This window comes from Roseobacter sp. HKCCD5988 (assembly GCF_037830355.1).
Taxonomy (GTDB): Bacteria; Pseudomonadota; Alphaproteobacteria; order Rhodobacterales; family Rhodobacteraceae; genus M30B80.
This window is the reverse complement of the sequence record NZ_JBBLYJ010000001.1, coordinates 1-57457: the sequence shown is the minus strand read 5'-3', so window position 1 is coordinate 57457 and position 57457 is coordinate 1. Positions and strand designations below refer to the sequence as shown.

At 55.4% G+C, this 57457-nt stretch carries 55 protein-coding genes, 1 tRNA gene and 3 pseudogenes (1 of these 59 cut by a window edge); 42 read left to right on the top strand and 17 right to left on the bottom strand.

Features of this window, described 5'->3' with window-relative positions; translation table 11 throughout:
* The 4 genes in view from AAC636_RS00295 to dxs are tightly spaced (at most 57 nt apart) and all read left to right on the top strand, a layout consistent with a single transcriptional unit that may run on beyond the window.
* On the top strand, positions 1 to 101 hold the 3' portion of the coding sequence (locus tag AAC636_RS00295; RefSeq protein ID WP_340299952.1) for a histone deacetylase family protein. The gene continues 835 nt to the left of window position 1, outside the view; only the last 101 of its 936 coding nucleotides appear in the window; its start codon lies off the left edge, out of view; the stop codon is at positions 99 to 101.
* Positions 98 to 343: an exodeoxyribonuclease VII small subunit gene (locus tag AAC636_RS00290; protein ID WP_317657251.1), complete on the top strand. Its 246-nt coding sequence runs from the start codon at positions 98 to 100 to the stop codon at positions 341 to 343. Before AAC636_RS00295 ends, AAC636_RS00290 begins: the two co-directional genes overlap by 4 nt.
* 15 nt (positions 344 to 358) lie before the next feature.
* Positions 359 to 1228, top strand: a complete 870-nt coding sequence (locus AAC636_RS00285; RefSeq protein ID WP_445322548.1) for a polyprenyl synthetase family protein — start codon at positions 359 to 361, stop codon at positions 1226 to 1228.
* A 57-nt stretch (positions 1229 to 1285) separates the two neighbouring features.
* Positions 1286 to 3205, top strand: coding sequence for a 1-deoxy-D-xylulose-5-phosphate synthase (gene dxs, locus AAC636_RS00280; RefSeq protein WP_340299951.1), 1920 nt, complete (start codon positions 1286 to 1288; stop codon positions 3203 to 3205).
* A gap of 4 nt (positions 3206 to 3209) precedes the next feature.
* Here the strand turns inward: dxs and AAC636_RS00275 are convergent, their stop codons facing one another.
* From AAC636_RS00275 to ispH, 5 genes are all read right to left on the bottom strand, one after another.
* A complete protein-coding gene (locus AAC636_RS00275; RefSeq protein WP_340299950.1) occupies positions 3210 to 3992 on the bottom strand; it encodes an ion transporter in 783 nt (260 codons plus the stop codon).
* Positions 3993 to 4012: 20 nt separating this feature from the next.
* Positions 4013 to 5254, bottom strand: coding sequence for a class I SAM-dependent RNA methyltransferase (locus tag AAC636_RS00270; protein WP_340299949.1), 1242 nt, complete (start codon positions 5252 to 5254; stop codon positions 4013 to 4015).
* Positions 5251 to 7095 carry an ABC transporter ATP-binding protein gene (locus AAC636_RS00265; RefSeq protein WP_340299948.1) on the bottom strand — a complete coding sequence of 615 codons (1845 nt, stop codon included), beginning with the start codon at positions 7093 to 7095 and terminating at the stop codon, positions 5251 to 5253. The genes AAC636_RS00270 and AAC636_RS00265 overlap by 4 nt, the downstream gene beginning before the upstream one ends.
* A gap of 64 nt (positions 7096 to 7159) precedes the next feature.
* A complete protein-coding gene (locus tag AAC636_RS00260; protein ID WP_340299947.1) occupies positions 7160 to 7741 on the bottom strand; it encodes a LysE family translocator in 582 nt (193 codons plus the stop codon).
* Between the two features lie 9 nt (positions 7742 to 7750).
* Positions 7751 to 8701 (bottom strand): 4-hydroxy-3-methylbut-2-enyl diphosphate reductase, encoded by a 951-nt coding sequence (gene ispH, locus AAC636_RS00255; protein ID WP_340298292.1) that lies wholly within the window; start codon positions 8699 to 8701, stop codon positions 7751 to 7753.
* Between the two features lie 90 nt (positions 8702 to 8791).
* Between ispH and AAC636_RS00250 the strand changes: the two genes are divergently transcribed.
* Positions 8792 to 9127: a response regulator gene (locus AAC636_RS00250; RefSeq protein ID WP_340299946.1), complete on the top strand. Its 336-nt coding sequence runs from the start codon at positions 8792 to 8794 to the stop codon at positions 9125 to 9127.
* Here the strand turns inward: AAC636_RS00250 and AAC636_RS00245 are convergent.
* On the bottom strand, positions 9124 to 9690 hold the full coding sequence (locus tag AAC636_RS00245) for a LabA-like NYN domain-containing protein (protein ID WP_317657259.1): 567 nt from the start codon (positions 9688 to 9690) through the stop codon (positions 9124 to 9126). The genes AAC636_RS00250 and AAC636_RS00245 overlap by 4 nt on opposite strands.
* Positions 9691 to 9786: 96 nt before the next feature.
* Here AAC636_RS00245 and folK point away from each other — a divergent pair, with 96 nt between their 5' ends.
* The 11 genes from folK to recO all read left to right on the top strand — a co-directional run bounded on the left by folK (position 9787) and on the right by recO (position 18574).
* Complete coding sequence (gene folK / locus AAC636_RS00240) at positions 9787 to 10386, top strand: 2-amino-4-hydroxy-6-hydroxymethyldihydropteridine diphosphokinase (protein ID WP_340299945.1); 600 nt, start codon at positions 9787 to 9789, stop codon at positions 10384 to 10386.
* 94 nt (positions 10387 to 10480) lie between these two features.
* The gene (rpoZ, locus tag AAC636_RS00235; protein ID WP_213675507.1) at positions 10481 to 10834 is read left to right on the top strand and encodes a DNA-directed RNA polymerase subunit omega; all 354 of its coding nucleotides are present in this window, start codon (positions 10481 to 10483) and stop codon (positions 10832 to 10834) included.
* Positions 10835 to 10846: 12 nt separating this feature from the next.
* Complete coding sequence (locus tag AAC636_RS00230; protein WP_340299944.1) at positions 10847 to 13000, top strand: RelA/SpoT family protein; 2154 nt, start codon at positions 10847 to 10849, stop codon at positions 12998 to 13000.
* A 53-nt stretch (positions 13001 to 13053) separates the two neighbouring features.
* Positions 13054 to 13695 (top strand): DUF2062 domain-containing protein, encoded by a 642-nt coding sequence (locus AAC636_RS00225; RefSeq protein ID WP_340299943.1) that lies wholly within the window; start codon positions 13054 to 13056, stop codon positions 13693 to 13695.
* A gap of 36 nt (positions 13696 to 13731) precedes the next feature.
* Positions 13732 to 14475, top strand: coding sequence for a pyridoxine 5'-phosphate synthase (locus AAC636_RS00220; protein WP_340243714.1), 744 nt, complete (start codon positions 13732 to 13734; stop codon positions 14473 to 14475).
* Positions 14472 to 14924 (top strand): holo-ACP synthase, encoded by a 453-nt coding sequence (gene acpS / locus AAC636_RS00215; RefSeq protein ID WP_340299942.1) that lies wholly within the window; start codon positions 14472 to 14474, stop codon positions 14922 to 14924. Before AAC636_RS00220 ends, acpS begins: the two co-directional genes overlap by 4 nt.
* 126 nt (positions 14925 to 15050) lie before the next feature.
* Complete coding sequence (lepB, locus tag AAC636_RS00210; RefSeq protein WP_340299941.1) at positions 15051 to 15839, top strand: signal peptidase I; 789 nt, start codon at positions 15051 to 15053, stop codon at positions 15837 to 15839.
* Complete coding sequence (gene rnc / locus AAC636_RS00205) at positions 15836 to 16525, top strand: ribonuclease III (protein ID WP_340262937.1); 690 nt, start codon at positions 15836 to 15838, stop codon at positions 16523 to 16525. The genes lepB and rnc overlap by 4 nt, the downstream gene beginning before the upstream one ends.
* A 63-nt stretch (positions 16526 to 16588) precedes the next feature.
* Entirely contained in the window at positions 16589 to 17500 is a 912-nt protein-coding gene (era, locus tag AAC636_RS00200; protein ID WP_340299940.1) for a GTPase Era, read from the top strand.
* Positions 17497 to 17829: a DUF1491 family protein gene (locus AAC636_RS00195; protein ID WP_340262941.1), complete on the top strand. Its 333-nt coding sequence runs from the start codon at positions 17497 to 17499 to the stop codon at positions 17827 to 17829. The genes era and AAC636_RS00195 overlap by 4 nt, the downstream gene beginning before the upstream one ends.
* 19 nt (positions 17830 to 17848) lie before the next feature.
* On the top strand, positions 17849 to 18574 hold the full coding sequence (gene recO, locus AAC636_RS00190; protein WP_340301058.1) for a DNA repair protein RecO: 726 nt from the start codon (positions 17849 to 17851) through the stop codon (positions 18572 to 18574).
* Here the strand turns inward: recO and AAC636_RS00185 are convergent.
* From AAC636_RS00185 to AAC636_RS00175, 3 genes are all read right to left on the bottom strand, one after another.
* Positions 18565 to 18864: an META domain-containing protein gene (locus AAC636_RS00185; protein ID WP_340299939.1), complete on the bottom strand. Its 300-nt coding sequence runs from the start codon at positions 18862 to 18864 to the stop codon at positions 18565 to 18567. The genes recO and AAC636_RS00185 overlap by 10 nt on opposite strands.
* A 65-nt stretch (positions 18865 to 18929) precedes the next feature.
* A complete protein-coding gene (locus tag AAC636_RS00180) occupies positions 18930 to 20612 on the bottom strand; it encodes an acyl-CoA dehydrogenase family protein (RefSeq protein ID WP_340299938.1) in 1683 nt (560 codons plus the stop codon).
* Positions 20591 to 20797, bottom strand: coding sequence for a hypothetical protein (locus AAC636_RS00175; protein WP_340262949.1), 207 nt, complete (start codon positions 20795 to 20797; stop codon positions 20591 to 20593). The genes AAC636_RS00180 and AAC636_RS00175 overlap by 22 nt, the downstream gene beginning before the upstream one ends.
* Between AAC636_RS00175 and AAC636_RS00170 the strand changes: the two genes are divergently transcribed.
* Positions 20796 to 21566: a sulfite exporter TauE/SafE family protein gene (locus AAC636_RS00170; protein WP_340299937.1), complete on the top strand. Its 771-nt coding sequence runs from the start codon at positions 20796 to 20798 to the stop codon at positions 21564 to 21566. The genes AAC636_RS00175 and AAC636_RS00170 overlap by 2 nt on opposite strands.
* 58 nt (positions 21567 to 21624) lie before the next feature.
* Here AAC636_RS00170 and AAC636_RS00165 read toward each other — a convergent pair whose 3' ends face one another.
* On the bottom strand, positions 21625 to 23223 hold the full coding sequence (locus AAC636_RS00165; protein WP_340299936.1) for a phosphoenolpyruvate carboxykinase: 1599 nt from the start codon (positions 23221 to 23223) through the stop codon (positions 21625 to 21627).
* A 254-nt stretch (positions 23224 to 23477) separates the two neighbouring features.
* Between AAC636_RS00165 and AAC636_RS00160 the strand changes: the two are divergent.
* The 6 genes and pseudogenes from AAC636_RS00160 to AAC636_RS00135 all read left to right on the top strand — a co-directional run.
* Positions 23478 to 24383: pseudogene (locus AAC636_RS00160) on the top strand (sensor histidine kinase); the annotation flags it as partial.
* A 3-nt stretch (positions 24384 to 24386) separates the two neighbouring features.
* Positions 24387 to 24878: an HPr kinase/phosphorylase gene (locus AAC636_RS00155; RefSeq protein ID WP_340299935.1), complete on the top strand. Its 492-nt coding sequence runs from the start codon at positions 24387 to 24389 to the stop codon at positions 24876 to 24878.
* A gap of 78 nt (positions 24879 to 24956) precedes the next feature.
* Positions 24957 to 25886: an RNase adapter RapZ gene (gene rapZ / locus AAC636_RS00150; RefSeq protein ID WP_340299934.1), complete on the top strand. Its 930-nt coding sequence runs from the start codon at positions 24957 to 24959 to the stop codon at positions 25884 to 25886.
* Positions 25887 to 25906: 20 nt separating this feature from the next.
* Positions 25907 to 26299 carry a PTS sugar transporter subunit IIA gene (locus AAC636_RS00145; protein ID WP_317657278.1) on the top strand — a complete coding sequence of 131 codons (393 nt, stop codon included), beginning with the start codon at positions 25907 to 25909 and terminating at the stop codon, positions 26297 to 26299.
* Positions 26296 to 26574, top strand: coding sequence for an HPr family phosphocarrier protein (locus AAC636_RS00140; protein ID WP_340299933.1), 279 nt, complete (start codon positions 26296 to 26298; stop codon positions 26572 to 26574). Before AAC636_RS00145 ends, AAC636_RS00140 begins: the two co-directional genes overlap by 4 nt.
* 77 nt (positions 26575 to 26651) lie before the next feature.
* A complete protein-coding gene (locus AAC636_RS00135; RefSeq protein ID WP_340301057.1) occupies positions 26652 to 27530 on the top strand; it encodes a lysophospholipid acyltransferase family protein in 879 nt (292 codons plus the stop codon).
* Here AAC636_RS00135 and AAC636_RS00130 read toward each other — a convergent pair.
* Entirely contained in the window at positions 27527 to 28402 is an 876-nt protein-coding gene (locus AAC636_RS00130) for a 3-hydroxybutyryl-CoA dehydrogenase (RefSeq protein WP_340298308.1), read from the bottom strand. The genes AAC636_RS00135 and AAC636_RS00130 overlap by 4 nt on opposite strands.
* 233 nt (positions 28403 to 28635) lie before the next feature.
* On the opposite strand from AAC636_RS00130, the pseudogene AAC636_RS00125 reads away from it, so the two are divergent.
* Positions 28636 to 29459: pseudogene (locus tag AAC636_RS00125) on the top strand (DUF6473 family protein).
* Between the two features lie 61 nt (positions 29460 to 29520).
* On the opposite strand, the gene AAC636_RS00120 reads toward AAC636_RS00125, so the two are convergent.
* The 5 genes from AAC636_RS00120 to AAC636_RS00100 all read right to left on the bottom strand — a co-directional run bounded on the left by AAC636_RS00120 (position 29521) and on the right by AAC636_RS00100 (position 33113).
* A complete protein-coding gene (locus tag AAC636_RS00120; RefSeq protein ID WP_340299931.1) occupies positions 29521 to 30447 on the bottom strand; it encodes an electron transfer flavoprotein subunit alpha/FixB family protein in 927 nt (308 codons plus the stop codon).
* A complete protein-coding gene (locus tag AAC636_RS00115; protein WP_340262966.1) occupies positions 30447 to 31208 on the bottom strand; it encodes an electron transfer flavoprotein subunit beta/FixA family protein in 762 nt (253 codons plus the stop codon). The genes AAC636_RS00120 and AAC636_RS00115 overlap by 1 nt, the downstream gene beginning before the upstream one ends.
* A gap of 168 nt (positions 31209 to 31376) precedes the next feature.
* Positions 31377 to 31958 (bottom strand): cob(I)yrinic acid a,c-diamide adenosyltransferase, encoded by a 582-nt coding sequence (locus tag AAC636_RS00110; RefSeq protein WP_340243676.1) that lies wholly within the window; start codon positions 31956 to 31958, stop codon positions 31377 to 31379.
* Between the two features lie 24 nt (positions 31959 to 31982).
* A complete protein-coding gene (locus AAC636_RS00105; protein WP_317657285.1) occupies positions 31983 to 32180 on the bottom strand; it encodes a twin transmembrane helix small protein in 198 nt (65 codons plus the stop codon).
* Positions 32181 to 32285: 105 nt separating this feature from the next.
* On the bottom strand, positions 32286 to 33113 hold the full coding sequence (locus tag AAC636_RS00100; protein WP_340299930.1) for an SDR family NAD(P)-dependent oxidoreductase: 828 nt from the start codon (positions 33111 to 33113) through the stop codon (positions 32286 to 32288).
* Positions 33114 to 33302: 189 nt separating this feature from the next.
* On the opposite strand from AAC636_RS00100, the gene AAC636_RS00095 reads away from it, so the two are divergent.
* From AAC636_RS00095 to tuf (AAC636_RS00085), 3 genes are all read left to right on the top strand, one after another.
* Positions 33303 to 35606 (top strand): DNA topoisomerase IV subunit A, encoded by a 2304-nt coding sequence (locus tag AAC636_RS00095; protein WP_340299929.1) that lies wholly within the window; start codon positions 33303 to 33305, stop codon positions 35604 to 35606.
* Positions 35607 to 35633: 27 nt separating this feature from the next.
* Positions 35634 to 36335, top strand: a complete 702-nt coding sequence (locus AAC636_RS00090) for a hypothetical protein (RefSeq protein ID WP_340299928.1) — start codon at positions 35634 to 35636, stop codon at positions 36333 to 36335.
* 127 nt (positions 36336 to 36462) lie between these two features.
* Positions 36463 to 37638 (top strand): elongation factor Tu, encoded by a 1176-nt coding sequence (gene tuf, locus AAC636_RS00085; RefSeq protein WP_340299922.1) that lies wholly within the window; start codon positions 36463 to 36465, stop codon positions 37636 to 37638.
* A gap of 57 nt (positions 37639 to 37695) precedes the next feature.
* Here the strand turns inward: tuf (AAC636_RS00085) and AAC636_RS00080 are convergent, their stop codons facing one another.
* Positions 37696 to 38406: a lysophospholipid acyltransferase family protein gene (locus AAC636_RS00080; RefSeq protein ID WP_340262978.1), complete on the bottom strand. Its 711-nt coding sequence runs from the start codon at positions 38404 to 38406 to the stop codon at positions 37696 to 37698.
* 124 nt (positions 38407 to 38530) lie between these two features.
* Between AAC636_RS00080 and AAC636_RS00075 the strand changes: the two genes are divergently transcribed.
* The 15 genes and pseudogenes from AAC636_RS00075 to tuf (AAC636_RS00005) all read left to right on the top strand — a co-directional run bounded on the left by AAC636_RS00075 (position 38531) and on the right by tuf (AAC636_RS00005) (position 57457).
* Positions 38531 to 38606: transfer RNA gene (locus AAC636_RS00075), tRNA-Trp, on the top strand.
* A 104-nt stretch (positions 38607 to 38710) separates the two neighbouring features.
* Positions 38711 to 38902 carry a preprotein translocase subunit SecE gene (gene secE, locus AAC636_RS00070; RefSeq protein ID WP_317657489.1) on the top strand — a complete coding sequence of 64 codons (192 nt, stop codon included), beginning with the start codon at positions 38711 to 38713 and terminating at the stop codon, positions 38900 to 38902.
* Between the two features lie 191 nt (positions 38903 to 39093).
* The gene (nusG, locus tag AAC636_RS00065) at positions 39094 to 39627 is read left to right on the top strand and encodes a transcription termination/antitermination protein NusG (RefSeq protein ID WP_317657488.1); all 534 of its coding nucleotides are present in this window, start codon (positions 39094 to 39096) and stop codon (positions 39625 to 39627) included.
* Positions 39628 to 39778: 151 nt separating this feature from the next.
* On the top strand, positions 39779 to 40231 hold the full coding sequence (gene rplK, locus AAC636_RS00060) for a 50S ribosomal protein L11 (RefSeq protein ID WP_340253991.1): 453 nt from the start codon (positions 39779 to 39781) through the stop codon (positions 40229 to 40231).
* A 3-nt stretch (positions 40232 to 40234) separates the two neighbouring features.
* Positions 40235 to 40933 (top strand): 50S ribosomal protein L1, encoded by a 699-nt coding sequence (gene rplA, locus AAC636_RS00055; protein WP_317657486.1) that lies wholly within the window; start codon positions 40235 to 40237, stop codon positions 40931 to 40933.
* A 355-nt stretch (positions 40934 to 41288) separates the two neighbouring features.
* The gene (gene rplJ, locus AAC636_RS00050) at positions 41289 to 41807 is read left to right on the top strand and encodes a 50S ribosomal protein L10 (protein ID WP_340299927.1); all 519 of its coding nucleotides are present in this window, start codon (positions 41289 to 41291) and stop codon (positions 41805 to 41807) included.
* A 76-nt stretch (positions 41808 to 41883) separates the two neighbouring features.
* Positions 41884 to 42267, top strand: a complete 384-nt coding sequence (gene rplL / locus AAC636_RS00045) for a 50S ribosomal protein L7/L12 (RefSeq protein ID WP_317657484.1) — start codon at positions 41884 to 41886, stop codon at positions 42265 to 42267.
* 250 nt (positions 42268 to 42517) lie between these two features.
* On the top strand, positions 42518 to 46654 hold the full coding sequence (gene rpoB / locus AAC636_RS00040; protein ID WP_340299926.1) for a DNA-directed RNA polymerase subunit beta: 4137 nt from the start codon (positions 42518 to 42520) through the stop codon (positions 46652 to 46654).
* 70 nt (positions 46655 to 46724) lie between these two features.
* Positions 46725 to 50954, top strand: coding sequence for a DNA-directed RNA polymerase subunit beta' (gene rpoC, locus AAC636_RS00035; protein ID WP_340299925.1), 4230 nt, complete (start codon positions 46725 to 46727; stop codon positions 50952 to 50954).
* Positions 50955 to 51098: 144 nt separating this feature from the next.
* Positions 51099 to 51842, top strand: a pseudogene (locus AAC636_RS00030) (glycosyltransferase).
* 154 nt (positions 51843 to 51996) lie between these two features.
* A complete protein-coding gene (locus tag AAC636_RS00025) occupies positions 51997 to 52944 on the top strand; it encodes a DMT family transporter (RefSeq protein ID WP_340299924.1) in 948 nt (315 codons plus the stop codon).
* A gap of 244 nt (positions 52945 to 53188) precedes the next feature.
* Complete coding sequence (gene rpsL / locus AAC636_RS00020) at positions 53189 to 53560, top strand: 30S ribosomal protein S12 (protein ID WP_150420941.1); 372 nt, start codon at positions 53189 to 53191, stop codon at positions 53558 to 53560.
* Between the two features lie 12 nt (positions 53561 to 53572).
* Positions 53573 to 54043 (top strand): 30S ribosomal protein S7, encoded by a 471-nt coding sequence (gene rpsG / locus AAC636_RS00015; protein ID WP_317657479.1) that lies wholly within the window; start codon positions 53573 to 53575, stop codon positions 54041 to 54043.
* A gap of 27 nt (positions 54044 to 54070) precedes the next feature.
* On the top strand, positions 54071 to 56194 hold the full coding sequence (fusA, locus tag AAC636_RS00010; protein WP_340299923.1) for an elongation factor G: 2124 nt from the start codon (positions 54071 to 54073) through the stop codon (positions 56192 to 56194).
* An 87-nt stretch (positions 56195 to 56281) separates the two neighbouring features.
* Positions 56282 to 57457, top strand: a complete 1176-nt coding sequence (gene tuf / locus AAC636_RS00005; protein WP_340299922.1) for an elongation factor Tu — start codon at positions 56282 to 56284, stop codon at positions 57455 to 57457.

The following is a 57457-nucleotide window of genomic DNA, read 5'->3' as shown; positions in this document are numbered from 1 at the left end:
CGGGGCGGGTGGTCTCGGCGCTAGAGGGTGGTTATGATCTGCCCTCACTGGGGCGCAGTGTTGCGGCCCATGTCACAGAATTGATGGAAGCTTCGAAATGACAGATGACAACGACCTTGCGCAGATGAGTTTTGAAGACGCCTTGCGCGCCCTAGAGGAAGTCGTGGCCAAGCTTGAGCGTGGGGATGTGCCACTTGACCAATCTATCGCGCTCTATGAACGGGGGGCTGCGCTGCGCGCACGCTGTGAGGCCAAGCTCAAAGAGGCCGAAGAAAAAGTCTCCAAAATCACCCTAGATGGCACAGGCGCGCCAACGGGCAGCACCCCAGTTGAGGGGCTTTGAGCGCCTTTGGCCCCTATTGAGTTTCAAACCCGCCTCAGTACCCAGTCCCGCGTCATTGCTGCGTTCTTGACCGAGGCGCTTGCACAATATGGCTCAGGTGATGTTGCTGCGGCGATGGGCTATGCGTTGCAGGGTGGCAAGGGTTTGCGTGGGTTTTTGGTGCTTGAGGCATCGGCGCTATATGGCATTCCTGCGGCCTCCGCGCTTCCTGCGGCGGGTGCGGTTGAGGCCATCCACGCCTATAGTCTGATCCACGATGATCTGCCTTGCATGGACGATGACGACCTGCGCCGCGGTCAGCCCACTGTTCACAAGAAATGGAACGAGGCGATTGCGGTTCTCGCGGGGGATGCGCTGCAAAGTTTTGCATTCACGCTTTTGGCTGATCCTAATCTTGGGGCCGCGGAGGTGCGGATCAAATTGGTGTCGACCTTGGCTGAAGCCGCAGGTGCGCGCGGTATGGTTTTAGGGCAGGCGCAGGACATTGCTGCAGAAACCGCTGCGTCCCCCTTGACCCTTGAGCAAATCACGGAATTGCAAAGCAATAAAACGGGCGCGCTGTTGGAATGGCCCGCCCATGCCGCAGCGATCATAGCGGGCCAAGATCCTGCGCCGCTGAGGGCATATGCCCGTGTAATTGGCCTCGCCTTTCAGATTGCCGATGACATTTTGGATGTGGAGGGTGACAGCAGCAAGGCAGGTAAGGCCCTGCGCAAAGATGCCGATGCGGGTAAAGCGACCTTTGTCACGCTTCTGGGGCTAGACGGTGCCAAGGCTGAGGCAGCGCGCTTGGTCGCTGAGGCGGAAACGGCCCTCGCACCATTCGGGGATAAAGCCCAAAGCCTGCGCGACCTTGCCCGATTCATCATTGCCCGCGACAGATAGGCGTGATCCGTTGCCCTTGGCCCCTGTCATGGCTATATGGCGACCACTGGAGGGCCGATGACAGATAGACCTAAAACACCGCTTTTGGATCAAGTGACCACGCCGCGCGATTTGCAGCGGTTTTCTGATCATGATCTGACTCGCTTGGCCGATGAATTGCGCGCCGAGACGATTTCGGCTGTCTCTGAGACGGGTGGGCATTTGGGGGCTGGTCTGGGTGTGGTTGAGTTGACCGTGGCACTTCACGCCGTATTTGACGCCCCGCGTGACAAGATCATTTGGGATGTCAGCCACCAATGTTATCCGCATAAGATTTTGACAGGGCGGCGGGATCTTATCCGCAGTCTGCGCCAAAAGGGTGGCTTGTCAGGTTTCACGAAACGCAGCGAGTCGCCCTATGACCCATTTGGCGCTGCGCATAGTTCCACCTCTATTTCTGCGGCGCTCGGCTTTGCCGTTGCGCGCGATTTAAGCGCTGCCTGCGAGACAGGTTTGGGAGATGCGATTGCGATTATCGGTGATGGTTCGATTTCCGCAGGCATGGCCTATGAGGCCCTGAACAATGCGGGCCATCTGAAAAAGCGGTTGATTGTGATCCTCAACGACAATGAAATGTCGATTGCGCCGCCAACAGGTGCGATGTCGGCTTATTTGTCCCGCCTTTATGCAGGCGCGCCGTTTCAGGAATTCAAAGCCGCCGCCAAGGGCGCAGTATCGCTTTTGCCCGAGCCGTTCCAACACGGGGCGCGCCGCGCGAAAGAACTTCTGAAATCCGCGACAGTCGGCGGCACCTTGTTCGAAGAATTGGGCTTTGATTATATCGGCCCGATTGATGGACATGATATGGATCAGCTGCTTGCGGTTTTGCGCACCGTCAAGGCGCGGGCGGATGGGCCGATGCTCATTCATGCGATCACCAAGAAGGGCAAAGGCTATGCCGAAGATCGCCCAGATCGCGGCCACGCCACCGCGCGCTTCGATGTGGTCACGGGCAAGCAACACAAAGCGCCCTCAAACGCGCCCTCATATACGCGTGTCTTTGCAGATGCCCTGATTGCCGAGGCCGCCGAGGATCCGTTGGTGACGGCTATCACTGCGGCGATGCCAGACGGAACAGGCCTGAACCTATTTGCAGAACGCTTTCCCGAACGCTGTTTTGATGTGGGCATTGCCGAACAGCATGCGGTGACCTTTTCGGCTGGTATGGCGGCGGGTGGGTTGAAACCCTTCTGCGCGCTTTATTCGACCTTCTTGCAACGCGGCTATGATCAAGTTGTGCATGACGTGGCCATACAACGTCTGCCTGTGCGCTTTGCGATTGATCGCGCGGGGCTTGTTGGTGCCGATGGCGCCACCCATGCGGGCAGTTTTGACATCGCCTATCTGGCAAATTTGCCCGATTTCGTGGTGATGGCGGCTGCCGATGAAGCGGAATTGGTGCATATGGTGCGCACCGCCCTAGAGATTGGGGATCGCCCGTCTGCCTTCCGCTTTCCGCGCGGCGAAGGTGTTGGGGTCGAGTTACCTGCACGCGGTCAGGCGCTTGAAATCGGCAAGGGGCGGATGATCGCGGACGGCAATCGCGTGGCTCTCTTGAACTTTGGCACCCGCCTGAAAGAAGTGCGCGAAGCTGCGGAGATTTTGGCCCAGAAAGGGATCACGCCCACGATTGCTGACGCGCGTTTTGCCAAACCGTTGGATACAGATTTGATCGACCAACTCGCCCGTCATCACGAGGCGCTGATCACCATTGAAGAAGGGGCGATTGGCGGCTTTGGCAGCCATGTCGCGCATCATCTGGCGGAAACGGGCGTGTTTGATCGGGGGATCAAATACCGCTCCATGGTGCTGCCCGACATTTTCATCGACCAAGCCAGCCCGCGCGACATGTATGCGGTGGCAGGCATGAATGCCGAGGATATCGTGACCAAGGTTTTCGTGACCTTGGGCGTAGATGTTTTGGGGAAGCGGGCTTAAACGCCTACTTCCCCAACCGCTCCTCAATCTTGCGCAGTCGGTCTAGCACCTCATCACGATAGGCATCTGTGGCGGCATTGCTTTCTTCGGCATGAGCGTCTTGCATGGAATTGACGATCAGGCCAACCAGCAGGTTTACCACCGCAAAGGTCGTGACCATGATGAAAGGCACAAAGAACAGCCACGCATAAGGATAAACATCCATCACGGGGCGCACGATGCCCATGGACCAACTTTCCAACGTCATGATTTGGAACAGGGAATAGAAAGACGCGCCAAGCGTGCCGAACCATTCGGGGAAAGATGCCCCGAACAGTTTGGTTGCCATCACGGCACCGATGTAAAAGATGATCCCCATCAGCAAGAACACGCTGCCCATTCCTGGCAGGGCGGTCACAAACCCCTCGACCACGCGGCGCAATCGTGGCGCGGCTGAGATGACCCGCAATACCCGCAAGATGCGCAAGGCGCGCAGAACTGACAGCCCGTGGGTGGCGGGCATCAGCGCGATCCCAACAATCAAGAAATCAAAAACGTTCCATCCCGAGCGGAAAAACCGCGCGCCATGGGCCACCAGTTTCAGCGCAATTTCGATCACGAAAATCGCAAGGCAAATCCAGTCCAATGTCAGGATAATGGTGCCCGCCGTGCCCATAACTTCGGGCGGTGTCTCAAGGCCCAAAAGAATGGCGTTAAAAATGATCACGCCGATGATGAATTGGCGGATGTGAGGGCGGTCTAGCCAATCGGCAAGTATCTGTCGCGTGGTCGTAAAATCACGGGTCATAGCAGCCATCCTTGAGCGCGTTACCGCGTCATAAGGGGTCGGATAAAGCGGGCGGCAAGTTCTATATGCGGCGACCAACGGAATTGGTCGATGGGCTGCACCCATTCAAGGCAATAACCTGCGTCAAAGAGGGTTTTTGCGTCACGTGCAAAACTGATCGGGTTGCAGGATAGAAATGCAATCTGGGGGATGTCGGTTTTCGCCAATTCATGCACCTGTGCCTGTGCGCCTGCACGGGGCGGGTCGATGACCACCGCGTCATATTTGGCTAATTCGTCACTTAAAACGGGGCGGCGAAACAGGTCGCGGGTTTCGGCGGTAATGGGCTTTAATCCGTCCGCATAGCGGGCGGCGTTTTGCAAGCTCTTGACCATATCGGCGCTGCCTTCGACTGCGTGCACGGGCGCTGTTTCGGCCAGTGGAAAGGTAAAGGTTCCACATCCCGCAAAAAGGTCAATGATGCGTGTGGCCCCCGAAATCGCGCTGCGTGCAGTGGCCAAAAGCGCTGCTTCGCCCGCTTTGGTGGCTTGCAAAAATGCACCTGCGGGTGGGGTGACCCGCGCGTGCCCCATTTGGTGATAGGGTGAGGTTTCCATAAAGACGACCTCATCCCCCCATGTCAGGCGCAGAAATTCGGTGCGGAATTTTGGCAATTCAACCCGCAGCGCATGATCCAAGGGCTTGCCGCCCGTCACGTGGAGGTCAAGCCCGATTTCGGACTGGGTTAGGCTAAAGCCCAAAACCGCACTGCGCGATCCCCCCAAACGGGCGATCTCGGCCAATACGGGCAGCGTGGCCACCATCTCATCGGGCAAAAGGTGACATTCGCCGATCGGCACAAGGACGTCCGATTTTCGGGCATGAAATCCTACCATCGTCCCCGATTTTGTACGCCGCGCGGCAAAGGTGGCGCGCCTGCGTGAGTGCGCAGGCGAAGTTAGGGTTGCGCGGATATCAGTTGTGATCCCGTGCGCGGCAAGCGCAATTGCAATTTGGTCTGCCTTCCACGCACTGACAAATGTGTCCGAGGCATGTTGCAGGCTGCACCCGCCACAGGATTTATAATGCGCGCAGACAGGTTTTACCCGCGCGGGGGAAGGGGTCACAATTTTGGCCCCGTCCAATTGACCTTCGTTTACCACGCCGCGCACCACCTCGTCAGGCAGGGTAAGGGGGACAAGGATTTGGCCTCCGCCCGCGTTCTGTGCAATGCCATCGCCGCGATGTCCGAGGCGGGTGATGGTGAGGGTTTCTTCGCTCACGCGGAACCTCCGTCTGGATTAAGAAAGCCGCCCGATTGGCGGTTCCACAGCGAAGCATAGAGCCCGCCCTTTGCCAAAAGCACCTCATGTGGGCCATCTTCGATGATGTGGCCTTCATCTAAAACGATGATGCGATCCATCTGCGCAATGGTCGACAGTCTATGCGCAATCGCAATCACGGTTTTGCCTGCCATCAGGTCGCTCAGCGTGTTTTGGATGCTCGCTTCAATCTCGCTATCAAGCGCGCTTGTGGCCTCGTCTAAAATTAAAATCGGCGCATCTTTCAGAACCACCCGCGCAAGCGCAATGCGCTGTCTTTGTCCGCCTGAAAGTTTCACCCCGCGTTCGCCAACATGGGCCTCAAACCCTGTGCGGCCCTCTGGGTCTTCTAGATCATGGATGAACCCTAAGGCCTCGGCGCGTTCTGCGGCGCGGATTACGTCAGCATCACTTGTATCGGGGCGGCCATAGGCGATGTTGTCGCGCACGGAGCGGTGCAACAGGCTGCTGTCTTGCTGCACAACGCCGATTGTGGCGCGCAGGCTGTCTTGGGTCACATCGGCAATATTTTGGCCATCAATGCGGATTACGCCGCCTTCGCAATCATAAAATCGTAGCAAAAGTTTAACGAGGGTCGATTTCCCAGCGCCAGAGCGCCCGACAAGCCCGACCTTTTCGCCGGGCTGGATGGATAAATTGAGGCGATCTAAGCCACCCGCGCCGCGCCCATAATGGTGACTGACCGCATCAAATTCGATCAATCCTTTCTCGAATTTGAGCGCGGATGCGTTTTGGCGGTCACGCAATGTGATCGGTTGGGCGATGGTCTCCATCCCCTCCATCACCACCCCCAATTCTCGGAATAGGCTTGAGAGAGCCCACATGATCCAGCCCGTCATTGCATTGAGTTGTAAGGTGAGGGCGGCTGCCGCCGCCACAACGCCCACAGTCGCCGTTCCCGTATACCACAACCAGACCGACCAACCGACAACGGACACAATCAAAAGTCCATTCAAGGTCAATAGCGTGACGTCCATTATCGTGAATATCCGCATCTCGCGGGCGAATGTTTGGCGCGTATGCTCAATCGCCTCGTGGGCATAGTCCAGTTCGCGTGTTGTATGCGCGAAAAGCTTGACCGAGTGGATGTTGGTATAGCTGTCAACGACCCGTCCAGTTGTCATGGATCGCGCATCTGAACTGGCCTTGGAGGCGGGGGTGACATTGCGGATTGTCCAGCGCACCAACAGCCCATAGAGCCCGCACCAAATCACCAAGGGCACGGCAAGCCGTGGGTCTGACTGGGTCAGTAGGATCACCGCGCCGATGAAATAGGCGATTGAAAATGTGATGGCGTCAAAAATCTGAAACACCGCATCGCCTGCGGCGGGCGGGGTTTGCATAATCCGCCCTGCGATACGGCCCGCAAAATCATTTTCGAACCATCCGACCGATTGACGTAAAACATGCCGATGTGCCCGCCAACGGATCAGCGTGCCGAAATTCGGCAGGATCGCATTGTTCAAAAGCCCCACATCCAAAAGCTGCATCAAAGGGCGGACTAGCACCACAAAGAGCGCGACTAAGCCAAGCTCGAGCCCGTGATTTGCAAACAGTTCTGCGGGACTACTGACTGATAGCAGATCAACAACGCGCCCCAAATAGACGATCAGCCCCAATTCAATCGAAGCGACCACCATCGACATAAAGGCGGCTGCGATGAACACCCGTTTGAAGGGTTGCGCATAGCCGCGCAAAAACGGCCAGAGTCGATTGGGGGGCGTATCCTCATCGGCGTAGGGCGTATAGGGATCTACCAGTGTTTCGAAAAATCGGAACATTGCATCGGGCCTGATTGGTTGATTGGGTCGCAGCCTGACCCTGTGGCGCAATATAGGGCGGGGCTCACATAAAGACCATTGCGGCTGTCAGCGCGAGGGCGCTTGCCATGGTTTTGCGAAAAATATTCCATGCACGCGGCGTGGTCAGAAGCCGCGCCAAGGCCGTTCCTGCTGCTGCCCAAAACAGACAGACAAAAAGATTAATTCCTGAAAAGGCGGACGAAAGGCGCAAGGCTTCTGTCAAAAGCGTGCCACCCGCGCCAAAGCCCGCAGCAGCGGCAAGGCTAACGGCCCAAACCTTGGGATTGACCCATTGAAACATCACAGCCTGAAGAAAGGTAAACGGCTTTGCGACCTGTCGCGCCTTAGGATCTGCCGGTTTGGCCCGCCATAGGGTGGATGCCATATAAAGGATCCAAGATGCTGCGGCTATTTTCATCACTACGGCAGCCACTGGATAGGCCAATAAAATCGCGCTGACACCTAAGCTTGAGGCAGCAGCAATCACCCCCACCCCTGCGGCGACACCGAAAATATGCGGAATGGTCGCGCGAAACCCAAACAGCGCGCCTGATGTGGTCAAGAGGATAACATTTGGCCCAGGCGAAAACAGCCCTGCAAAAACAAATGGGTAAAGCGGATCCATGGGCGATGGTTAGGCAGGTTCACGTAGGATGCGCGGCACTTTGAACTCAACATTTTCCACGGCAGTCTCAACCTGTTCGACTGTCACATCATAGCGCGCCCGCACGGCATCAATCACCTCATTGACCAATAGCTCTGGCGCAGATGCGCCCGCCGTCAGACCAAGGCTGGTAATCCCCTCAAGCGCGCGCCAGTCAATATCAGTCGCCCGTTGCACAAGCTGCGCATAGTTGCAGCCCATTTTTGCCCCCACCTCGACCAAGCGTTTTGAATTTGAGGAATTGGGTGCGCCCACGACAAGCATGGCATCTGCCTTGACCGCCATCGCCTTGACGGCCTCTTGGCGGTTGGTGGTGGCGTAGCAAATGTCTTCTTTGTGCGGGCCGATAATCGCAGGGAACCGTGTCTTGAGGGCCGCAACAACATCGGCGGTGTCATCAATCGAAAGGGTGGTTTGCGTCACAAAGGCCAGTTTCAGGGGGTCGCGCACCGTGAGGGCCGCCACATCCGCTACTGTTTCAACCAAGACGACTTCGCCTTCGGGCAATTGGCCCATAGTGCCAATCGTTTCCGGATGGCCCGCGTGGCCGATCATCACGATCTGCAACCCCGCCTCATGATGCCGCGCCGCCTCGATATGCACTTTGGACACAAGCGGGCAGGTTGCATCAACATATATCATCTGCCGCCGCTCTGCGGTTGCGGGAACAGATTTGGGCACCCCATGGGCAGAAAAAATCACGGGTCGATCATTTGGGCACTCGTCCAATTCTTCGACAAAAACTGCGCCCTTTTCGCGTAGGGCATCCACCACGAATTTGTTATGCACGATTTCATGGCGCACAAAGACGGGTGCGCCCCATTTCTCGAGAGCCATTTCCACGATTTTAATTGCGCGATCTACACCTGCGCAAAATCCGCGCGGCGCGGCCAAATAGAGGGTGAGGGGCGGTTTTTGCATAGTATCTCTCCGATCACCCCACAGTTAAGTCTTTGTGGCCCCGCCGTCTAGCGTTTCTGCCTAAACGGCATCGGCGCAAACGCCTCACACATGCCACATTTCCTGCGCATCAATGGGCGCGAGGCGCTTGCAGCGCTGGATCAAGACTGTTTCGATCTGATCCTCACCGATTGTCACACGCCCACGATGAATGGTTTTGAAATGGCCCGCGAAATTCGGGCGCGTGAAAGTGCGTCAGGGTTCTCAAAAATCCCTATAATCGCCATCACGGCTGACGCCGTTGGCCATGACCGCCACAAGGGGATTTATGTCGGCATGGATGCCTATCTGACCAAGCCTGTGCGCTTGGGGGATTTGTCGAAGATGTTGTCGCTCTATCTGGTGGGGGAGGAAGAGGGGCGCGGTGCTGTGTGCGGGGCGCCTTAATAGCTTTCCTCAAAGTCATCCTCACCGCCATTTTCGCGCGGGGGGCGTCCTACTGCGTCTTTTAACTCGTCCAATTCAATGAAATTGTCCGCCTGCCGCCTTAGGTCATCGGCAATCATAGGTGGGTTCGAGCGGATGGTGGACACAACCGAAACCCGAACGCCCTTGCGTTGGATGGCAGCCACAAGCGGACGAAAATCGCCATCGCCAGAAAACAGCACGATATGATCGACATGGTCTGCGATTTCCATCGCATCGACCGCCAAATCAATATCCATATTCCCTTTGATCTTGCGCCGCCCTTGCGCATCTGTGAATTCCTTGGCGGCTTTCGTCACCATGGTGAACCCGTTGTAGTTCAACCAATCCACCAGAGGGCGAATCGGGGAATATTCGTCATTCTCAAGAAGGGCCGTATAGTAAAATGCGCGAAGAAGTTTTCCGCGTTGCATGAATTCTTGGCGTAAGAGTTTATAGTCGATATCAAAAGCCAAAGCCTTGGCTGCCGCATAAAGATTTGAGCCGTCAATAAAGAGCGCGAGGCGCTCATCACGATAAAACATTTGAAAGACCTTATAATAAACAGACCAATCGCGGCCTTGAATAATTCGTCAAAATATCACGATCAGCAATGCAGAGTAAAATAGGGAATAAATCATTTGGCGCAAGCTTTCCTTTCTAATCCGGAGCCGCGCAAAGCACTTGTAGCGCTTGGCTCAAATCTACCTGTCGAGGGGCAGGCGCCGCGCGTGGTTTTGGATCGTGCGATTGCACAGTTGCGGGACTATGTGACCGCGCAGGGTGGTGGCGATTTCAAATTGAGCCAACTCTATCGAACCCCTGCATTTCCTGCAGGTTCTGGCCCTGATTTTGTGAATGCAGCGATCTCCTTTGACTGGCCGTTAGGCCCAAATTTGCTGCTGGAAAAGCTGCATGCCATAGAGGCTGATTTTGGCCGCAGCCGTCTGCAACGCTGGGCCCCGCGTGGGTTGGATTTAGATCTTTTAGGCCTCGGCAATTTGGTTTTGCCAGATCCAGACACATGGCAAGTTTGGGCCAATCTTTCGACAAAAGAGGCGCAATCGCGCGCGCCTGATCAATTGATTTTACCCCACCCCCGCATGGCTGAGCGCGGCTTTGTTTTAATCCCGCTCTGTGATGTTGCCCCAAATTGGTGTCACCCGATCCTTGGCGAAACGGTTTCTGAATTGCGCGCAAAATTGCCGCCCGAAGAGTGTCGTGAGATCAATCCACTGTGAGGGCGTGCGCGGTCTTTTGCACTTGTATTTCGGGGGCGGTCTGCCTATTTACGAGCCTTGCGCCCCTCCTTTAACCAGCCTTGGAGAGTTTAGTATGGCCCGCGTGACGGTAGAAGATTGCGTAGACAAGGTTCCCAACCGCTTTGAATTGGTGATGCTTGCTGCACATCGCGCCCGCGAAATGGCGTCTGGCTCGCCGCTTACTGTGGATCGCGACAATGACAAGAATCCTGTCGTTGCGTTGCGCGAGATTGCAGAAGAGACACAATCAGCAGATGGCCTGCGTGAGCGTTTCATTGAATCGCATCAAACCCAGATTGAGGTTGATGAGCCTGAAGAAGACACGATGACATTGCTGCAAAGCGCCGATCAGGATCGTCCACAAGCGGATGACATGACCGAAGAACAGATGTTGCGTGCCCTGCTTGAAGCGCAGGGGCAGAACTAATTCAGGCGATTTATGGACGGAAATGGATCAGATCGAAGCGGCCTTCTCGATGCCGATGATCTGATCAGCCTTGTCCGAAACTACAATCCAAAATGCAATGAGGCCCTCCTGCGGGGGGCCTATTCCTATGCGCAGGATATGCATCAGGGGCAAATGCGCCAATCGGGTGAGGCCTATTTCACCCACCCTGTTGCGGTGGCCGCGATCCTGACCGAGATGCGGCTGGACGATGCCACAATCGCAACGGCGCTGCTGCATGACACGATCGAAGATACCAAGGGCACCTATTCCGAACTGGAAAGCCGTTTTGGGACGGATGTTGCGGAATTGGTCGATGGCGTGACCAAGCTGACTAATTTGCAGCTGTCCAATCGCGAATCAAAGCAGGCTGAGAACTTTCGCAAATTGTTCATGGCCATGTCCAAGGATCTGCGCGTGATCCTCGTGAAACTGGCCGACCGATTGCACAATATGCGCACCATCCGCTATATGCGCGCCGAAAAGCAGCTGCAAAAATCGCGCGAGACAATGGATATCTACGCGCCGCTTGCAGGCCGTATGGGGATGCAATGGATGCGCGAGGAGTTGGAAGACCTTGCCTTTCGCGTGGTCAATCCCGAAGCCCGCAATTCGATCATGCGCCGCTTTTTGACCCTGCAGAAAGAATCGGGCGATGTGATCCCAAAGATTACCGATGATATCGAAGCCGTTTTGGCCAAGCATGGCATTGCTGGCGATGTCTATGGCCGTGCCAAAAAGCCCTTTTCGATTTGGCGCAAAATGCAGGAAAAAGACCTCGCGTTTTCGCGTTTGTCTGACATTTACGGATTTCGCGTCATCGTTGAGACAGAGGATGAATGCTATCGCGTTTTAGGGGCGATCCATCAAAGATGGCGTTCGGTTCCGGGAAGATTCAAGGATTACATCAGCCAGCCCAAGTCGAACGGCTATCGTTCGATCCATACCTCTGTTTCAGGGCGAGATGGCAAGCGTGTTGAAATCCAAATCCGCACGCGCCAGATGCACGAAGTTGCTGAATCTGGTGTCGCAGCGCATTGGTCCTATCGAGACGGGGTGCGCGCGGCGAACCCGTTTGCGGTTGATCCTGCAAAATGGTTGTCCACGCTGACAGAACGCTTTGAGATGGCCGAGGATCATGATGAATTCCTCGAACACGTGAAGTTGGAAATGTATTCCGACCAAGTGTTCTGCTTCACGCCTAAAGGGGATGTTGTGAAGTTGCCGCGTGGGGCGACCCCGTTGGATCTCGCCTATTCGATTCACACGCGCATTGGCCATTCTTGCGTGGGGGCCAAGGTTGATGGCATTCGCGTGCCGCTTTGGACACGCCTGAAAAATGGCCAATCGGTCGAGGTTGTAACTGCCGAAGGTCAAAGCCCGCAGGCCACATGGATTGATATCGTGGTGACAGGTCGCGCCAAGGCCGCAATCCGCCGCCGCCTGCGCGAAGAGGATCGGGGGCGTTATATCAAATTGGGGCGCGAATTGGCGCGGGTGGCGTTTGAGCATGCCAATAAGAAATCCACCCCCAAGGCCTTGGATACAGCCGCCAAGGCCCTTGGCCTCGAAGATGGTGACGAGGTTTTGGCGCGGATCGGATCTGCTGAAATTTCGGCGCGCGATGTGGTGACCAAGCTTTATCCAGAACTCGCCACCAGTGGTGATTTTGTCGATGTCGATCAAAAGCGGGCTGTGATTGGTTTGCCTTCGGGGTCAGATGTGCAGCGTGCCCAATGTTGCCAGCCTGTGCCCGGTGAACGGATTGTGGGAATCACCTATCGCGGGCGTGGGCCAATGGTTCATGCGATTGACTGCGAATCTTTGGCTGAATTCGACAACGCGCCCGAGCGTTGGATTGACCTGCATTGGTCAGAAGGTCGGCACGCGGCGGTGCATAACGTCACGATCAACGTGACGATTTCAAATTTTAACGGTGTTTTGGGAAGAATCTGCACATTGATTGGCGAGCAAAATGCCAATATCTCTGATTTACATTTTATCGACCGAAAGCCAGACTTCTTTCGTTTATTAATTGATGTTGATGTAAGGAATGCTGAACATCTGCATGCGGTGATGATGGCATTGGAGGCTGATAGCGATGTCGCCAAGCTTGGCCGTTATCGAGATGTAGAAAGGCGTCCTTAGACCCGACACGGCGCGGGTGTAGCTACGCGAGTAAGGGAGAGGAACAATCCGTGGTGTTTAAGCGAAGGGATCAGCGACCCTTGCTTCGGATTGTGGCCGAATGGGTCTATCCGCGTGGCGGATGGATGCGTGCCTTCCAATATGTCACCCATCGTCTGAACCGCCTACCAGGATCGGCGGAATCGATTGGGCGCGGTGTTGCCGCTGGTGTATTTGCGGTCTTTACACCCTTTTTTGGGTTCCATTTTTTCATCGCAGCTCTGCTTGCATGGATTTTGCGGGGCAATGTGATTGCTTCGCTTCTGGCGACTTTTGTCGGCAACCCGCTGACCTATGTGCCGATTGCGATAATCTCGCTTGAAACAGGGCATTTCATGCTTGGCTCAACCATGCGCAGTGATGTGAATGCAGGGTTGATTGCGCGGTTTCGGGGGGCGGCGGGTGATTTGTTGTATAACCTGTGGTCGATCTTCTCAGGTGCGCCCGCGCATTGGCATGAACTCAAGATTTTCTATGACACGGCATTCTTCCCATGGATGATTGGGGCGATTATTCCGGGGATTTTATCATCAATCTTGGCCTATTTTATCAGTGTGCCCCTGATCCGTGCGTATCAAAAGCGCCGCATTGCCAAGCGCAGCGCGAAGATTGAGAAACGCCGCGAACAGGCTGGCACTTCGGGCGCAAAACGCTAGATTAGCACTCATTGTCCAATGGGTGGGAGGCACCAGATGACCCGCGATCTTAGGCTGGGTGTCAATATTGACCATGTCGCAACATTGCGAAACGCGCGCGGTGGTGCGCTTCCTGATCCTGTGCGGGCGGCCCTCTTAGCCGAAGCGGCGGGGGCTGATGGCATTACAGCGCATTTGCGCGAAGACCGCCGTCACATTCGGGACGAAGATATCGCGGGGCTGATGGCGGCGATTAAAACCCCGCTCAATTTCGAGATGGCCGCCACCGCGGAGATGCAAAAAATCGCCCTGTCTCATCGCCCACATGCCGCCTGTATCGTTCCTGAGCGGCGCGAAGAACGCACCACCGAAGGTGGCCTTGATGTGGCAGGGGACGAGGCGCGCCTTGCGGAATTCATTGCGCCTTTGCGCGATGCAGGCATACGTGTGTCGATGTTCATCGCCGCAGACCCGCTGCAAATTGCGGCAGCCGCGCGCATTGGGGCGCCTGTGATTGAACTGCATACGGGGGCCTATTGCGATTACCACGCCGAGGGTGAGATGGAGGCCCACAAAGCCGAACTTTCCCGCTTGATCGCAGGTGCGAAACAGGCGGCTGATCTGGGCCTTGAGGTGCATATGGGGCATGGCTTGAATTATGAGACAGTCACCCCGATTGCGGCCATCAAAGAGGTGCGCGAATTGAATATTGGTCATTTCTTGATCGGCGAGGCGGTGTTTACAGGGTTGTCTGCCGCCATCGGTGAAATGCGCCGCCTGATGGAGGAGGCCCGCGCGTGATTTTGGGGATCGGAACGGATCTGGCAAATATCGAACGCATCCAACGTGCGCTTGATCGGTTTGGTGATCGGTTCCGCAACCGCGTGTTCACCGAACATGAACAAAAACGTGCCGAACGCATGCAAAACCCCGCTGCGGTTTACGCCAAAAGATGGGCCGCCAAAGAGGCCTGTTCCAAGGCACTGGGAACGGGGCTGCGCATGGGGATTGCGTGGCGCGATATGACGGTGACGAATTTGGAAACGGGCCAGCCCGTGATGCACGTCACAGGATGGGCGCAAGAGCGGCTCAATGAAATGACCCCAAAAGGGTATGATGCCGTTATCCACGTTACATTGACCGATGATCACCCATGGGCGCAGGCATTCGTGGTGATTGAGGCGCTGCCAGATGGGATATCTGCGCAACTTCCCGCTATGCCAACCCCGCCAAACCGTTCGCTTGCTTGACAGCAGGGCGCGCGCGGCCCATGAGGGGCATGGGTCGGTTGACGTTTTGGCAATCCTGCCGCGATGCGACACAAGGGTGCCACAGGCGAAGGCCACCGCGATTTTTTAGCGGATGGGGCAAAACGCATGGCAAGCTATAAGGCAAAAAAAGAGGGAATTGGCGAGACGATCAAAACGATTGTCTACGCGCTGCTGATTGCAGGGGTCTTTCGCACCTTGTTCTTTCAGCCATTTTGGATCCCGTCCGGATCGATGAAAGACACGTTGCTGATCGGTGATTTCCTGTTTGTCAATAAAATGGCCTATGGCTATTCGCGTCACAGCTGCCCTTTCTCGATGTGTCCCTTCTCCGGCCGCATTTTCGAGACATTGCCCGAGCGTGGTGATATTGCCGTCTTCCGCCATCCCACCAATGATGCAGATTTCATCAAGCGTGTTATTGGTCTGCCCGGGGATGTGATCCAAGTTCAAGATGGCCAGTTGATCATCAACGGCACGCCCGTCCCACAAGAGCCAACAGCACCTTTCGTTGAGGCGTTCGAGCCACAAGGCCCGCTGGGCCACCTTCCGCGCTGTTCAAATGCGCCTGTTGGGGCGGGTGGGATCTGCGAAAAAGACCGCGCGATTGAGACGCTTCCCAATGGGGTATCGCATGCGGTGTTGAATATTGATGACCGCTCTTTCGCGGATAACACCCCCGAATTTACTGTGCCCGAGGGTCATGTTTTCGTGATGGGCGACAATCGTGACAACTCTCAAGATAGCCGTTTCCCTCGTTCTATTGGCGGGGTTGGGTTAGTGCCTGTTGAAAATCTTTTGGGCCGCGCAGATCGGGTGATCTTTTCTTCTGCAGGGGATCGCATGGTCTATTTCTGGACATGGCGCAGTGATCGGTTTTTTAGAGCATTACAGTGAAATTATCGCGTGAGATTAACGAGTTTTGCGCCCGTTTAGGGCATAGCTTTTCCCGCCCCGAATTGATTTTGCGGGCTTTGACCCATTCTTCGCTCTCCTCTCCGACCCGAGCGGATAATCAACGCTTGGAATTCTTGGGGGATCGCGTGTTGGGATTGGTCATTGCTGAGCTGTTGCTCGAACAGGATCAAGACGCGCCAGAGGGGCAACTGGCCCCCCGCTTTAACGCACTTGTGCGCAAGGAAACCTGTGCCGAAGTCGCGCGCAGCGTAGATTTGGGCGCGGTGTTGAAATTGGGCAAATCCGAAATGATGACGGGGGGGCGCCGCAAAGATGCCCTTTTGGGCGATGCGATGGAGGCTGTGATTGCCGCCGTTTACTTGGACGCAGGTTATGATGCGGTGCGTGGGCTGATCCGCCGTCTTTGGGCGGGCAAGGCCGATACAGTGGCCGATGATGCCCGCGATGCGAAAACCGCCTTGCAGGAATGGGCGCAGGCCAAGGGGAAAGGCTTGCCTCGCTATGCCGAGCTAAGCCGTGAAGGGCCAGATCATGCCCCTACCTTCACCATCGAAGTTACGCTCAGTTCGGGCGAGGCCGCGCAGGCCAGTGCCAAAGCCAAGCGTCACGCCGAACAAGAAGCCGCAAAAAAATTGCTTGCCGCCCTCGATGGTGGTTCCGCTTAATGCGTCTGGCGCTAGGGCTGATTTCCCGCTATGCCCAAAGATCGTTGAAAAAAGGAACTGCCCATGACCAGCCGCGCTGGATTTGTTGCCCTTATTGGTGAACCGAACGCAGGTAAATCTACCTTGCTTAATCATATGGTCGGGGCAAAAGTTTCGATTGTGACCCATAAGGTCCAGACCACCCGCGCGCGTATTCGTGGTGTGGCGCTTGAGGGCGAAAGCCAGATTGTTTTTGTCGACACGCCTGGTCTGTTTCGGCCGCGCCGCCGTTTGGATCGGGCGATGGTCGCGGCCGCTTGGACAGGGGCCGCGGATGCGGATGTGGTTGTCCTGCTCATCGAGGCCCATCGTGGATTGACCGAAGGGGTCAAGGAAATCTTAAGCGGTTTGCTTGAAAAGGCCTCGGGTCGGAAGATCGCTTTGGCGATTAATAAAATCGACCGCGTTGAGGCGCCTCAGTTGTTGAAGCTGACCGAAGTGGCCAACGCGGCTTTTCCATTTGTGAAAACCTTTATGATCTCAGCAGAGCGCGGCCATGGTGTGGGCGATTTGCGCGAATGGTTGGCGCAAGAGATGCCAGAGGGGCCGTGGCTTTACCCTGAGGATCAGATTGCGGATTTGCCAATGCGCATGATCGCGGCAGAGATGACCCGTGAGAAACTGACCCTGCGCCTGCATCAAGAATTGCCCTATCAATTAACGGTGGAAACCGAGAGCTGGCAGGAACGCGATGATGGCAGCGCGCGCATTGATCAAGTGATTTACGTCAGCCGTGACGGACATAAGGGCATTTTGTTGGGCCATCGGGGCGAAACAATTAAGGCCGTTTCGCGCGCCGCGCGCGAAGAATTGGCCGAGTTTCTTGGCCGCAAGGTGCATCTATTTTTGCAGGTCAAAGTGCGCCCGAATTGGCTCGAAGAATCTGAGCGCTATTCAGAAATGGGCCTCGATTTTAAGGACGGGAACACCAAGTGACCCCCCGTCTGCGCGCAGAGTTTTGGGTGCAAGCCTATCTGCGGCGGCTGTCTTTGTCCGAGATCCCCGCCTTTGTCGTGGCGCGGGGTGATAAGGATGCGGGTGCGGTCTTGGTTAAGCTGTCCTTGCTTGATGGCACCGCCTCCTTGTTTCATCGTGGGTTTGATCTAGAGACTGGTGCGCGGGTCTGGGATGTGCTGACGCAAGGGCCAGAGGCAGAGGTGGATGCAGCCATCGCCAAACAGCGCGAATTTGACCCTGATCTTTGGGTGATTGAGGTGGAAGATCGTGCGGGTCGGCATATGCTAGATCAAGAGGGATTGCTTTAGCCTCAGCAAAGGGTCTGATCTGATGGAATGGCACGCAGAAGGTGTATTGCTCGCGGCGCGGCGCCATGGGGAATCTGCCGCCATCCTTGAAATTTTCACGGCAGAGCAGGGCCGTTTCGTGGGCGTTTTGCGGGGTGGGGCCTCTCGCAAAATGGCCGCCCATTTGCAAGTTGGAACGCAGCTTCAGGCGACATGGCGCGCGCGCCTCGCGGATCATATGGGCGCCTTCACAATCGAGCCTTTGATCGCGCGCGCGGCCCCTGTGATGAGCGACCCTGTGCAGCTTGCAGGGCTCAACGCGGTTTGCGCACTTTTGTCTTTTGCCTTGCCTGAACGCAGCGCTTACCCCGCGCTTTATGCACATAGCCTTGCACTGCTGGATGGGCTTGGTGCGGATCATTGGCTCGATGCCTATGTGCAATGGGAATTGGCGCTGTTGTCTGAGTTGGGCTTTGGCCTCGATCTCAGCCACTGCGCCCGCACAGGCGTGTCGCAGGATTTGGCCTATGTGTCGCCGCGCACAGGGCGCGCTGTGGCGCGCGATGCGGCGGGTGAATGGGCAGATCGCCTTTTACCCTTGCCGCTTTTTTTGCAGGGGGTTGGCCCCGCTGATCACGCTGAACGGCAAGCAGGCTTGCGCCTGACAGGGCATTTCTTGGCCAATCATTTGGCCCCCAGTTTGGGGGATCGCCCACTTCCCGCCGCGCGTGGGCGCTTAGTGGATATCCTCAACCGTCAATGTTGATGGCTGAAAACGAGGGCTGCGCCCTCAGCACTGCGCAGAACCAATTGTCCATCCTCTACAGCCGTGCTGCGGGTCGCCTCAAGGGCGCTGAAATAGGCGAATTCTTGGTCGAGATTGGGACAGGCCATCAGCGTAGCGCCAATTGGGCCTGCACTGAGGCCAGTTTCCACCACTTCGAACCGACCAAAGTAACGGTTGCAGGGGCCTTGACCGTAAAAGTTAAATTCTGCGTCCACTTCCAAGGTTATGCTTGGATCAGATTGCAAGACCCATGCCCCGACAGGGGGCATGGGTGTGTCTTCATTGCAGGCGGCGAGTGCCAGAAGGGCGGCACATGCCCTCAAGGCGCGCATGATTAGCCTAGAAGGCGGCGCGCAATCACCTGAGCTTGGATCTCTGCCGCGCCTTCAAAGATGTTGAGTATACGGGCATCGCACAAAATACGGCTGATTTTATATTCAAGCGCAAACCCATTGCCGCCATGGATCTGCAATCCGTTATCCGCAGCGGCCCATGCCACTCGTGCGCCAAGCAATTTGGCCATTCCTGCCTCAAGGTCGCAACGGCGGTCATTGTCTTTTTCGCGAGCGGAGAAATAGGTCAATTGCCGCGCAATCATGATTTCTACGGCCATCATGGCCAATTTTGAGGCAACACGCGGGAATTCGATTAGGGATTTGCCGAATTGTTTGCGATCTTGGGCATATTGCATCGAAACATCCAAGGCGGATTGTGCCACGCCGATGGCGCGGGCAGCGGTTTGGATGCGCGCGCTTTCAAAAGTCTGCATCAGTTGCTTAAAGCCTTGCCCCTCTTGGCCGCCCAAAAGGTTCTCGCCCTTCACCTCGAAATTGTCGAAGCCAAGTTCATATTCTTTCATGCCGCGATAACCCAAGACCTCGATCTCGCCGCCCGTCATACCTGCGGTGGGGAAGGGGTTTTCGTCATCGCCCGGTGTTTTTTCGGCCAAGAACATCGACAGGCCACGGTAATCAGTGGTCGTGGGGTCAGTGCGGGCCAAGAGGGTCATGACATGGGTGCGTGACGCGTGCGTGATCCATGTCTTGTTACCCGTGATGCGGTAATTGCCCGCCTCATCCTTGACCGCGCGGGTGCGCAGGCTGCCCAGGTCTGAGCCAGTGTTGGGTTCGGTGAACACGGCTGTTGGCAGCTTCTCGGCGCTTGCCAAGGCGGGCAGCCATTTTTCCTTTTGCTCATCCGTTCCCCCAGCAAGGATCAACTCAGCCGCGATTTCTGAACGCGTTCCAAGGGAGCCCACACCAATATATCCGCGGCTAAGTTCCTCCGAGACGACACACATCGCCGCTTTGGACAGGCCAAAGCCACCATACTCCTCTGGAATGGTGAGGCCGAACACGCCCATCTCTGCCAGCTCTTCGATCACCGAGAGGGGGATCAGTTCGTCTTTCAGGTGCCAGTCATGTGCGAAAGGCTCGACCTTTTCCAGCGCATAGCGGCGGAATTGTTCGCGGATCATTTCCAATTCATCTTCAAGGCCTGAGGTGCCAACAGTGATTTCTGCGGCGCGTTCATGCATCAACTCAACAAGGCGCAAACGGGCTGCTTGGGTGTTGCCGCGTGTGACCAATGTGGCGATTGCATCTGTTTTCAGAAGATTTGCATCTGCGTCCCCAAGCCCAAGTTCAGACAGGCGCAGCACTTCGCCTTGGTTCATAGCAATCCCGCCCTGAAGTTGGGCCAGATATTCGCCAAAAGCAATTTGCAAGATTAATTGTTCAATATCACCAAACTTGCCTTCACTGCCCAAGAGTTCGGCCCATGTTTGCATCTGGCGCAGCGCCTCAACATAGGTGGCAAGCCAGGCCAGACCATGTGCGGCGGTCTGCTCCGCCTCAATCGCCGCGCCCGAGATTTTCCCGTCCACTGTCACCAAATCGCGCACGGCGTCTTTGGCACGGGCCAAAACCGCCTCGACTGGGGGCAGGGCCTCTGCCGTCAAAGCGGTGAGATTGGCCAAGATCACAGGGGCAGCGGTCATTTCGGCGTCACGGGGCATAGCGTCTCTCCAAATTGAGGGTGCGCAAGGGCAAGCTTATCCTTCGATTCTGCACCTGCTTCTAAATCATTTTGCAGATGCAGCGCAACATTAATTCGAAAAAATGCACCGAAAAGAATTAAAATGTCGCGCTTGTTTTGGTGTTGGATGTGCGCAATACCCTGACCAAGGCAGGGAGCAGCCATGACAGATTTCTTACACCTTATGCCATATTGGGCTTTCGCCCTCGCCCTTGGCGTGACTTTTGCGGCAGGTTTCGTGAAAGGTGCGGTTGGCTTTGCCATGCCTTTGATCATGATTTCGGGTTTGTCGATGTTTCTAGAGCCGCAATTGGCGATTGCAGGCATCATTTTCCCGATAGTCCTTTCCAACGGATTGCAGGTGGCCCGTTATGGCTGGGCTGAGGCCAAAACGGCGTTTGAGGAATATTGGCGGTATATCCTGATCGTCTGTGTGATGATCGTTATCGTTGCGCAATTTGTGACCGTCATACCAACCCAAACGATGTATCTGATCCTTGGTTTTCCTGTGGTGGTGTTAACCCTGATCCAGTTGATGGGCATCAAATTTCACATTCCACCGCAGCACCGCCGCAAGGCGGAATGGGGTGTCGGCACTTTGGCGGGGGCTTTGGGGGGGCTGACAGGCACATGGGGGCCGCCCACGGTTCTTTATCTCATTGCCCTTGATACCCCAAAGGCCCGCCAGATGTTGGTGCAGGGTGTGGTCTATGGTCTGGGGTCGGTCAGCCTGTTGACGGGGCATCTTTCCTCAGGGGTGCTGAACCTGACCACGGCACCGTTTTCGGTGGCGCTGCTCATCCCTGCCTTTCTGGGCATGCAGGTGGGGTTCAAGCTGTCTGATCGGCTTGAACCCGTCAAATTTCGCAAGATCACATTGATCGTTCTACTTGTGGCAGGGGCCAATTTGGTGCGCCGTGGTCTGATGGGCTGATAAAAAAACCGCCCCTGTGTCGGGAGCGGTTTTCGAAGCCTTGCTCTTGCGATGAGGTTTAGCTGATCGCGGCTGCTTTTACGTCTTCGTCTATGTAGGGCACATATTGCGCAAAGTTATCGGCGAACATCCCAACCAATTTTGCGGCCTGCGCATCATAGGCTGCGGCATCTGACCATGTGCTGCGTGGATCAAGCAGGGCATCATCTACCCCTTTAAGGCTGACAGGCACTTCGAAGCCGAAATTGGAGTCTTTGCGGAATTGGCCTTGATTGAGTGACCCATCCAGTGCCGCGGTCAAAAGGGCGCGGGTTGCTTTAATGGGCATGCGCGACCCTGTGCCATAGGCCCCGCCCGTCCAGCCCGTGTTCACAAGCCAGCAGGTCGACCCGTAAGTGGCGATTTTTTCGCGCAGAAGGTTGCCATAGGCCTCAGGGCGGCGCGGCATAAAGGGGGCGCCAAAACAAGTTGAGAAGGTTGGTTCTGGCTCGGTCACGCCGCGCTCTGTGCCGGCAACCTTAGAGGTGAAACCTGACAAGAAATGATACATCGCCTGCGCAGGGGTCAGGCGCGCAATCGGAGGCAAAACACCAAAAGCATCACAGGTCAGCATGATGATATTTTTCGGATGCCCGCCAAGCCCTGTGTCGGACGCGTTTGAGATCTGCTCCAACGGATAGGCGCAGCGGGTGTTTGCCGTCAGGCTTGCATCGTCAAAATCAAGTTCAAGCGTTTCTTCGTCATAGACCATATTTTCGATCACAGTGCCGAAACTATGGGTCGTGGCGTAGATTTCTGGTTCTGCCTCTTTGCGCAGGTTGATGGTCTTGGCGTAACAGCCACCCTCAAAATTGAAGATGCCATTTTCTGACCATCCATGCTCATCATCACCAATCAACACGCGAGCAGGATCAGCGGAAAGCGTGGTTTTTCCTGTGCCAGAAAGACCAAAGAACACCGCGCTATCATCAGGGTTACCCGTGGCGTGATTGGCCGAGCAATGCATCGGCATGAGGCCCTTCTCAGGCAAGAGATAGTTCAACAAGGTGAAAACCGATTTCTTGTTTTCGCCCGCATATTCGGTGCCACCGATCAAGATCAGTTTTTTGTCAAAATTCAGCGCGATCACTGTATCCGTGCGGCAGCCATGTTTCGCAGGATCCGCCTTAAAGCTAGGGCAATTGATGATTGTGAATTCGGGCACAAAGCTGTCCAGTTCTGTGCGCGATGGGCGGCGCAGCAGGTGACGGATGAACAGGTTGTGCCATGCCAACTCCGAGATCACGCGCACATCAAGGCGGTGGTCCGCATCCGCACCAGCATAGAGATCTTGCACGAAATATTCGCCGCCCTTCATATGCGCGACCATGTCGGAATAGAGGCGATCGAAGGCGTCCATTTCCATGCGGGCGTTGTTGTCCCACCAGATATGCGGCTCGACCGAAGGGGTTGCGACAACAAATTTATCTTTAGGAGAGCGGCCCGTATATTTTCCTGTGCTGACCAACAGAGTGCCGCCGTTGCCAAGGCGACCCTCATTGCGGGTCAAAGCGGCTTGGATCAGTGCAGGTTCAAGCAGGTTATAGTGAACCTGGCCCAGATTCGAAATGCCTTGATGCTCCAGCCGATGGGCGGGGTTCACGCGTCCTGTGCTCATGTTTTCTTGTGCTCCTGTGCCGATGCTGCCCGGCAGTGATGGAAATCAACGCGGGAACAGAGCTGCACTCAACCCCGCGTAAGCCCCGTATAACATGACGGTTTTATTACTGAACAGGACGCATCCGCACAGTTAGCGCAACCATTTCCCCGATTGGACAAATTTTGTCGAACTCGCGCGATTTGTTGAGGCGCTAACGGTTCGTTCACGCGCCGATGCCACATTCTGGCCGCAGAAAAACAGTGATTCGAAATATTTCGATTGTTTTGTCGCTTGTCTTGGCCTCAACCATTGCCAACCCTCTGTCCGACTTGTCCGATGCCGCCGAAATGGGCCGCGATAAAAATGCCCGCAAGCTTAGCCCCACCCGAGTGCGCATCCCTGATCTGACGGGGCGGCCAGATGAAATAGGCCGTCTCTCTGCGGCCCTGCGTGGTATGGTGGGCGCGCTCTATGATCGGATTGAATCAAACGAGCAGTTTGCCGCAGATGTCAGCCATGAGATCAAAAACCCATTGGACAGTTTGCGATCAGCGGTCAGCACTTTGCAGCGCGCCAATACGGATGATCAGCGCAGCAGGCTCTATGAGGTGATCACCCATGATGTGCAACGATTGGACAGGCTTGTGTCAGATATTTCGAATGCCTCGCGATTAGATGCTGATTTGGTCAAGGAGGAGGAAGAAGAATTTGATCTTCTGCGAACCTTGCGCAACATCTGCGGCTATCACGCGGGCGAGGCGCGCGCGAAAGATGTAAGTTTCATTACGGATTTGCCAGATGCGCCTATCCTGATCACCGGGCTAGAGGGGCGTTTGGCGCAGGTCTTTGTCAACCTCTTGTCCAATGCCTTGTCTTTCTGCGATGCTGGGGATGCCGTCCGTATCTGGGCGCGCAAAAGAGAGGATCGCATTTTGGTGGTGGTAGAAGATACAGGGCCAGGCATCCCTGATGACGCGCTGACGAAAGTGTTCACCCGTTTCTATTCAGAGCGGCCCCAAGCACAATTTGGCAATCACTCGGGCCTCGGCCTTGCGATTTCCAAGCAGATTGTTGAGGCGCATGGTGGGGTGATCTGGGCTGAAAATATTCGCCCCACTGAGGCTGATGTCACCTCCGACCCGCTTGGTGCGCGGTTCATCGTTGGCTTGCCGATTTAATCTATGGCTGAGGATCGTGGGAATTTTGCCAATGCGCTCGATTTGGCGCAGTTTGGCCATATGCATGGTGCTGCGCTACGTTTGCACGCCACGGCGGTGGCGTATGAAGGGCAGGGGGTGCTTATCTTGGGGGCATCTAGTGCAGGCAAATCCTCGCTTGCGCTTGATTTGATGACGTTTGGTGCAGAGCTGATCTGCGATGACGCGATCCTGCTTGAGGCCGATACCGAAGGTTTAACCTTGCGCGCGCCCCCAGAACGCCTGCCGATGATTGAGGCGCGGGGGATTGGGCTTTTGAATGCGGGGCCATTGGTGGATCAGGCGGCCCTTGCGCTTGTCTTACATCTGCAAGACATGCCGCAGCCTCGCCTGCCTGCCACCCGCATGGCGATGTGGCGCGGGCATTTTGCGCGTCTTTTGGGCGTCAATGCGCGCGTCCCGCAGACCAGCGCGGTGGTTCACGCCCTGCGACATGGCTTCGCCCCGCTCGCGTAATCGCTTGGATCGCAGCCCATTTGCGCTACAGTTGTGAGCAGGAGCCAATGCCACCCGTTCTTAACAAGTGCCAAGCCGATGGATCGCGAAGATAAAACAGGCCACCCACAGCACACGCGCCCCTCGGGAGATGACGAGGCGCAACGGGTGGTCTTTGTCACAGGGCCGTCTGGTGCGGGCCGCAGCAGCGCCATCCATACGTTAGAGGATTTGGGATACGAGGCGATTGATAACCTGCCATTGTCGCTCTTGCCCCGCCTATTGGAAGGCCCACCTTTGACGCGGCCTCTGGCGCTGGGCACAGATCCACGAAACCGCGATTTCTCCGCACAGACATTGATTGCTGCGGTCGATGGATTGGCCGCGCATGAGCAGGTTTTATCCGAACTGGTTTATCTCGACTGCGCCGATGATGTTCTTGTTTGCCGCTTTTCAGAGACGCGGCGGCGTCATCCAATGGCCCCCGCTGAGGATACACTGACAGGCATACGCCGTGAGAAGGAATTGCTTAGCCCCGTGCGCGCCCGCGCCACAAGCCTGATCGATACCAGCACCCTCAGCCCGCATGAGTTGCGCGAGGAGATTGCGCGCCATTTTAGCGCAACAACCCCGCATCGCTTGGCGCTGACGATCCAAAGCTTTTCTTACAAGCGCGGCCTGCCGACTGGCGCCGATATGGTGTTTGACTGTCGCTTTTTGGAAAATCCGTATTGGCACGACGATCTGCGCCGATCTGATGGGCGCGACCAAGCCGTGCGCGATTTCATTGCCAAAGATCCGCGGTTCGCGCCCTTCTCCACCCAAGTTTTGGGACTGATTGAAACGCTCCTTCCTGCTTATGTTGACGAAGGAAAAACGCATCTGACAGTTGCGTTTGGATGCACGGGGGGGCAACACCGCTCTGTTGCAATGACGGAAATCATCGTAAGCCACCTTGCACAAGCGGGCTGGCAAGTGTCAAAACGTCATAGAGAATTGGAGCGGCGCGGCCTCATCGCCACGCCCTGAAATACAATAGGGTCTTGCGGTTGATAGGGATTGTTATCGTTGCACATGGTGGATTGGCCCGCGAATTGTTGGCCGCGACTGAACATGTGGTGGGGCCTGTTCACGCGGCCCGCGCGATCCCCATCGGCCCCGAAGATGATCGCGCCACCTGCCAACGTGATATTTCTGCCGCCGCAGATGCCGTGGATACAGGCTATGGTGTGGTTGTGGTTACCGATATGTATGGTGGTTCACCCTCGAACTTATCCTTGCCTGCGTGCCGCAGTGCCAACCGCAAAATTCTGACCGGTGTTAATCTGCCGATGCTGATCAAATTGGCCAAATCGCGCCATTTGCCCTTGGATCAAGCGGTGGCGCGCGCCACCGAGGCGGGGCGGCGCTATATCAACAGCTTTGATGGAACCCCTGAATGACCGAGACGGTACGCTGCGTTCTGAAAATCGTGAATGAAAAAGGCCTACACGCGCGGGCCTCTGCGAAATTTGTCGAAACGGTCGAAAAATTCGATGCCGAAGCGACAGTGAGCAAAGATGGCATTTCTGCTTCGGGCGACTCGATTATGGGCCTTTTGATGCTTGCTGCCTCGATTGGCACTGAAATTGAGGTTGAAACAACTGGCACTCAAGCGCAATCTCTGGCAGGGGCGCTGATGGAGCTTGTCGCAGATAAATTTGGCGAAGGCCGTTAAGGCCCGTTTGCGACAAGCGGCTGGAGGGGACAGACTGCGTGACTGAGACGACAGAAACAAAATCTGGCGCAGCACCCATTGTGGCGGCCGAAGTGCCGCAAGGCCCCGTCTATGATCGGCGCAGCCTGACCTACTCCAACACATTCGACAGCCCCGTCACACGCACGATTATTCGCGCGATAGAATGGATGACGGGCAAGATCGCGATTATCCGCCGCGTGCGTGCATTTGAAACACTTGGTGCCCAGAAAGGGCAGGAGTTTTGGCCTGCTACGATGAAGGTCATGGGCATTGATTTGCTGACCCCAGAGGCACAGCTTGACCGTATTCCCGCAACAGGGCCCGTGGTGTTGGTGGCCAATCATCCGCATGGTTTGGTGGATGGCATGATCTTGGCTGATCTGATCGGGCGCAAAAGGCCAGATTACCGCATTTTGACCCGCGCGCTGTTGACTGGAATTGATGAAAGCGCGGCTCAATACATGATCCCCGTGCCGTTTCCCCATGAATCCGAGGCTCAGCGCAAAATGGTTGAAATGCGCGACAAAGCGATGAGTCATCTCAAGGCGGGCGGGTTGATTGCGCTTTTCCCATCAGGGGTGGTCGCCGCCGCAAAAACCGCCTTCGGCCCTGCGGTTGAAGCGGAATGGAATGTGTTTACCGCAAAGATGATCCGCACATCGGGGGCAACAATTTTGCCGCTCAATTTCCCTGGATCAAATTCGCGGTGGTATCAAATTGCCAATCGGATTTCGCCCATTTTGCGGCAGGGTCTTTTGCTGCATGAGGTGGCCCATGCGTTTGATAAACCGCAGGCCCCTGTAATCGGGCATCCGATCCTACCAGAAGACTGGAAGGAGGCCAGCGCCTCCCCGCGTCAATTTATGGCTGATTTGAGGGCGCATGTTTTGTCTTTGAAAGACAACCCTGACGCGCGATTTATGTCTAGGCCCTAGCGGGTGGGCACGGGCACTTCGCCCCGATAATCGTAAAAGCCACGCTCGGTCTTGCGTCCCAGCCACCCTGCCTCGACATATTTGGTCAAAAGCGGGCAAGGCCGATATTTCGTATCGGCCAATCCATCATGTAAGACATTCATAATGGCAAGGCAGGTGTCCAAACCGATAAAATCCGCCAATTCAAGCGGCCCCATTGGATGATTGGCGCCAAGCTTCATCGACTCGTCAATTGATTGCACGCTGCCGACACCTTCATAGAGCGTATAAACCGCCTCGTTGATCATCGGCATCAGGATGCGATTAACGATGAACGCAGGAAAATCTTCTGCTGTGGCCGATGTTTTCCCAAGGCGATCCACGACCGCCTTACAGGCCGTAAAGGTTTCGTCATCTGTTGCGATGCCGCGGATCAGTTCAACCAACTGCATCACGGGCACAGGGTTCATAAAGTGGAACCCCATAAATTTCTCAGGCCGATCCGTGCGACTGGCCAAGCGCGTGATGGAGATAGAGGAGGTGTTGGATGTCAAAATAGTATGCGGCTGCAAATGTGGAAGCAGATCTTCGAAGATGGCTTGCTTCACAGTTTCGCGTTCAGTCGCGGCCTCGATGACGAGATCAGTTTTGCCTAAGTCAGAGAGGTGCAATGTCGTATGGATGCGCGCCAAGGCATTTGCCTTATCTGCGGCCGAGATTTTCTCGCGGCTCACTTGGCGCTCAAGGTTGCGGTCAATCAGCGCTACGCCCTTGTCCAACTGATCTTGGCTGACATCGTTCAGCCAGATTTCATAACCTGCCAAGGCGCAGACATGCGCGATCCCATTGCCCATCTGGCCTGCGCCTACGATGCCGATTTTGCTGATTTCCATCGCTGAACCTTTGTCTTGAAAACGCGTGGTCTTTGCATGCTGCACCATAAAAGGCGAAGCCCCAAAGACACAAGCCGTAACCGCGCAAAAGCGCTGCAGCAGTTGAGAACGCAAAGCTGCAGGATCATTCAAAAATTAACATAAAATCTCGTAAAATCTGATGGTTAGGGAATTCGTAAGAGGCTTTGGCCATTCTTTCCCTTGGGTGAGACGAATCAAGGTGGGAGCAGGCAATGAGCTTTGCCTTCAAGGGGCATGGCCCCCTCGATTATAAACTTGTGACCTATGAGGGGTCACCGATGCGGTTTCGTGGGCCGCAAATTGATCTAACCAAGCCGTTTTTGCTGTGTTTGGGCGGCTCTGAGACATTCGGCAAATTCGTACCGCAGCCCTATCCTGACCGCTTGTCGGCGATGTTGGGGCGCCCCGTGGCGAATATGGCCGCAATGAATGCGGGGTTGGAATTGGCGCTTGGCGATGGGGCTATCGCCGATGCGATGAGTAGGGCCGAGGCGATTGTGTTGCAAATTACAGGTGCGCATCACCTGACCAACCGCTTTTATCAGGTGCATCCACGCCGCAATGATAGGTTCCTGCAACCCTCTGACATATTGCGGGTAATCTATCGCGAGGTTGATTTCACGGATTTCCATTTCTCGCGCCATATGTTGGAACATCTTTTAACCTGTTCCGAAGATCGGTTTCAGATCGTTGTGGATGAATTAAAGATGGCTTGGATGGCGCGTATGCGTAGCCTTTTGAACCGCGCTATTTGCCCAGTTCACTTGCTATGGATCGGGCACCTCCCGCCTGCGGAAACGGGCTATTGCCGTGAGTTGGGGGCAGACCCGCTTTTTGTCACCAGGGGATGTTGGAAGAAATAGCCGCCCAAGCGGCCTCATTGACGATATGCGTGACAACGCGTGAGGAACAAGAAAAACCAACGCGGGGCATGTTCTTTGGATTGGGAGAAGAGAAAATAGTGCGCGCTTTGCTTGGGCCTGATATCCATGTCCGCGCGGCGCGTGACCTCTCAGAGAAAATCCTCAAGCTGTAGAAAAAACAAAACCCGCGCCACCAATTCGCGGCGCGGGTCTATAGAGCCAAGTTTGATTGGATCAGAGCTTGCCTGTCAATTCAGGCACGACATCAAACAAATCCCCAACCAGCCCGTAATCCGCCACTTGGAAGATGGGGGCTTCTTCGTCTTTGTTGATTGCCACAATCACCTTGCTGTCCTTCATACCCGCAAGGTGCTGAATGGCACCTGAGATACCAACGGCAACATAGAGATCCGGCGCGACAACCTTACCCGTCTGGCCCACCTGCCAATCATTGGGGGCGTAGCCAGAATCGACAGCAGCACGGCTTGCACCAACCGCAGCGCCCAGCTTGTCGGCCAGTCCTTCAATGAGGGCGAATTGTTCTTTGCTGCCAACCCCGCGACCACCCGAAACAACGATCCCTGCAGAGGTCAGTTCGGGACGATCCGAAGCAGCCACTTTATCCTCAACCCATTGGGACAGGCCTGTTGTGGCGGCTGTGCCAAGGGCCTCAACAGGGGCCGAGTTGCCAGTGGCGGCGGCATCGAACCCTGCGGTGCGGATGGTCATGACCTTCACGCTGTCGTTTGATTTTACCGTTTGGATGGCGTTGCCAGCGTAGATGGGGCGCTCGAACGTGTCGGCATCCACAACGCCCACAACTTCGGAAATGATCATCACATCCAGCAAAGCGGCCACACGGGGCAGCACGTTTTTTGCGTCCGAGGTCGCCGCAGCAGCAATATGGCTATAGCCGCCCGCCATCGACACGATCAAATCGGCAACTGGTTCGGCCAACATGTGGCAAAAGCCGTGATCGCCCGCAAAGATTACTTTGGATGCGCCTGCAAGGGTCGCGGCCTCTGCAGCAGCGGCATCGCTACCTTCGCCTGCAACCAGAATATGAACATCGCTCAAGCCAGATACGGCTGTGAGGGCCTTGGACACCTGATCAACGGCAAGCTGGCCGTTGGTGACATCTGCAAGAAGAAGAACCGCCATCAGATTACCCCCGCTTCGTCTTTAAGTTTCGAGATAAGCTCTTCAACCGAAGCCACCTTGATGCCCGCTTTGCGGGTTTCTGGCTCGGTCGTTTTGATCACTGTCAAACGCGGGGTCACATCCACGCCGTAATCTGCCGCCGTTTTTTCATCGAGGGGCTTTTTCTTCGCCTTCATGATGTTTGGCAGTGACGCGTAACGCGGCTCGTTCAAGCGCAGGTCAACTGTGACGATTGCGGGCATTTTGACCTTAATTGTCTGCAAGCCGCCATCAACCTCGCGGGTCACAGTGGCGCTGTCGCCCTCGACCTCAAGGGCAGAGGCGAAGGTTGCTTGGCTCCATCCCAGAAGGGCGGCAAGCATCTGACCGGTTGCGTTCATGTCATTGTCGATGGCCTGCTTGCCTGCAACCACAAGGCTTGGGCCCTCGTCTGCAATCACAGCTTTCAGGATTTTGGCAACGGCCAGAGGCTCGATATCGTGATGCACATCATCGGCGGCTTCTACAAGGATCGCGCGATCTGCCCCCATAGCCAAAGCGGTGCGCAATGTGTCTTGCGCCTGTTTGACGCCGATGGACACAACCACCACTTCCTCAGCCTTGCCCGCTTCTTTCAGGCGGATTGCCTGTTCCACGGCAATCTCGTCAAACGGGTTCATCGACATTTTCACATTGGCGAGATCAACACCCGAGCCATCCGCTTTGACACGAACTTTTACGTTATAGTCGATCACGCGCTTGACCGGCACCAGAATTTTCATCCGCACGTTCTCCAGTTAAAGCATTTCGATCATGCGCCGCGGCGCGATTATTCAGACGCTGTTGTAATCGCTGATTCCCTGCGGCAACAGACCAAAAGCGGCATCTGAGACGCTCTAACGCGGCGCTGCTCTCGAGAAAACTAATTTTAAAAGCTTGTTTGCGGTAACCTACTCAGCCTCGCGATTGGCGCCTGGTGTCCACAAAATATCGGCTTTGCCACCCTCATTGGCCACGCGACCCGCAACGAAGAACCAATCAGAGAGGCGGTTTAGATATTTCACCGCCATAGGGTTGACCGATTCCATCGTTGCCAATTCCACGCAATTCCGCTCGGCACGGCGGCAGACGGTGCGACACATGTGCAGATGTGCCGACAAGGCGGTGCCACCTGGCAAAATGAAACTGCGCAGCGGTTCCAAATCGGCGTTCATCTTGTCGATTTCTTTTTCCAAACGCGTTACTTGCGCCTCAACAATACGTAGGGCGGGATAGGGGCGTTCGGCGTCTTTCTCGATATTTGGGGTGCAAAGATCAGCCCCTAGGTCGAAAAGATCGTTTTGAATGCGGGCAAGATGCGCACTCATCTCGTCACTGGCTTCAAGCCGCGCGATGCCCAAGGTCGCGTTTAACTCGTCCACGGTTCCATATGCTGTGACGCGCATGGAATGTTTCGCCACGCGGCTGCCATCACCCAAGGCGGTTTCACCGTCATCACCTGTTTTTGTGTAAATTTTGTTCAAAACAACCATGGGTCTGCTCCCTTAATTGGCTGGCTAGCCGCGCAAAATGACAAAAAGAACGATCAAAATCACCGCCACAAATTGCGCGATGATACGGGCTTGCATGAATTTATTGGATTGCTTCGCGCTTTCGGCGGTGCCTTTGCGGAAGGAATTAATGCCAAGAAACAAGATCGCCACAACGACCAGACAGGCCAAGGCGACAACAATAAAAAGTGGGTCGTTGATCATTTGGGTTTCCCTTCGGTCGTGGCGGTCTGTGATAGGCCACAGCTAGGGCGTTTTTCACAGAGGCGAATTATTTTTGCCAGAGGGCAGTGGACGGATGCGGCAATCTCACCCTTTTGCGATCAGCCAATCAAGGGCGCGGGTCGGTAACACCCGTTTCGCGGTCGACATGAAATAGCTTGGCGTTGTGATGTAATAGCGCGGCTTGGGGCGCGGTGCCTCAAGCGCATGAACAAGCTTCTTCAGAACCGCCTCGGGAGGCAGTTCAAAGGGGTCAGGCCCGCGCTCTTCGTAGAGGCGTTTCAACAAGCCGTTGCGATATTGATCCGCGCGTGCAGAATTTTCCCAATCAATCCATTTTTCGAAAAGCGGAATAGAATTCTGTCGGATTTTCGAGGTGACGGGCCCCGTGTTCAATGTGCTGATGCTGATATTTGTATCCCGCATCTCAAGGCGCAGTGTGTCGGTCAGCCCTTCAAGCGCGAATTTGGTCGACACATAAGCCGCGCGCCATTTCAAGGTCACAAGCCCTAAGATAGACGAATGTTGCACGATGCGGCCATGCCCCTGTGCGCGCATCACAGGGATCACGCGGCGCGTCAGATCATGAACGCCAAAGACATTGGTTTCGAAAATCTCGGCCAGAGCGCCGCGTGGCAAATCTTCGACTGCACCAGGGATGCCAAAGGCCCCGTTTGAGAAAAGCGCGTCAAGGGTGCCGCCCGTCAGCTCAAGGCAGTTTGCAAGCCCCGTCTCCACAGATGCAGGGTCGGCGTAATCCAATTGCACGGCTTCGAACCCATCGGCGCGCAGCGCCGCAACATCCGCCGTTTTGCGGGCGCTTGCGATGACCCGCCAACCGCGTGCCCGCAACCCGTGCGCGCAGCACGCCCCGATGCCTGACGAACAGCCTGTTATCAGAATAGATTTTGTCATGGTCTTTGCCTTCGCCCTGTCGCAGCCTTTGCCTATGTGTGACGCACAAAATGCGCAATCACGGATCACAGCGGTGACCTGCTATTCTGGCGATCTGGGGCAAAAAACCGCGCAGGCGAGGAATAATTTATCGCAATGGGCGCACGGGGCGCTTGTTTGGTCGGGGCAATTTGCCTATCAGGTTGTGCAATGAGCGAGCAGAATGACAGTTTTCACGAGAAGCGGGAAGTTGAGCCGCTCAGCCGTGCCATTGGCACGCGCTATCTGCAATATGCGCTGTCTACCATCATGCATCGAGCCCTGCCTGATGCGCGTGATGGCCTGAAACCTGTTCATCGCCGCATCCTGTTTGCAATGCGCGAGTTGCGTTTGGCCTCGAACGGGGGCTTCCGTAAATCTGCGAAAATCTCGGGCGATGTGATGGGGAATTACCACCCACATGGCGATGCCGCGATTTATGACGCAATGGCGCGTTTGGCCCAAGATTTTAACCTGCGCTATCCATTGGTCGATGGTCAGGGAAATTTTGGAAATATTGATGGCGATAACCCCGCGGCAAGCCGATATACTGAGGCGCGCATGACCGCGATGGCCGAGGCGCTGCTTGAAGGTTTGGACGAAAACGCCGTTGATTTCCGCCCCAATTACGATGGCACCTTGACGGAACCCGAGGTTCTGCCCGCAGCCTTCCCCAATCTTTTGGCGAACGGGGCGAGCGGGATTGCGGTGGGCATGGCCACAAACATTCCTCCGCATAATTTGGACGAGCTCATCGCCGCATGTTTGCATTTGATCAAAACCCCAGATGCCCGCGATGAAACACTCTTGAATTATATCCAAGGCCCCGATTTCCCCACAGGAGGCGTGATTGTCGAGCCGCGTGATAGTATCGCGGAAACATATCGCACGGGCCGTGGCGCGTTTCGCTTGCGTGCAAAATGGGAGGTCGAGGATCAAGGCCGCGGATCATGGGTGATCGTGGTTACAGAAATCCCGTTTCAGGTTCAAAAATCCAAGCTGATCGAAAAGCTGGCCGAACTGATCCAAACAAAAAAAGTGCCGATTTTGGCGGATCTTCGAGATGAATCGACCGAAGATATTCGCATCGTGCTTGAGCCGCGCTCGCGCAATGTAGACCCAGAAGTTTTGATGGGGATGCTGTTCCGCAATTCAGACCTTGAGACGCGGTTTTCGCTGAATATGAATGTGCTGATCGATGGGCGCGTGCCAAAAGTGTGCAGCCTCAAGGAAGTGCTGCGCGCCTTCCTCGACCATCGCCGCGATGTGTTGATTCGCCGTTCCGAGCATCGCGTGGCAAAAATCGATCACCGCTTAGAGGTTCTTGAAGGCTTTCTGATCGCCTTCCTCAACCTTGACCGCGTGATTGATATTATCCGCTATGACCAAGACCCCAAAGCTGCACTGATGCGCGAAGATTGGTCACGCACATTCGTGCGCGCCACCTCCGAATTGGATTATCAGACCCCGCCCGAAGGCGAGGGTGAACTGACCGAAACGCAAACCGATGCCATTCTCAACATGCGTCTGCGCAGTCTGCGCCGACTGGAGGAGATGGAATTGCAGCGCGAACGTGACGCGCTGATGGAGGAGCGTGCGGGCCTAGAGGATTTGTTGGAAACCGAAAGCTTGCAATGGGCGCGGATTGCCGATGAATTGCGTGAATTCCGCAAGAAATTTGGCGCAAGCGCCGAAGGTGGCGCACGCCGCACCGCCTTTGCCGAAGCGGGCGAGATTGAAGATGTGCCGCTTGAGGCGATGATTGAGCGCGAACCGATTACGGTGGTGTGTTCAGCCATGGGATGGGTGCGGGCAGTCAAAGGCCATGTTGATCTTGGCACAGAGATGAAGTTCCGCGATGGCGATGCGGGCCGTTTCCTGTTCCATGCGGAAACAACCGATAAGTTGCTGGCTTTTGCCTCCAACGGACGTTTCTACACGATCCAAGCCTCAAACCTGCCTGGCGGGCGCGGCTTGGGCGAGCCGTTGCGCCTGATGGTAGATTTGCCCAATGAGGCCGAGATTTTGGCGTTCTTCCCCTATCGTGAGGGGCAAAAGCTACTTTTGGCCTCCAGTGCGGGGGACGGGTTCCTCGTTGCTGAAGATGAGGTTTTGGCGCAGACGCGCACGGGGCGGCAAGTCTTAAACCTGCGCGAAGGTGTGCGCGCGGTTGTCTGCCATAGATTGGCGGCAGAGAATGATCACATCGCCGTTGTCGGTGAAAATCGCAAAGTGCTGATCTTCCCTCTTGACGAATTGCCCGAACTTGGGCGCGGTAAAGGTGTGCGGCTGCAAAAATACAAAGATGGCGGTTTGGTCGATGCGCGTGGCTTGCGTTTGGCCGATGGTCTAAGTTGGTCTGATCCTGCGGGACGCACCCGCACGGAAACAGAACTTGCCGATTGGATTGGCAAACGGGCCACAGCAGGGCGCATGGCACCGCGCGGTTTCCCAAGGGATAACCGCTTTACATAACCGCTTTGACAACACTGGGGGTCTGTCATGCGATTTTTAACATTCTCAAGGCGCAGTGTTGCGGCGGGAATGATGTCCCTGCTGCTAATTGGTTGTGCAGCCCCCGATCCTTTGGGGCAGGCGCAAATCCCGATGGGGGATTTTGCCTTGGGGTTCAATATTGTTGTTGCTGATAATATGCAGCAAGTCCCCCCCTCACGCGATGCCACACCTGAAGAGTGGATTGCGGTGATCTCCTCAGAGATTGATCGCCGATTTGGCGCATATGAGGGGGATAAGCTCTACCATATTGCGCTGAGTGTAGATGCCTATTCTCTGGCCCATCCTGGTATTCCCGTCCTTCTCAGCCCAAAATCGGTTTTGGTGATTTCTGCCAATATTTGGGACGATGCGGCAGGGGTGAAATTGCATCAGGCACCCAACCAAATCACCATTTTTGAGGGCGCGTCACCCGATACGATATTTGGGTCGGGCTTCACCCGTGACCGCGAAGAACAGATGCAGATTTTGGCCCGCAACGCGGCCAAGCGCGTGCAGGCATGGATGCTTGAAAACCCGCAATGGTTTGGCATTGACCCCGATGCGGCAAATGCGGCGCTTGAGGGATTAGATGTGCCCCCCGATCCTTTGGCTGAGGCGGATCTTACTGCCCTTGAGGTGCCCGAAATGGCCGTGACAGAAACCAGTGCCACGCCAACTGTCACGCCCGTTCCACGTCCTGCGCCCTAACCCAGTTAGCAACCATGGGCTGAATGATTTGAATGTCGTCTTGATTTTTTGTCTCAGGCCTCGTAACGAGCGCGCGTGTTGAACTCGGGCACAGATTTTGCCCCCCAAAAAATGAGGCGCCAGGGCTATGGCAAAGGAAAAGTTTGAACGTAATAAGCCGCACGTGAACATTGGCACGATTGGTCACGTTGACCACGGCAAGACGACACTGACAGCGGCGATCACGAAGTATTTTGGTGATTTCAAGGCGTATGATCAGATTGACGGCGCACCTGAAGAGAAGGCGCGTGGGATCACGATTTCGACTGCGCACGTTGAGTATGAGACAGATGCGCGTCACTACGCGCATGTGGACTGCCCTGGTCACGCTGACTATGTGAAGAACATGATCACCGGTGCGGCGCAGATGGACGGCGCGATCTTGGTTGTGAACGCGGCGGACGGCCCTATGCCACAGACGCGCGAGCACATTTTGCTTGGTCGTCAGGTTGGTATCCCTGCGATGGTTGTTTACATGAACAAAGTCGATCAGGTTGATGACGAAGAGTTGTTGGAACTTGTTGAGATGGAAATCCGCGAGCTTCTGTCTTCTTACGAATTCCCTGGCGATGACATTCCTGTTGTTAAAGGGTCTGCTTTGGCTGCGATGGAAGGCCGTGACGCAGAGATCGGTGAGAACTCGATCCGCGCGTTGATGGAAGCTGTTGACAGCTACATCCCAACGCCTGCACGCGCAGTTGACCAGCCATTCTTGATGCCAATTGAAGACGTGTTCTCGATTTCTGGCCGCGGTACAGTTGTGACGGGCCGTGTTGAGCGTGGTGTGATCAATGTGGGTGACGAGATTGAGATCGTTGGTATCCGCGACACCTCCAAGACGACCTGCACAGGCGTTGAGATGTTCCGCAAGCTGCTTGACCGTGGTGAAGCGGGCGACAATATCGGCGCGCTTCTGCGTGGTGTCGACCGTGAGGGCGTTGAGCGTGGTCAGGTTCTCTGCAAGCCAGGTTCTGTGAAGCCACACACGAAGTTCGAAGCTGAGGCCTATATCCTCACGAAAGAAGAAGGTGGTCGTCACACCCCATTCTTCGCGAACTACCGTCCTCAGTTCTACTTCCGCACCACGGACGTTACCGGCACTGTGACCCTGCCTTCTGGCACGGAAATGGTTATGCCCGGCGACAACCTGAAGTTCGAAGTTGAGCTGATCGCCCCCATCGCGATGGAAGATGGTCTGCGCTTCGCGATCCGCGAAGGCGGCCGCACAGTCGGCGCAGGCGTGGTCTCCAAAATCATCGCTTAATCGCTAGCGATTTTCTAAACTCAAAGAAAGCCGCGCCTTCGGGGGCGGCTTTCTTCATTAAAGCTGTGCGGTATTGTGACCTACTTTGTGATCTGCTGCGAGCGCCTCTGCATCCATGAAGGATTGCAGTCTTTCGGCCAGTGCGGCGGTCTCGGCCTCCGAGAGCTTCGGGGGCACAGTCTCCTCCCAAACCCGCCAACGCAGATGCAGTTTGGTAAAAGGCAGCGGGAAGATCAGCCGATCCCATGTTGGCCATTTGAGATAATGTTTGGCTGAAAACGTAAAACTGACCACAGGCACTTGGGCGGAGCGCGCCCATTGGATCGGGGTTGATTTTGCGACCCGCGCAGGCCCGCGTGGCCCATCTGGCGAAACGCCAATCGAGATGCCCTCGCGCAACCCTTTTAGGATCAGGCGCAATTCGGCGGCCCCAAGGATACCGCGCGGCATTGGCACGCTTTCATAGCCGAAATGGCGGTGGATATGGCCCACCAACCGCCCCGCCCGTGCATCAGACGTCAGGCTGCGACAGCGATATTTAGAAAGATCAAACATAAAAGGCGTCATCATCAGCCGTTGATGCCAACAAACGATGATCACAGCGCCGTGGGTGGCCAATGCCGTCTCAATCTGTGTCCAACCCTCTTCCTCTCGGCGCGAGGTTATGCGCACCAACCGCGCCCATGCCCCGAAAGCCGCTGCAACCGCGCGATTTGCAAAGGCGGAATTTGCGATCCTTTTGCGTAGGGTTGTGGCGGTCTTGGTCATAGCTAGGTTCCTTCGCGCAAACTGTCCCGCTGTGCAAGCATCAAGCGGGAGATAAACCATGGAAATCTGCGCAGCCTTCCTCTTGCATTGGGGGCCAAGCCCCGCTATCAGCATGCACGGCCTTAGGGGTATAGCTCAGTTGGTAGAGCAACGGATTCCAAATCCGTAGGCCGCGGGTTCGAATCCTGCTGCCCCTGCCACTTTCCTTGATTATCAACCTTGGACTGCACATAGCGTGCTTCGCGGCTTGCATCATCGGGCGCGCTTGCCTATATCAGCCGACAATCGAAAAAGGTAAAAGTCCATGGCCAACCCGATCCAATTTGTTCAACAAACCCGCGCCGAGATTGCCAAGATCGTTTGGCCGACCCGCCGCGAGCTTGTGACCACCACCGCGATGGTATTCGCGATGGCGGTTTTGGCGGCGTTGTTCTTTTTCATGGTCGATTGGCTGATCCGCCAAGGTTTGGAATTGCTGCTGACGGCGGTAGGCTAAGACCCTTGAACCCTTGATTTTCCCTATTTCGGGGGGTAGGGGGACGGAGAACATTTCCCGGTGGCGTGTATCGATTCGAGATACACGCTGATTTTTTGTTTCGGGACGGCACGCGCGGCATTATGCCAAGCGGTTGGACACTAAAATAACTGGCGCGCGATCGCGCCTTATGTCGAGGATGGAAGAAGCGGATGGCGAAACGGTGGTATTCGGTGAGCGTGCTGTCAAATTTTGAGAAGCGCATCGCCGAGCAGATCAGAAACGCCGTGGCCGAAAAGGGCCTCGAGGATGAGATCGAAGAAGTTCTCGTTCCTGAAGAGGAAGTGATCGAGATTCGCCGTGGCAAGAAAGTCACCGTCCCGCGCCGCTTTATGCCTGGCTATGTTCTGGTGCGCATGGAATTGACCGACCGCGCCTATCATGCTGTGTCTTCGATCCCGCGCGTCACAGGGTTCCTTGGGCCGCAGGGCCGCCCCATGCCGATGCGCGATGATGAAGTGAACGCGATCCTAAACCGTGTTGAAGAGGGCGAGGCCAGCCCCCGCTCGACCATCACCTTTGATGTTGGTGAAAAGGTTAAGGTTAATGACGGGCCGTTTGAAGATTTCGATGGCATGGTCGAAGAAGTTGATGATGAGAACCAGCGCCTCAAGGTGACGGTCTCGATTTTCGGGCGCGCAACGCCCGTGGAATTGGAATTCACGCAGGTGTCGAAAACCGCCTGATGTGGGTGCGGCGCGCAGGCGCCGCTCATTCGTGGGAGGCAGGATCATGCGCGCATGATGTGCCGAACCACGCTAGCGACTGGGAAAGGGACGCGTCCCGATCCTGATAGGGTGCAGCAAAGCTGTGCCGATGAAAAAAAGGAGAGGCCAGATGGCCAAGAAACTTGCTGGAACGATGAAGCTGCAGATCCCTGCAGGTCAAGCTAACCCATCCCCACCTGTTGGCCCTGCATTGGGTCAGCGCGGGATTAACATCATGGAATTCTGCAAGGCGTTCAACGCCAAGACCGCAGATATGGAGCAGGGCGCCCCTTGCCCCACCTTGATCACCTATTACCAAGACAAATCTTTTGCGATGGAAATCAAGACGCCGCCTGCGTCTTATTACCTGAAAAAGGCCGCAGGTTTGAAATCTGTTGGAAAGCGCAACCGCCCACGCGGTGCCGAAAATCCTGGTCGTGAGACTATCGCAACTGTGACTGTTGCTCAGGTTCGTGAAATCGCTGAAGCTAAGATGAAAGACCTCAGCGCGAACGATGTTGAAGCGGCAATGAAAATTATCCTCGGCTCTGCAAAGTCGATGGGTATCGAGGTGAAAGGGTAAGTTATGGGCAAGATTGGTAAGCGCGTAACGGCAGCCCGTGCCGCCTTCGCAGGAAAAGAAGACATCACAATCGAAGAAGCCGTTGAGCTGATCAAAGCCAATGCTTCGGCAAAATTCGATGAATCGGTTGATATTTCAATGAACTTGGGCGTTGACCCTCGTCACGCTGACCAAATGGTGCGCGGCACAGTGACCTTGCCAAATGGCACAGGCAAATCTGTGCGCGTTGCGGTTTTCGCACGCGGCCCTAAGGCAGATGAAGCCAAGGCTGCAGGCGCGGATATCGTTGGCGCGGAAGACCTGATGGAAATCGTTCAGGGCGGCAAGATCGAGTTTGATCGCTGCATCGCAACCCCTGACATGATGCCAATCGTGGGCCGTTTGGGTAAGGTTCTTGGGCCTCGTAACCTGATGCCAAACCCAAAAATCGGCACTGTGACCATGGACGTTAAAGAGGCAGTAGAAGCGGCCAAAGGCGGTCAGGTTCAGTTTAAGGTCGAGAAGGCGGGCATCGTTCATTGTGCAGTTGGCAAAGCCAGCTTTGACGCAGCGAAACTGGCGGAAAACATCCGCGCCTTTGTCGACGCTGTATCGAAGTCCAAGCCAGCAGGCGCAAAAGGCACTTATTTGAAGCGTATCACGCTCAGCTCCACCATGGGGCCTGGCGTGTCGGTTAGCGTTGAAAGCGCAACCAACGCGTAAACAGTTTTGGCCCTCTCTGTGCGAGGGGGCCGAAAACCGCGGGGTTTGACCGCAAGAACTCGGGTGGGACAACTTTGGTCACAAAGTGGTGTTCCCTCTTGGGTTTCTTTGCGTTCTGTCGTATGGCCCCGTCTCGACCCGTGTCTGCGATTCGCTCGTGGGTGCGGTCACCTGTCCGAGACGGAGGGTGGGCGCATGCCCGTAAATCCTTCCTGAGATGGGAAACGAGTTTCGGATTTCCGCAAGGCCACCGCGCCTTCGGGCGGTCTGGCTCGGGCCCCTCACTTGGACCCGAAGAGGTAGGGAAACCTGCCAAACTTGAGCCGGGGGGTGACCCCCTAATTGGAGTAGAACTGTGGATAGAGCCCAGAAAGAGAGAGTGGTCGAGGAACTCGGCCAAATCTTTGAAAGCTCTGGCGTTGTCGTGGTGTCTCACTACGCGGGCCTCACGGTTGCTGAGATGCAAGACCTGCGCGCGAAAATGCGCGAAGCTGGTGGGTCTGTACGCGTCGCCAAGAACAGGCTCGCCAAGATCGCCCTTCAAGGAACGCTTGCCGAAGGCATTGCTGACCTGATGACGGGTATGACTGTGTTGTCCTATTCCGAGGATCCTGTGGCTGCGGCCAAGGTTGCCGAGGACTACGCCAAGGCGAATGCTAAATTCGTTATCATTGGCGGTGCTATGGGTGGCACTGTGCTTGATCAAGCTGGCGTTAAAGCCGTTGCGTCCATGCCATCCCGTGAGCAGCTTATTGCTTCGATCGTGGGCTGCATTGGGGCACCTGCTTCCAACATCGCCGGCGCAATTGGCGCACCTGCTTCGAATATTGCGAACATCCTTTCGACCATCGAAGAGAAGGCAGAAGCCGCATAATGCAACCTTGAGACCCGTTATGTTTGGCTATGCCGCATGACGTTGGATCACAAATTTTAGATACGGAAACCGAAAAATGGCTGATATCAAAAAACTTGCCGAAGAGATCGTGGGCTTGACCCTTCTCGAAGCACAAGAACTGAAGAACTACCTAAAAGACGAATATGGCATCGAGCCTGCTGCAGGCGGCGCTGTCATGATGGCAGGCCCTGCTGCTGGTGGTGACGCCGGCGCAGCTGCTGAAGAGAAAACCGAATTTGACGTTATCCTGAAATCTGCTGGCGGCAATAAAATTGCTGTCATCAAAGAAGTTCGCGGCATCACAGGTCTTGGCCTCGTTGAAGCGAAGAACCTCGTTGAAGCAGGTGGCAAGGCCGTCAAAGAAGGCGTTGCAAAAGCAGAAGCAGACGACATCAAAGCCAAGCTCGAAGCAGCTGGCGCAGAAGTCGAACTCAAGTAATCATGGTAGGAATGCGCGTGGCGCATTCCCCATGTTGCGATGTGGCTGGGCGGGTTTTTCCTGTCCAGCCATCCTCACCTAGATGAGGGCCTTGGTGGCCAAGACCTTCTTCTAGGTGTGGTGCAGGATCGGGAGCTTGCCGGTGGGACGGCAGGCATGAATGGATCCTCCATCCGCTTGTTTCAAAGCCCCCCGTGCCGTGGCCCCAACGGTGCGCGTGGAGCGAAAGAAACGAAAGGTGTATCAGAGCATGGCTCAGACCTACGCAGGCCAGAAGCGCATTCGCAAATTCTATGGCAAAATCCGTGAAGTATTGGAAATGCCGAACCTCATCGAGGTTCAGAAATCTTCCTATGACCTTTTCCTGAAATCAGGCGACCAAGACGCGCCTTTGGATGGTGAAGGCATCAAGGGTGTTTTCCAGTCGGTTTTCCCGATCAAAGATTTCAACGAAACTTCGGTTTTGGAATTCGTTAAATACGAATTGGAAGCCCCGAAGTTTGATGTCGAGGAATGCCAAAGCCGCGATTTGACTTATGCTGCGCCGCTCAAGGTGACCTTGCGTTTGATCGTATTTGATGTTGACGAGGATACGGGCGCAAAATCCGTCAAAGACATCAAAGAGCAAGATGTGTTCATGGGCGATATGCCTTTGATGACGCCAAATGGCACGTTCATCGTGAACGGCACCGAGCGCGTGATCGTCAGCCAAATGCACCGTTCCCCTGGTGTGTTCTTCGACCATGACAAAGGCAAAACCCATTCTTCGGGCAAGCTTTTGTTTGCTTGCCGCATCATCCCTTATCGCGGCTCTTGGTTGGATTTCGAGTTTGACGCCAAGGACATCGTATTTGCGCGCATTGACCGCCGCCGCAAATTGCCAGTGACCACGCTGCTTTATGCACTTGGTTTGGATCAAGAAGGCATCATGGATGCCTATTATGACACTGTGATGTTCCGCTCTATTAAGAACAAAGGTTGGGCAACCAAGTTCTTCCCCGAGCGCGTGCGCGGCACCCGTCCTACATTTGATCTTGTTGATGCAGCCACGGGCGAAGTCATCGCTGAAGCAGGCAAGAAGATCACCCCGCGCGCTGTGAAGCAGCTGATTGACGAGGGTAAAGTCTCCGAGCTGTTGGTGCCTTTCGATCACATCGTGGGCCGCTTTGTTGCGAAGGATATCATCAACGAAGAAACTGGCGCGATTTATGTCGAAGCTGGGGACGAGTTGACATGGGAAACCGACAAGGATGGCAATGTCACGGGCGGCACGCTGATGGATCTGACGGATGCGGGCATCACCGACATCCCAGTTCTCGACATCGATAACATCAATGTTGGCGCCTATATCCGCAACACTATGGCCGTTGATAAGAACATGAGCCGCGAAGGCGCGTTGATGGATATCTATCGAGTCATGCGCCCAGGCGAGCCACCAACCGTTGAAGCGGCAAGCGCCCTCTTTGACACGCTGTTCTTCGACAGCGAGCGCTATGATCTGTCTGCCGTTGGTCGCGTGAAGATGAACATGCGCCTCGATCTCGATGCGCCTGACACAACCCGCATTCTGCGCCGCGAAGATATCGTTGCCTGCATCAAGGCCTTGGTTGAACTGCGCGATGGCAAGGGCGACATTGACGATATTGACCATTTGGGCAACCGCCGCGTGCGTTCGGTGGGTGAATTGATGGAGAACCAGTATCGCGTGGGCCTGCTTCGTATGGAGCGCGCGATCAAGGAACGTATGTCCTCGGTCGAAATCGATACTGTGATGCCACAGGATCTGATCAACGCGAAACCCGCCGCTGCGGCTGTTCGCGAATTCTTTGGCTCAAGCCAGTTGTCTCAGTTCATGGACCAGACCAACCCACTGTCGGAAGTCACCCATAAGCGCCGCTTGTCGGCTCTTGGGCCTGGCGGTCTGACGCGCGAGCGCGCAGGGTTTGAGGTTCGTGACGTTCACCCAACCCATTACGGCCGTATGTGCCCGATTGAAACGCCCGAAGGGCCGAATATTGGTCTGATCAACTCGCTTGCGACCTTCGCACGGGTGAACAAATACGGCTTCATCGAAACCCCATATCGCCGCGTTGTAGACACCAAAGTGACCGATGAGGTCGTCTACATGTCCGCGACCGAAGAAATGCGCCACACAGTTGCGCAGGCCAACGCGACTTTGGACGCAAGCGGCAAGTTCATCAATGATCTGGTGAACACCCGTCAATCGGGCGAATACACGCTTGCACCGCGCGATCAGGTTGACCTGATTGACGTATCGCCCAAGCAGTTGGTTTCGGTTGCTGCCTCGCTCATTCCATTCTTGGAAAACGATGACGCGAACCGCGCTTTGATGGGCTCTAACATGCAACGTCAGGCGGTTCCGCTGTTGCAAGCTGACGCGCCTTTCGTAGGCACAGGCATCGAAAGTGTTGTTGCACGCGATTCTGGTGCGGCGATCATGGCCAAACGTGGCGGGATCATCGACCAAGTGGATGCAGAACGTATCGTTGTGCGCGCCACCGAAGATCTGGAACTGGGCGATGCGGGCGTGGATATCTACCGCCTTCGTAAATTCCAGCGCTCAAATCAGAACACCTGCATCAACCAGCGCCCCTTGGTGAAAGTGGGTGATCGTGTTGGCAAAGGTGAAGTGATTGCCGATGGCCCCTCGACCGATATGGGCGAATTGGCCTTGGGTAAGAACGTGGTCGTGGCGTTTATGCCATGGAATGGCTACAACTACGAAGACTCGATCCTCATTTCCGAGCGCATCGTGCGTGATGACGTTTTCACCTCGATCCATATCGAGGAATTCGAAGTTGCTGCCCGTGACACCAAGCTTGGGCCTGAGGAAATCACCCGCGACATTCCAAACGTAGGGGAAGAAGCACTTCGCAACCTCGATGAGGCGGGCATCGTCTATATCGGCGCCGAAGTTGGGCCTGGTGACATTCTTGTTGGTAAGATCACGCCAAAGGGTGAAAGCCCAATGACCCCAGAAGAAAAACTTCTGCGGGCGATCTTTGGCGAAAAAGCGTCTGATGTGCGTGATACATCTTTGCGCCTGCCACCTGGTGATTTCGGAACAGTCGTGGAAGTGCGCGTTTTCAACCGCCATGGTGTCGACAAGGACGAGCGCGCGCTGCAAATCGAGCGCGAGATTGTCGAGCGTCTGGCACGCGACCGTGATGACGAGTTGGCAATTCTTGAGCGCAATATCTATGCGCGTCTCAAGTCCATGCTACTAGGCAAAACTGCAGTAAAAGGGCCAAAAGGCGTCAAAGCAGGGTCTGAGATCACGGAAGAGTTGCTTGAAACGCTCAGCCACGGCCAGTGGTGGCAGCTTGCCCTTGGTGATGAGAAAGACGCCGCTGAAGTAGAGGCGCTGAACCAACAGTTTGACGCACAGAAGCGCACCTTGGATCACCGTTTTGAGGATAAGGTCGAGAAAGTTCGCCGCGGCGATGACCTGCCTCCAGGCGTGATGAAAATGGTCAAAGTCTTTATCGCCGTGAAGCGCAAGCTTCAGCCAGGTGATAAGATGGCGGGCCGTCACGGCAACAAGGGTGTGATCTCGAAAGTGGTTCCGATGGAAGATATGCCTTTCCTTGCAGATGGCACCCCTGTCGATTTCGTTCTGAACCCTCTCGGTGTGCCTTCGCGTATGAACGTGGGTCAGATTTTGGAAACCCATATGGGTTGGGCCGCACGCGGTCTGGGTCTGAAGATTGACGAAGCCTTGGACGAATATCGCCGCTCTGGTGACATGACGCCTGTGCGCGATGCCCTCAAAATCGCTTATGGTGATGAGGTGTATGGCGAGGCCTTTGCTGATCTGGACGACGCAGCATTGGTTGAGTCCGCTTCAACCGTGACCCGCGGTGTTCCGATTGCAACGCCTGTATTTGACGGTGCAAAAGAGGCCGATGTAAACGATGCGCTGACCCGCGCGGGCTTTGACACATCGGGCCAATCGGTTCTTTACGATGGCCGCTCGGGTGAGCAATTCGCCCGTCCCGTCACCGTGGGTGTGAAATACCTGCTGAAACTGCATCACCTCGTGGATGACAAAATCCACGCGCGCTCGACAGGGCCATACAGCCTTGTCACCCAACAGCCGCTCGGCGGTAAGGCGCAATTCGGTGGGCAGCGCTTTGGTGAGATGGAGGTCTGGGCCTTGGAGGCTTATGGCGCTGCATACACCTTGCAGGAAATGCTCACTGTTAAGTCGGATGACGTTGCAGGCCGCACCAAGGTCTATGAATCGATCGTCAAAGGCGAGGACAATTTCGAAGCAGGCGTGCCTGAATCGTTCAACGTTCTCGTCAAGGAAGTGCGTGGCCTCGGCCTCAACATGGAACTCCTGGATGCGGAGGATGAAGAGTAAGCGGTTGGCGGGGCCCGTCCCCGCCGCTGCCTGATCCCCCATCTCTCTGCCCGAATTCAAGGATTTGAAAATGAACCAGGAACTCACGAACAACCCGTTCAACCCGCTTGTCGCGCCAAAAGCGTTTGACGAGATCAAAGTCTCGCTTGCCAGCCCTGAGCGTATTCTCAGCTGGTCGTATGGCGAGATCAAAAAGCCTGAGACGATCAACTACCGCACATTTAAGCCCGAGCGTGACGGCCTGTTCTGCGCGCGTATCTTTGGGCCTGTAAAAGATTACGAATGTCTGTGCGGCAAATATAAGCGCATGAAGTATCGTGGCGTTGTCTGCGAAAAATGCGGCGTTGAGGTGACCTTGCAGAAGGTGCGCCGCGAACGCATGGGCCATATTGAATTGGCTGCACCTGTTGCGCATATTTGGTTCCTGAAATCGCTGCCATCCCGCATTGGTCTGATGCTGGATATGACGCTGCGTGATCTGGAGCGGATCCTGTATTTCGAAAACTATGTGGTGATTGAGCCAGGTCTGACCGATCTGAGCTATGGTCAGCTCTTGTCCGAAGAAGAATTCCTGGATGCGCAGGACGCCTATGGGTCGGATGCGTTCCAAGCGAATATCGGCGCGGAAGCGATCCGCGAAATGCTTGCCAATATCGACCTTGAGGCCGAAGCAGCACAGTTGCGCGAAGACCTTAAGGAAGCCACCGGTGAGTTGAAGCCGAAGAAGATCATCAAGCGCCTCAAGATCGTTGAAAATTTCATCGAGTCTGGCAACCGCCCAGAATGGATGGTGCTGACAGTGATCCCCGTGATCCCACCAGAATTGCGTCCGCTTGTGCCGCTTGATGGTGGTCGTTTCGCGACATCGGATTTGAACGATCTTTATCGCCGCGTGATCAACCGCAACAACCGTCTGAAGCGTCTGATCGAATTGCGGGCACCTGACATCATCATCCGTAACGAAAAGCGGATGTTGCAGGAATCTGTGGATGCGTTGTTTGACAATGGCCGCCGTGGTCGCGTGATCACAGGTGCCAATAAGCGCCCGCTGAAATCGCTGTCTGATATGCTCAAGGGCAAGCAGGGTCGTTTCCGTCAAAACCTTTTGGGTAAGCGGGTCGACTTCTCGGGTCGTTCGGTCATTGTGACGGGCCCAGAGTTGAAACTGCACCAGTGTGGCCTGCCAAAGAAAATGGCGTTGGAACTGTTCAAGCCGTTTATCTATTCGCGCCTTGAAGCCAAGGGCCTGTCTTCGACAGTCAAGCAAGCCAAGAAATTGGTTGAAAAAGAGCGCCCCGAAGTTTGGGATATCTTGGACGAAGTGATCCGCGAGCATCCCGTTCTTTTGAACCGCGCGCCGACCTTGCACCGCTTGGGCATTCAGGCGTTCGAGCCTGTCTTGATTGAAGGTAAGGCTATTCAGCTGCACCCCTTGGTCTGTTCTGCGTTTAACGCAGACTTTGACGGCGACCAGATGGCCGTTCACGTTCCATTGAGCCTTGAAGCGCAGCTTGAAGCCCGCGTTTTGATGATGTCCACGAACAACGTTCTGTCGCCTGCAAACGGCGCACCGATTATTGTTCCGTCTCAGGACATGGTTTTGGGTCTTTACTATGTGACCATGGAACGCGAAGGCATGAAGGGTGAAGGCATGTCCTTCTCCTCCATCGAGGAGGTCGAGCACGCCCTGACCGCAGGTGAGGTGCATCTGCACGCCAAAGTGACCGCGCGCATCAAGCAAATTGATGACGAGGGCAACGAGGTTTATCAGCGGTTTGAAACCACGCCTGGCCGCTTGCGCATTGGCGCGCTTCTGCCGCTAAACGCAAAAGCGCCGTTTGAATTGGTGAACCGCTTGCTGCGCAAAAAAGAAGTGCAGCAGGTCATCGACACTGTCTATCGCTATTGCGGTCAAAAAGAGAGCGTCATTTTCTGTGACCAGATCATGAGCCTTGGTTTCCGTGAAGCGTTCCGTGCTGGTATCTCCTTCGGTAAGGACGACATGGTTGTTCCTGACACGAAATGGACGTTGGTTGATGAAACCCGCGACCAAGTGAAGGAATTCGAACAGCAATATATGGACGGTCTCATCACCCAAGGTGAGAAATACAACAAGGTGATTGATGCGTGGTCAAAGGCCAATGACAAAGTCACTGACGCGATGATGGCGACCATCTCTGCGAAGAAATTCGATGAGAATGGCGCAGAGTCTGAACCAAACTCCGTTTACATGATGGCCCACTCGGGCGCGCGGGGTTCTGTGACGCAGATGGAGCAGCTGGGTGGTATGCGCGGTCTGATGGCCAAACCATCGGGCGAGATCATCGAGACGCCAATCATCTCGAACTTTAAGGAAGGTCTGACCGTTCTTGAATACTTCAACTCGACCCACGGCGCCCGTAAGGGTCTGTCTGACACGGCGCTTAAAACGGCGAACTCGGGCTACTTGACCCGCCGGTTGGTGGACGTGGCGCAGGATTGTATCGTGCGTATGGTCGATTGCGGCACTGATGCCACAATCACCGCTGAAGCAGCGATCAATGATGGCGAGGTTGTCTCTTCATTGGCAGAGCGGATTTTGGGCCGTTCGGCTGGCGAAGACGTCATCGCACCTGCAACGGGCGAAGTGATCGTCTCCAAGGGTGAGCTGATTGACGAGCGCAAGGCAGATGCGGTGGAAGCCGCCGGTCTGGCTTCGATCAAAATCCGTTCGCCTTTGACCTGTGAGGCGGAAGAGGGTGTTTGCGCCGTCTGCTATGGTCGTGACCTTGCACGCGGCACCCGTGTAAACGTGGGTGAAGCGGTCGGTATCATCGCGGCTCAGTCCATTGGTGAACCTGGCACGCAGCTGACGATGCGCACATTCCACATTGGTGGGGTTGCACAAGGTGGCCAGCAGAGTTTCCAAGAAGCTGGTCAAGAAGGCAAAATTGAGTATCGCAACGCCAACACGCTGAAGAACGCCGCAGGCGATGTGATCGTTGTTGGCCGCAATATGCAGATTGCTATCATTGATGATAACGGGGTCGAGCGCGCCGCGTTCAAACTTGGATACGGCACCAAGGTGCATGTGGCCGAGGGCGCCAAAGTGTCTCGTGGCGACCGCTTGTTTGAGTGGGATCCATACACTCTTCCAATCATCGCCGAGAAATCGGGCACAGTGAAATATGTCGACCTCGTCAGCGGCATCGCAGTTCGCGATGAAACCGATGATGCGACTGGCATGACCCAGAAGATCGTGATGGATTGGCGCGCTGCGCCAAAGGGCAATGAACTTAAGCCCGAAATCTTGATCGTAGGTGCCGATGGCGAACCTGTGCGCAATGATCAGGGCAACCCTGTGACCTATCCGATGTCGGTGGACGCCATTCTTTCGGTGGAAGATGGCCAATCTGTTGAGGCGGGTGATGTTGTGGCCCGTATCCCGCGCGAAGGTGCAAAGACCAAGGACATTACCGGTGGTCTGCCGCGCGTTGCGGAATTGTTCGAAGCCCGCCGTCCAAAAGACCACGCCATCATCGCAGAGGTTGATGGGTATGTGCGCTTTGGCCGTGACTTCAAAAACAAGCGCCGCATCAGTGTTGTGCCTGTTGATGAGTCAATGGAGCCCGTGGAATACATGGTTCCAAAAGGCAAGCACATCCCCGTTGTCGAAGGTGATTTCGTTCAGAAGGGCGATTACATCATGGACGGCAACCCTGCGCCGCATGATATTTTGCGGATCATGGGGATCGAGGCTTTGGCAGATTACCTCATTGACGAGGTGCAGGACGTCTATCGTCTGCAAGGTGTGAAGATCAACGATAAGCATATCGAAGTGATCGTGCGCCAGATGCTGCAGAAGATTGAAATCCTCGACTCAGGCGAGACAACGCTGCTGAAGGGTGAGCATGTCGACAAGGCGGAATTCGATGAGGAGAACGCCAAGGTCGAAGCCCGTGGTGGTCGTCCAGCGACAGGTGAGCCCGTGTTGCTTGGTATCACCAAGGCCAGCTTGCAGACCCGTAGCTTTATCTCTGCGGCGTCCTTCCAAGAGACAACCCGCGTTCTCACCGAAGCTTCGGTGCAGGGCAAGCGCGACAAGTTGGTTGGCCTTAAGGAAAACGTCATCGTGGGTCGCTTGATCCCTGCGGGCACAGGCGGCGCGACACAGCGCGTTCGCCGCATCGCAGCCGAGCGTGACAACAAGGTGATTGAGGCGGCCCGCGCTGAGGCAGAAGCCGCTGCAGCCCTTGCTGCACCAAGCGAAGCAGATCTGGCCGATGCCGCGTCAGACGCTGCAAGCGAAGGCGAAGAGTAAGAGCGTTTTGCGCTGTGCGCAGTAAGCCATTGAAGCGCTCCGTTGCGATCTCGCAATGGGGCGTTTCCTTTTTTATACCGCCTCTTTCCCGATGCGCGCCCATCTCGTAAGCTTGGGGTCCTAAACTGGGAATGAAAGCGGCATATGGCCAAGGATTTATCCAATCAGATTGTGGGCGTCTGCCGTTTTTCCTATGCGGGCGAAGGTGGCTTTGCTTCGGCCACGATGGAGCAATGGGCGCTAGAGGCCATGCTCTATGATCCTGCGCGCATGAAGCAGCGATTTGTGTTCTTTGAACAAATCTGCCTCCCGTCCTTGGCCGCTCAAACGGATCAGGATTTCAAATTGATCGCTTTGATCGCGGATACGATGCCCTATCGGTGGCGGCGGCGTCTGAAGGATTTGATGGGCCCTTATCCCTTCCTGCAGGTTTGCACCCTTGAGGCAGCGGGGCCTTTAAACTCCACCCGCCGCGCCTTTCGGCGTGGGTGGGATCGGCATTCGAAATTCATCACGAGGTTTCGCATTGATGACCATGATGCCGTGGCCTGAGACTATATCGCCAAGACACGCGCGGTCGCAGATCAGTTGTTGAAACTGGGGTGGGCTGATGAAGACACGCCTGCCGCTATCGCCTTTCATCGTGGCATTTATTGGAACATGAATTCCCAAGAAAAACCCTACTGGGAATTTTCGGAAATCGGCCCTTTGGGATTGGCCAGCGCGATGGTCACGCATAATGACAGTCTCGCCAATGTTTATCGGTGGAACCATCGCAAGATTGCGGCCAATGTGCGCACATGGTGCGATCCAAATGATGTGATGTTCGTGCGCACGCTGCATGGGGTGAATGACAGTGATCGTTCTATCCCCCCACTGCCGAGTTGATGGAGATCACCAAAGCACAAACCCTGATGCGCGACCGCTTTGCGCTGCAACCGATCAAGACCCTTGCTGCGCTTGCACGATTGCGCGAAAGTGACCCCACTAGTGACGATGACTGAGCCTAGATTTTCGCTCAGACCACCAAGGAGCGCGGTTTTTGACACCCAATATCAAGGGCGCATTGCTGATGTCTGGCGCCATGGCCGCCTTTACGCTCAATGATACATTGGTGAAGCTGGTCACCCAGACTGTGCCACTGTTTCAGATGATCTTTTTGCGGGGGCTTCTGACAGCCATTATGATGGTGGCCTTGCTTTGGTGGATGGGGCAGCTGCGCTTTCACATTCCACCTGTGGATCGCGGCAAGGTGATCGGCCGCATATTGGCCGAAATAGCCGCCATGATTACGTTTATGATTGCATTGATCCATATGCCCTTGGCCAATGTTGCCGCAATTCTGGCGGCTCTGCCGCTAAGTGTGACATTGGTTGCCTTTCTCGTGTTCCGCGAACCTGTGGGGTGGCGGCGGATGCTGGCCATTACGGTTGGTTTTGCGGGTGTCATGCTGATCGTAAAACCCGGGGGTGAGGGGTTCACTATCTACTCCATCTATGCGCTGATGACTGTGGGTTTCGTGACCATTCGTGATCTTCTGACCCGCCGCTTGTCACCCGAGGCCCCCTCGATGGGTGTGGCCTTTATCACGGCCATTGCAGTTGGCCTATCGGGTGGGGTTTTGTCCATCAGTGAAGATTGGCAACCGATCAACATGATTGAGGCGACCTATATCATTGGCGCTGCAATCTGCATCATTGGGGGCTATCTTTTTTCTATCATGACCATGCGCGTGGGTGAAATTGGCGTGATCGCGCCGTTTCGCTATACAGCCCTTGTTTGGGCGCTGATTTTGGGGTTCTTCGTGTTTGGGGATTGGCCCGATCTTTTGACCTTAATTGGGGCTGCGATTGTCGTGGCCTCGGGCATTTTCACGCTACTGCGTGAACATCGAGTGGCGCGCCGTGCTGAACGGTTGGCGGCCTCGCTGACGGCAACCGCAGTGGCCGATGCCCCAATATCTGGCCCGTCTCAAATGCAGCGGGACTAGCGCAGACCCTGCCGCTGTTGACACCCTATACGATTCCCCCTATACGCCGCGCCATGAGTGGCATTTTGCGCCTTGCGCGAGCTTGCCCGAGATACAGAACTGAGTGGTCATGATCCAGGCGATTTGATGCCTCGATCCTCTGAGAATTCCACCGCGGCGGCCTCCAGGTAGGGAAAGGGCGCTTGCGGTTTTGGTGTTTTGCATACGCAAGATGCCGTTTGACATGAGCAAGACGGGGAACCGAATGCCTACGATTCAACAGCTGATCCGTAAACCACGGCAGCCCAAAGTAAAACGCTCCAAGTCGCAGCACTTGGAATCCTGCCCGCAGAAGCGCGGCGTATGCACACGCGTCTACACCACGACGCCAAAGAAGCCGAACTCGGCTATGCGTAAGGTTGCCAAGGTGCGCCTGACGAATGGTTTTGAGGTCATCAGCTACATTCCTGGTGAGAAGCACAACCTCCAAGAGCACTCTGTTGTTCTGATCCGTGGCGGCCGTGTGAAAGACCTTCCAGGTGTGCGTTATCACATTCTGCGCGGTGTGCTTGATACGCAGGGCGTTAAAGATCGCCGTCAGCGTCGTTCGAAATATGGCGCGAAGCGTCCGAAGTAAGAGGATACAGACATGTCCCGTCGTCACAGCGCTGAAAAACGCGAAGTTTTGCCCGACGCCAAATTTGGTGATCGTGTTCTGACAAAGTTCATGAATAATCTGATGATCGATGGTAAAAAATCGGTCGCAGAAAAGATCGTTTACAACGCGTTTGATCGCGTTGAGCAGCGTCTCAAGCGCGCGCCTGTGGAAGTGTTCCACGAAGCGCTCGACAACATCAAACCTGCTGTTGAAGTGCGCTCCCGCCGTGTGGGCGGTGCGACCTATCAGGTTCCCGTTGAAGTGCGCCCTGAGCGCCGTGAAGCGCTTGCGATCCGCTGGCTGATCAACGCGGCCCGTGCTCGTAACGAAAACACCATGGAAGAGCGCCTTGCAGGCGAATTGGTGGATGCGGTCAACGCACGCGGCGCAGCCGTCAAGAAACGTGAAGACACCCACAAGATGGCGGATGCGAACAAAGCGTTCAGCCATTATCGTTGGTAATTTTAATTCTAGCCTGAGGACCACCAGATGGCACGCGAATATCCGCTGGAGCGCTACCGCAACTTTGGGATTATGGCCCATATTGACGCGGGCAAAACCACAACCACAGAACGTATCCTGTATTACACAGGCCGCTCGCACAAGATCGGCGAAGTGCATGATGGCGCGGCCACCATGGACTGGATGGAGCAGGAGCAGGAGCGTGGGATCACCATTACCTCCGCTGCGACCACCACGTTCTGGCAGTGGCAAGAAGACCCATCCGCGGAAGGCACTTCGGACACGAAGTTCCGCTATAACATCATCGACACACCCGGACACGTTGACTTTACCATCGAAGTTGAGCGTTCTTTGGCTGTTCTCGATGGCGCGGTTTGCTTGCTTGATGGTAACGCAGGCGTTGAGCCTCAGACGGAAACCGTTTGGCGTCAGGCGGATCGCTACAAGGTTCCCCGTATCGTGTTCGTCAACAAGATGGACAAGATCGGCGCTGACTTCTTCAACTGCGTGAAGATGATCAAAGACCGCACAGGTGCAACACCTGTTCCTGTGAACTTCCCCATCGGTGCCGAAGACAAGCTGGAAGGCATTGTCGACCTGATCACGATGGAAGAATGGGTTTGGGAAGGCGAAGACCTTGGTGCATCTTGGAAGCGCCAGCCAATCCGCGCTGACTTGCAGGAAACGGCTGACGAGTGGCGCTCGATCCTGATCGAGAATGCGGTTGAGCAGGACGATGCGGCGATGGAAGCCTATCTCGAAGGCAACGAGCCAGACATCGCGACCCTGCGCAAGCTGATCCGTAAAGGCACCTTGTCCTTGAGCTTTGTGCCTGTATTGGCCGGCTCTGCGTTCAAGAACAAAGGCGTTCAGCCTTTGCTCAACGCTGTGATTGACTTCTTGCCCGGCCCTCTCGATGTGGTCGACTACATGGGCTTTAAGCCAGGCGATGAGACGGAAACTCGTAACATTGCACGCCGCGCAGATGACAACATGGCCTTTGCAGGTCTGGCGTTCAAAATCATGAACGACCCGTTTGTTGGCTCCTTGACCTTTACCCGTATCTACTCGGGCAAATTGGAAAAGGGCGGATCTATCCTCAATGCGACCAAAGGCAAAAAAGAGCGTGTTGGTCGTATGATGATGATGCACTCCAACAACCGCGAAGAGATTGATGAGGCCTTTGCAGGCGACATCATCGCCTTGGCAGGTCTGAAAGAAACCACAACAGGTGACACGCTTTGTGATGCGGCAGATCCTGTGGTTCTCGAAACCATGACCTTCCCCGATCCTGTGATCGAGATCGCGATTGAGCCAAAGACAAAGAACGACCAAGAGAAAATGTCTCAAGGTCTTCAGCGTTTGGCGGCAGAAGACCCCTCCTTTCGTGTGGAAACTGACCTTGAATCAGGCCAGACCATCATGAAGGGCATGGGCGAATTGCACCTCGACATTCTGGTGGATCGTCTGAAGCGTGAATTCAAAGTGGAAGCGAATATTGGTGCGCCTCAGGTGGCCTATCGCGAAACCATTGGTCACGCGGTTGAGCATACCTACACCCACAAGAAGCAGTCGGGTGGTTCGGGTCAATACGCCGAAGTTAAGTTGGAAATCACGCCAACTGAACCTGGCGAAGGCTATAGCTTTGAGTCGCGCATCGTTGGTGGTGCTGTTCCCAAGGAATACATCCCCGGTGTTGAAAAGGGCATCCAGTCTGTTATGGACTCTGGCCCGCTCGCAGGCTTCCCTGTGATCGACTTCAAAGTCGCGCTTTTGGACGGTAAATTCCACGATGTGGACTCCTCCGTTCTCGCCTTCGAAATCGCATCTCGTATGTGTATGCGCGAAGGTCTGAAAAAAGCAGGTGCGAAACTGCTTGAGCCGATGATGAAGGTCGAGGTGGTCACCCCTGAAGAATACACAGGGTCGATCATTGGCGATTTGACATCGCGCCGTGGTCAGGTTTCTGGCCAAGAGCCACGCGGTAACGCTGTTGCGATCAATGCCTTCGTTCCGTTGGCGAATATGTTTGGCTACATCAACACTCTGCGTTCGATGTCTTCGGGCCGCGCGCAGTTCACCATGCTGTTCGATCACTACAATCCTGTGCCGCAGAACATCTCGGACGAGATTCAATCGAAATACGCCTAAACCAGGGTGGCGGGGTGAACCCCGCCCTACCCACCAACCGTAGGGCGGGCAGTTTCCCGCCGCTCTGAACAAGACAAGGAGGCCATCATGGCAAAGGAAAAGTTTGAACGTAATAAGCCGCACGTGAACATTGGCACGATTGGTCACGTTGACCACGGCAAGACGACACTGACAGCGGCGATCACGAAGTATTTTGGTGATTTCAAGGCGTATGATCAGATTGACGGCGCACCTGAAGAGAAGGCGCGTGGGATCACGATTTCGACTGCGCACGTTGAGTATGAGACAGATGCGCGTCACTACGCGCATGTGGACTGCCCTGGTCACGCTGACTATGTGAAGAACATGATCACCGGTGCGGCGCAGATGGACGGCGCGATCTTGGTTGTGAACGCGGCGGACGGCCCTATGCCACAGACGCGCGAGCACATTTTGCTTGGTCGTCAGGTTGGTATCCCTGCGATGGTTGTTTACATGAACAAAGTCGATCAGGTTGATGACGAAGAGTTGTTGGAACTTGTTGAGATGGAAATCCGCGAGCTTCTGTCTTCTTACGAATTCCCTGGCGATGACATTCCTGTTGTTAAAGGGTCTGCTTTGGCTGCGATGGAAGGCCGTGACGCAGAGATCGGTGAGAACTCGATCCGCGCGTTGATGGAAGCTGTTGACAGCTACATCCCAACGCCTGCACGCGCAGTTGACCAGCCATTCTTGATGCCAATTGAAGACGTGTTCTCGATTTCTGGCCGCGGTACAGTTGTGACGGGCCGTGTTGAGCGTGGTGTGATCAATGTGGGTGACGAGATTGAGATCGTTGGTATCCGCGACACCTCCAAGACGACCTGCACAGGCGTTGAGATGTTCCGCAAGCTGCTTGACCGTGGTGAAGCGGGCGACAATATCGGCGCGCTTCTGCGTGGTGTCGACCGTGAGGGCGTTGAGCGTGGTCAGGTTCTCTGCAAGCCAGGTTCTGTGAAGCCACACACGAAGTTCGAAGCTGAGGCCTATATCCTCACGAAAGAAGAAGGTGGTCGTCACACCCCATTCTTCGCGAACTACCGTCCTCAGTTCTACTTCCGCACCACGGACGTTACCGGCACTGTGACCCTGCCTTCTGGCACGGAAATGGTTATGCCCGGCGACAACCTGAAGTTCGAAGTTGAGCTGATCGCCCCCATCGCGATGGAAGATGGTCTGCGCTTCGCGATCCGCGAAGGCGGCCGCACAGTCGGCGCAGGCGTGGTCTCCAAAATCATCGCTTAA

Excerpts from the sequence above, each read along its gene's own strand:
- tuf (WP_340299922.1), top strand. The coding sequence starts at position 56,282 with ATGGCAAAGGAAAAGTTTGAACGTAATAAGCCGCACGTGAACATTGGC.
- AAC636_RS00155 (WP_340299935.1), top strand. The coding sequence starts at position 24,387 with ATGGCTGAGGATCGTGGGAATTTTGCCAATGCGCTCGATTTGGCGCAG.
- rpoC (WP_340299925.1), top strand. The coding sequence starts at position 46,725 with ATGAACCAGGAACTCACGAACAACCCGTTCAACCCGCTTGTCGCGCCA.
- AAC636_RS00080 (WP_340262978.1), bottom strand. The coding sequence starts at position 38,406 with ATGACCAAGACCGCCACAACCCTACGCAAAAGGATCGCAAATTCCGCC.
- AAC636_RS00220 (WP_340243714.1), top strand. The coding sequence starts at position 13,732 with ATGACCCGCGATCTTAGGCTGGGTGTCAATATTGACCATGTCGCAACA.
- AAC636_RS00230 (WP_340299944.1), top strand. The coding sequence starts at position 10,847 with ATGGACGGAAATGGATCAGATCGAAGCGGCCTTCTCGATGCCGATGAT.
- tuf (WP_340299922.1), top strand. The coding sequence starts at position 36,463 with ATGGCAAAGGAAAAGTTTGAACGTAATAAGCCGCACGTGAACATTGGC.
- nusG (WP_317657488.1), top strand. The coding sequence starts at position 39,094 with ATGGCGAAACGGTGGTATTCGGTGAGCGTGCTGTCAAATTTTGAGAAG.
- AAC636_RS00170 (WP_340299937.1), top strand. The coding sequence starts at position 20,796 with ATGACAGATTTCTTACACCTTATGCCATATTGGGCTTTCGCCCTCGCC.
- AAC636_RS00265 (WP_340299948.1), bottom strand. The coding sequence starts at position 7,095 with ATGTTCCGATTTTTCGAAACACTGGTAGATCCCTATACGCCCTACGCC.
- AAC636_RS00290 (WP_317657251.1), top strand. The coding sequence starts at position 98 with ATGACAGATGACAACGACCTTGCGCAGATGAGTTTTGAAGACGCCTTG.
- AAC636_RS00130 (WP_340298308.1), bottom strand. The coding sequence starts at position 28,402 with ATGGAAATCAGCAAAATCGGCATCGTAGGCGCAGGCCAGATGGGCAAT.
- AAC636_RS00275 (WP_340299950.1), bottom strand. The coding sequence starts at position 3,992 with ATGACCCGTGATTTTACGACCACGCGACAGATACTTGCCGATTGGCTA.
- AAC636_RS00115 (WP_340262966.1), bottom strand. The coding sequence starts at position 31,208 with ATGAAAATTCTGGTGCCGGTCAAGCGCGTGATCGACTATAACGTAAAA.
- AAC636_RS00095 (WP_340299929.1), top strand. The coding sequence starts at position 33,303 with ATGAGCGAGCAGAATGACAGTTTTCACGAGAAGCGGGAAGTTGAGCCG.
- era (WP_340299940.1), top strand. The coding sequence starts at position 16,589 with ATGACCAGCCGCGCTGGATTTGTTGCCCTTATTGGTGAACCGAACGCA.
- lepB (WP_340299941.1), top strand. The coding sequence starts at position 15,051 with ATGGCAAGCTATAAGGCAAAAAAAGAGGGAATTGGCGAGACGATCAAA.
- rapZ (WP_340299934.1), top strand. The coding sequence starts at position 24,957 with ATGGATCGCGAAGATAAAACAGGCCACCCACAGCACACGCGCCCCTCG.
- AAC636_RS00180 (WP_340299938.1), bottom strand. The coding sequence starts at position 20,612 with ATGCCCCGTGACGCCGAAATGACCGCTGCCCCTGTGATCTTGGCCAAT.
- fusA (WP_340299923.1), top strand. The coding sequence starts at position 54,071 with ATGGCACGCGAATATCCGCTGGAGCGCTACCGCAACTTTGGGATTATG.
- AAC636_RS00140 (WP_340299933.1), top strand. The coding sequence starts at position 26,296 with ATGACCGAGACGGTACGCTGCGTTCTGAAAATCGTGAATGAAAAAGGC.
- AAC636_RS00100 (WP_340299930.1), bottom strand. The coding sequence starts at position 33,113 with ATGACAAAATCTATTCTGATAACAGGCTGTTCGTCAGGCATCGGGGCG.
- AAC636_RS00245 (WP_317657259.1), bottom strand. The coding sequence starts at position 9,690 with ATGTTTTATCGTGATGAGCGCCTCGCGCTCTTTATTGACGGCTCAAAT.
- rplA (WP_317657486.1), top strand. The coding sequence starts at position 40,235 with ATGGGCAAGATTGGTAAGCGCGTAACGGCAGCCCGTGCCGCCTTCGCA.
- dxs (WP_340299951.1), top strand. The coding sequence starts at position 1,286 with ATGACAGATAGACCTAAAACACCGCTTTTGGATCAAGTGACCACGCCG.
- ispH (WP_340298292.1), bottom strand. The coding sequence starts at position 8,701 with ATGCAAAAACCGCCCCTCACCCTCTATTTGGCCGCGCCGCGCGGATTT.
- rpoZ (WP_213675507.1), top strand. The coding sequence starts at position 10,481 with ATGGCCCGCGTGACGGTAGAAGATTGCGTAGACAAGGTTCCCAACCGC.
- rpsG (WP_317657479.1), top strand. The coding sequence starts at position 53,573 with ATGTCCCGTCGTCACAGCGCTGAAAAACGCGAAGTTTTGCCCGACGCC.
- secE (WP_317657489.1), top strand. The coding sequence starts at position 38,711 with ATGGCCAACCCGATCCAATTTGTTCAACAAACCCGCGCCGAGATTGCC.
- rpsL (WP_150420941.1), top strand. The coding sequence starts at position 53,189 with ATGCCTACGATTCAACAGCTGATCCGTAAACCACGGCAGCCCAAAGTA.
- AAC636_RS00105 (WP_317657285.1), bottom strand. The coding sequence starts at position 32,180 with ATGATCAACGACCCACTTTTTATTGTTGTCGCCTTGGCCTGTCTGGTC.
- AAC636_RS00165 (WP_340299936.1), bottom strand. The coding sequence starts at position 23,223 with ATGAGCACAGGACGCGTGAACCCCGCCCATCGGCTGGAGCATCAAGGC.
- rpoB (WP_340299926.1), top strand. The coding sequence starts at position 42,518 with ATGGCTCAGACCTACGCAGGCCAGAAGCGCATTCGCAAATTCTATGGC.
- AAC636_RS00175 (WP_340262949.1), bottom strand. The coding sequence starts at position 20,797 with ATGGCTGCTCCCTGCCTTGGTCAGGGTATTGCGCACATCCAACACCAA.
- AAC636_RS00090 (WP_340299928.1), top strand. The coding sequence starts at position 35,634 with ATGCGATTTTTAACATTCTCAAGGCGCAGTGTTGCGGCGGGAATGATG.
- AAC636_RS00185 (WP_340299939.1), bottom strand. The coding sequence starts at position 18,864 with ATGCCCCCTGTCGGGGCATGGGTCTTGCAATCTGATCCAAGCATAACC.
- AAC636_RS00250 (WP_340299946.1), top strand. The coding sequence starts at position 8,792 with ATGCCACATTTCCTGCGCATCAATGGGCGCGAGGCGCTTGCAGCGCTG.
- AAC636_RS00110 (WP_340243676.1), bottom strand. The coding sequence starts at position 31,958 with ATGGTTGTTTTGAACAAAATTTACACAAAAACAGGTGATGACGGTGAA.
- rplK (WP_340253991.1), top strand. The coding sequence starts at position 39,779 with ATGGCCAAGAAACTTGCTGGAACGATGAAGCTGCAGATCCCTGCAGGT.
- AAC636_RS00120 (WP_340299931.1), bottom strand. The coding sequence starts at position 30,447 with ATGGCGGTTCTTCTTCTTGCAGATGTCACCAACGGCCAGCTTGCCGTT.
- rplL (WP_317657484.1), top strand. The coding sequence starts at position 41,884 with ATGGCTGATATCAAAAAACTTGCCGAAGAGATCGTGGGCTTGACCCTT.
- AAC636_RS00260 (WP_340299947.1), bottom strand. The coding sequence starts at position 7,741 with ATGGATCCGCTTTACCCATTTGTTTTTGCAGGGCTGTTTTCGCCTGGG.